General features: G+C 55.8%; 43 protein-coding genes (1 of these 43 running past the window's edge). 20 read left to right on the forward strand and 23 right to left on the reverse strand.

Annotated elements, in window-relative coordinates:
* The 3 genes from HMPREF1323_RS00795 to HMPREF1323_RS00805 form a co-directional block, all read left to right on the forward strand.
* A partial coding sequence (locus tag HMPREF1323_RS00795; RefSeq protein WP_009432300.1) for a UDP-N-acetylmuramoyl-L-alanyl-D-glutamate--2,6-diaminopimelate ligase occupies positions 1-1,303 on the forward strand: 1,303 nt, incomplete at its 5' end.
* 21 nt (positions 1,304-1,324) lie between these two features.
* Positions 1,325-2,593 carry a phospho-N-acetylmuramoyl-pentapeptide-transferase gene (gene mraY / locus HMPREF1323_RS00800; RefSeq protein WP_009432287.1) on the forward strand — a complete coding sequence of 423 codons (1,269 nt, stop codon included), beginning with the start codon at positions 1,325-1,327 and terminating at the stop codon, positions 2,591-2,593.
* 16 nt (positions 2,594-2,609) lie between these two features.
* Complete coding sequence (locus HMPREF1323_RS00805) at positions 2,610-3,209, forward strand: DUF3109 family protein (RefSeq protein ID WP_009432282.1); 600 nt, start codon at positions 2,610-2,612, stop codon at positions 3,207-3,209.
* Between the two features lie 418 nt (positions 3,210-3,627).
* On the opposite strand, the gene HMPREF1323_RS00810 is transcribed toward HMPREF1323_RS00805, so the two are convergent.
* Both HMPREF1323_RS00810 and HMPREF1323_RS00815 read right to left on the reverse strand, forming a co-directional pair.
* On the reverse strand, positions 3,628-4,266 hold the full coding sequence (locus tag HMPREF1323_RS00810) for an OmpH family outer membrane protein (RefSeq protein WP_009432302.1): 639 nt from the start codon (positions 4,264-4,266) through the stop codon (positions 3,628-3,630).
* Positions 4,267-4,325: 59 nt separating this feature from the next.
* Positions 4,326-4,541: a hypothetical protein gene (locus HMPREF1323_RS00815; RefSeq protein ID WP_009432268.1), complete on the reverse strand. Its 216-nt coding sequence runs from the start codon at positions 4,539-4,541 to the stop codon at positions 4,326-4,328.
* A gap of 224 nt (positions 4,542-4,765) precedes the next feature.
* Here HMPREF1323_RS00815 and HMPREF1323_RS00820 point away from each other — a divergent pair, with 224 nt between their 5' ends.
* Positions 4,766-6,223: an aminoacyl-histidine dipeptidase gene (locus HMPREF1323_RS00820; protein ID WP_009432290.1), complete on the forward strand. Its 1,458-nt coding sequence runs from the start codon at positions 4,766-4,768 to the stop codon at positions 6,221-6,223.
* A 346-nt stretch (positions 6,224-6,569) separates the two neighbouring features.
* Here HMPREF1323_RS00820 and HMPREF1323_RS00825 read toward each other — a convergent pair whose 3' ends face one another.
* From HMPREF1323_RS00825 to HMPREF1323_RS00880, 12 genes are all read right to left on the reverse strand, one after another.
* Positions 6,570-7,034, reverse strand: coding sequence for a hypothetical protein (locus HMPREF1323_RS00825; protein WP_009432303.1), 465 nt, complete (start codon positions 7,032-7,034; stop codon positions 6,570-6,572).
* Positions 7,035-7,059: 25 nt separating this feature from the next.
* Complete coding sequence (locus HMPREF1323_RS00830; RefSeq protein ID WP_009432285.1) at positions 7,060-8,904, reverse strand: leucine-rich repeat protein; 1,845 nt, start codon at positions 8,902-8,904, stop codon at positions 7,060-7,062.
* A gap of 14 nt (positions 8,905-8,918) precedes the next feature.
* Positions 8,919-10,784, reverse strand: a complete 1,866-nt coding sequence (locus HMPREF1323_RS00835; RefSeq protein WP_156795161.1) for a hypothetical protein — start codon at positions 10,782-10,784, stop codon at positions 8,919-8,921.
* An 11-nt stretch (positions 10,785-10,795) separates the two neighbouring features.
* Positions 10,796-11,836: a hypothetical protein gene (locus tag HMPREF1323_RS00840; RefSeq protein WP_009432276.1), complete on the reverse strand. Its 1,041-nt coding sequence runs from the start codon at positions 11,834-11,836 to the stop codon at positions 10,796-10,798.
* On the reverse strand, positions 11,833-13,242 hold the full coding sequence (locus tag HMPREF1323_RS00845; RefSeq protein WP_156795162.1) for a hypothetical protein: 1,410 nt from the start codon (positions 13,240-13,242) through the stop codon (positions 11,833-11,835). Before HMPREF1323_RS00845 ends, HMPREF1323_RS00840 begins: the two co-directional genes overlap by 4 nt.
* Before the next feature lie 19 nt (positions 13,243-13,261).
* Entirely contained in the window at positions 13,262-14,998 is a 1,737-nt protein-coding gene (locus HMPREF1323_RS00850; protein WP_009432296.1) for a hypothetical protein, read from the reverse strand.
* Between the two features lie 10 nt (positions 14,999-15,008).
* The gene (locus HMPREF1323_RS00855; protein WP_009432307.1) at positions 15,009-17,480 is read right to left on the reverse strand and encodes a TonB-dependent hemoglobin/transferrin/lactoferrin family receptor; all 2,472 of its coding nucleotides are present in this window, start codon (positions 17,478-17,480) and stop codon (positions 15,009-15,011) included.
* Between the two features lie 9 nt (positions 17,481-17,489).
* Complete coding sequence (locus tag HMPREF1323_RS00860; protein WP_009432304.1) at positions 17,490-18,068, reverse strand: hypothetical protein; 579 nt, start codon at positions 18,066-18,068, stop codon at positions 17,490-17,492.
* A gap of 13 nt (positions 18,069-18,081) precedes the next feature.
* Complete coding sequence (locus tag HMPREF1323_RS00865; RefSeq protein WP_009432263.1) at positions 18,082-19,287, reverse strand: hypothetical protein; 1,206 nt, start codon at positions 19,285-19,287, stop codon at positions 18,082-18,084.
* 620 nt (positions 19,288-19,907) lie between these two features.
* Positions 19,908-20,693: a TrmH family RNA methyltransferase gene (locus HMPREF1323_RS00870; protein WP_009432288.1), complete on the reverse strand. Its 786-nt coding sequence runs from the start codon at positions 20,691-20,693 to the stop codon at positions 19,908-19,910.
* Positions 20,683-21,441: a biotin--[acetyl-CoA-carboxylase] ligase gene (locus HMPREF1323_RS00875; RefSeq protein WP_009432274.1), complete on the reverse strand. Its 759-nt coding sequence runs from the start codon at positions 21,439-21,441 to the stop codon at positions 20,683-20,685. The genes HMPREF1323_RS00870 and HMPREF1323_RS00875 overlap by 11 nt, the downstream gene beginning before the upstream one ends.
* A 38-nt stretch (positions 21,442-21,479) precedes the next feature.
* Positions 21,480-21,854: an MmcQ/YjbR family DNA-binding protein gene (locus HMPREF1323_RS00880; protein ID WP_009432266.1), complete on the reverse strand. Its 375-nt coding sequence runs from the start codon at positions 21,852-21,854 to the stop codon at positions 21,480-21,482.
* Between the two features lie 107 nt (positions 21,855-21,961).
* On the opposite strand from HMPREF1323_RS00880, the gene HMPREF1323_RS00885 reads away from it, so the two are divergent.
* From HMPREF1323_RS00885 to HMPREF1323_RS00910, 5 genes are all read left to right on the forward strand, one after another.
* Complete coding sequence (locus HMPREF1323_RS00885) at positions 21,962-22,555, forward strand: non-canonical purine NTP diphosphatase (protein WP_009432308.1); 594 nt, start codon at positions 21,962-21,964, stop codon at positions 22,553-22,555.
* A 27-nt stretch (positions 22,556-22,582) separates the two neighbouring features.
* On the forward strand, positions 22,583-23,335 hold the full coding sequence (locus tag HMPREF1323_RS00890) for a lysophospholipid acyltransferase family protein (protein ID WP_009432277.1): 753 nt from the start codon (positions 22,583-22,585) through the stop codon (positions 23,333-23,335).
* 623 nt (positions 23,336-23,958) lie between these two features.
* On the forward strand, positions 23,959-25,854 hold the full coding sequence (locus HMPREF1323_RS00900) for a hypothetical protein (protein ID WP_009432262.1): 1,896 nt from the start codon (positions 23,959-23,961) through the stop codon (positions 25,852-25,854).
* Between the two features lie 330 nt (positions 25,855-26,184).
* Positions 26,185-26,625: a PepSY-like domain-containing protein gene (locus HMPREF1323_RS00905; protein WP_044123842.1), complete on the forward strand. Its 441-nt coding sequence runs from the start codon at positions 26,185-26,187 to the stop codon at positions 26,623-26,625.
* A 35-nt stretch (positions 26,626-26,660) separates the two neighbouring features.
* Positions 26,661-27,395, forward strand: coding sequence for a superoxide dismutase (locus HMPREF1323_RS00910; protein ID WP_009432293.1), 735 nt, complete (start codon positions 26,661-26,663; stop codon positions 27,393-27,395).
* 86 nt (positions 27,396-27,481) lie between these two features.
* Here HMPREF1323_RS00910 and HMPREF1323_RS00915 read toward each other — a convergent pair whose 3' ends face one another.
* Complete coding sequence (locus tag HMPREF1323_RS00915; RefSeq protein ID WP_009432291.1) at positions 27,482-28,687, reverse strand: hypothetical protein; 1,206 nt, start codon at positions 28,685-28,687, stop codon at positions 27,482-27,484.
* A gap of 280 nt (positions 28,688-28,967) precedes the next feature.
* On the opposite strand from HMPREF1323_RS00915, the gene HMPREF1323_RS00920 reads away from it, so the two are divergent.
* The 11 genes from HMPREF1323_RS00920 (at position 28,968) to HMPREF1323_RS09155 (ending at position 47,681) form a co-directional block, all read left to right on the forward strand.
* On the forward strand, positions 28,968-31,265 hold the full coding sequence (locus HMPREF1323_RS00920) for a TonB-dependent receptor (protein ID WP_009432275.1): 2,298 nt from the start codon (positions 28,968-28,970) through the stop codon (positions 31,263-31,265).
* Positions 31,266-31,980: 715 nt separating this feature from the next.
* Positions 31,981-32,832, forward strand: a complete 852-nt coding sequence (locus HMPREF1323_RS00930) for a MotA/TolQ/ExbB proton channel family protein (protein WP_044123846.1) — start codon at positions 31,981-31,983, stop codon at positions 32,830-32,832.
* Positions 32,833-32,858: 26 nt separating this feature from the next.
* Positions 32,859-33,335 carry a hypothetical protein gene (locus tag HMPREF1323_RS00935; RefSeq protein WP_009432297.1) on the forward strand — a complete coding sequence of 159 codons (477 nt, stop codon included), beginning with the start codon at positions 32,859-32,861 and terminating at the stop codon, positions 33,333-33,335.
* Positions 33,336-33,371: 36 nt separating this feature from the next.
* Entirely contained in the window at positions 33,372-33,989 is a 618-nt protein-coding gene (locus tag HMPREF1323_RS00940) for an ExbD/TolR family protein (protein WP_009432292.1), read from the forward strand.
* Positions 33,990-33,994: 5 nt separating this feature from the next.
* Positions 33,995-34,468 (forward strand): ExbD/TolR family protein, encoded by a 474-nt coding sequence (locus HMPREF1323_RS00945; protein ID WP_009432294.1) that lies wholly within the window; start codon positions 33,995-33,997, stop codon positions 34,466-34,468.
* A 313-nt stretch (positions 34,469-34,781) separates the two neighbouring features.
* Complete coding sequence (locus HMPREF1323_RS00950; RefSeq protein ID WP_009432311.1) at positions 34,782-38,063, forward strand: S41 family peptidase; 3,282 nt, start codon at positions 34,782-34,784, stop codon at positions 38,061-38,063.
* Between the two features lie 1,039 nt (positions 38,064-39,102).
* Entirely contained in the window at positions 39,103-42,228 is a 3,126-nt protein-coding gene (locus HMPREF1323_RS00955) for a TonB-dependent receptor domain-containing protein (RefSeq protein WP_052312345.1), read from the forward strand.
* Between the two features lie 27 nt (positions 42,229-42,255).
* Positions 42,256-43,890, forward strand: a complete 1,635-nt coding sequence (locus HMPREF1323_RS00960) for a RagB/SusD family nutrient uptake outer membrane protein (protein ID WP_009432299.1) — start codon at positions 42,256-42,258, stop codon at positions 43,888-43,890.
* 11 nt (positions 43,891-43,901) lie between these two features.
* A complete protein-coding gene (locus tag HMPREF1323_RS00965) occupies positions 43,902-44,912 on the forward strand; it encodes a substrate import-associated zinc metallohydrolase lipoprotein (RefSeq protein ID WP_198004359.1) in 1,011 nt (336 codons plus the stop codon).
* Positions 44,913-44,918: 6 nt separating this feature from the next.
* Positions 44,919-46,304: a DUF4302 domain-containing protein gene (locus HMPREF1323_RS00970; protein WP_009432283.1), complete on the forward strand. Its 1,386-nt coding sequence runs from the start codon at positions 44,919-44,921 to the stop codon at positions 46,302-46,304.
* 1,005 nt (positions 46,305-47,309) lie between these two features.
* Positions 47,310-47,681 (forward strand): hypothetical protein, encoded by a 372-nt coding sequence (locus HMPREF1323_RS09155; RefSeq protein ID WP_156795164.1) that lies wholly within the window; start codon positions 47,310-47,312, stop codon positions 47,679-47,681.
* A gap of 96 nt (positions 47,682-47,777) precedes the next feature.
* On the opposite strand, the gene HMPREF1323_RS00980 is transcribed toward HMPREF1323_RS09155, so the two are convergent.
* From HMPREF1323_RS00980 to HMPREF1323_RS01015, 8 genes are all read right to left on the reverse strand, one after another.
* Positions 47,778-48,683: a hypothetical protein gene (locus tag HMPREF1323_RS00980; protein ID WP_009432279.1), complete on the reverse strand. Its 906-nt coding sequence runs from the start codon at positions 48,681-48,683 to the stop codon at positions 47,778-47,780.
* 6 nt (positions 48,684-48,689) lie between these two features.
* The gene (locus HMPREF1323_RS00985; protein WP_009432278.1) at positions 48,690-49,367 is read right to left on the reverse strand and encodes a DUF3256 family protein; all 678 of its coding nucleotides are present in this window, start codon (positions 49,365-49,367) and stop codon (positions 48,690-48,692) included.
* Positions 49,364-50,164, reverse strand: coding sequence for a 3-deoxy-8-phosphooctulonate synthase (gene kdsA / locus HMPREF1323_RS00990; protein ID WP_009432273.1), 801 nt, complete (start codon positions 50,162-50,164; stop codon positions 49,364-49,366). The genes HMPREF1323_RS00985 and kdsA overlap by 4 nt, the downstream gene beginning before the upstream one ends.
* Before the next feature lie 25 nt (positions 50,165-50,189).
* Positions 50,190-51,119: a tRNA (adenosine(37)-N6)-dimethylallyltransferase gene (locus tag HMPREF1323_RS00995; RefSeq protein ID WP_009432295.1), complete on the reverse strand. Its 930-nt coding sequence runs from the start codon at positions 51,117-51,119 to the stop codon at positions 50,190-50,192.
* Positions 51,116-52,612 (reverse strand): IMP dehydrogenase, encoded by a 1,497-nt coding sequence (locus HMPREF1323_RS01000; protein WP_009432280.1) that lies wholly within the window; start codon positions 52,610-52,612, stop codon positions 51,116-51,118. Before HMPREF1323_RS01000 ends, HMPREF1323_RS00995 begins: the two co-directional genes overlap by 4 nt.
* Before the next feature lie 24 nt (positions 52,613-52,636).
* Positions 52,637-53,854 (reverse strand): bifunctional 3,4-dihydroxy-2-butanone-4-phosphate synthase/GTP cyclohydrolase II, encoded by a 1,218-nt coding sequence (locus HMPREF1323_RS01005; RefSeq protein ID WP_009432260.1) that lies wholly within the window; start codon positions 53,852-53,854, stop codon positions 52,637-52,639.
* Positions 53,851-55,872, reverse strand: coding sequence for an LptF/LptG family permease (locus tag HMPREF1323_RS01010; RefSeq protein ID WP_009432286.1), 2,022 nt, complete (start codon positions 55,870-55,872; stop codon positions 53,851-53,853). Before HMPREF1323_RS01010 ends, HMPREF1323_RS01005 begins: the two co-directional genes overlap by 4 nt.
* A gap of 412 nt (positions 55,873-56,284) precedes the next feature.
* Positions 56,285-57,671, reverse strand: partial view of a RagB/SusD family nutrient uptake outer membrane protein gene (locus HMPREF1323_RS01015; RefSeq protein ID WP_044123850.1) — the 3' portion only. 128 nt of this gene lie beyond the right edge of the window; only the last 1,387 of its 1,515 coding nucleotides appear in the window; the start codon falls outside the window, past its right edge; its stop codon occupies positions 56,285-56,287.

Here is a 57,671-nt window from a genome sequence, read left to right on the forward strand (position 1 = left end):
CCCCGCCGCTATCGAGGCGGGTGCACGTGCCGTCCTCGTCGAGACGCTCCCCGAGGAGCAGCGTGCGGACGTCGCTTATATCGTCGTCGGCTCTACGGCCGAGGTGCTCGGGCTCACCAGCTCGGCGCTCCACGGCCACCCCTCTCAGGCGATGCAAGTTGTCGGTGTCACGGGGACGAATGGCAAGACGACTATCGCCACGCTCCTCTTCCGCCTCTTCCGTGCGGCGGGCTATCGCTGTGGCCTCTTGAGTACGGTGTGCAACTACATTGAGGACGAAGCCGTCCCCGCTACGCACACCACGCCCTCGGCCCCCGAGCTACAGGCGCTCCTCTCGCGTATGCAGGCAGCGGGCTGTACGCACGTCTTCATGGAGGTCAGCTCCCACGCTATGGCGCAGCATCGTGCCGCTGGGGTGCACTTCCGTGGCGGTATCTTCACGAACCTCACGCGCGACCACCTCGACTATCACGGCACGGTGCAGGAGTATCTCCGTGCTAAGAAGAGCTTCTTCGATGGGCTCGATAAGGATGCCTTTGCGCTGACGAATGCCGATGACAAGAACGGGGCCGTGATGCTACAGAATACCCGTGCGCATCAGTATAGCTATGCACTGCGTGCGGCAGCCGACTACCGTGCTGAGATCCTCGAGCTCTATCCCTACGGCACGCAGCTGCGTATCGCAGGTGTCGAGGTGCTGGTGCGACTCGTCGGCGAATTCAATGTCTACAACCTCCTCGCCGTATATGCGGCAGCGACCCTCCTCGGTATGTCGAAGGAAGAGGCTCTGCGCCGCCTGAGCGAGCTCACCGCTGTCGACGGGCGCTTCCAGAGCTTCATCTCCGAGAAACGTGGCTATATCGCTGTCGTCGACTATGCGCATACTCCCGATGCCCTCATCAATGTGCTGGAGACGCTCTCGAGTCTTCGCTCAAAGGGCGCGAAGATCATCTGCGTCGTCGGCTGTGGTGGCGACCGTGACCGCGGTAAGCGCCCGATTATGGCGCACGAGGCGGCAGTCCGTGCTGACCGCGTCATCCTCACCTCCGACAATCCCCGCAGCGAAGATCCCGTAGCGATCATCGAGGAGATGCGTGCTGGCCTAAGCCCCGAAGAGCTGAGCCGCACGCTCTCTATTACCGACCGTGCCGAGGCTATTCGCACGGCTACGATGCTGGCCTCTGCAGGCGACTTGATCCTCGTCGCAGGCAAGGGCCACGAGACTTATCAGGAGATCGCAGGTGTGCGTCATCACTTCGATGACCGCGAGATCATCCTCGAGCAGTTCGCTCACGAAGCTTAGTATTTCACTCTACACAAGATTATGATTTATCACCTTTTTGAGTACTTGACCCGTCAGGGTATTGCCTTACCTTTCTCACGTCTCTTCACCTACGTCTCCTTCCGTGTGGGCTTAGCGCTCATCGTGGCGCTCCTGATCAGCACGATCTGGGGGAGCAAGGTCATTGACTTCCTCCGCCGCAAGCAGATCGGCGAGCTGGTGCGTGACCTCGGTCTCGAAGGCGAGCAGACGAAGAAGGGCACCCCCACGATGGGGGGTATCATCATCATCATGGCGATCCTGGTGCCTACGCTCCTCTTTGCGCGACTGGACAATATCTACGTCATCCTGATGATCGTCACGACGCTCTTGATGGGGCTTCTGGGCTTTGCTGATGACTATATCAAGGTATTCAAGAAGGATAAGAACGGGCTCAAGGAGCACTACAAGATCATCGGGCAGGTCTTCCTCGGCCTCATCGTCGGGGTGACGCTCTACCTCAGCCCCTCGGTCGTCATCAAGCGCAATAGTGAGATCGTCCGTGAGGGCGGTGTGCGAGAGATTCGCTTCGAGACCACCGATACCAAGAGCCTCGAGACCTCTATCCCCTTCCTCAAGGCCAATAACCTCGATTACTCTGAGATCCTTCCCATTTCTGATCCAGGGGTGAAGAAGATCGTCGGGGTGACCATCTTCATCATGATGACGGTCGTCGTCGTTATGCTCCTCTCCAATGGTGTGAACCTCACCGACGGTGTCGATGGCTTGGCCTCGGGTTCGTCGGCTATTGTCGGCGTGGTGCTGGGGGTCTTTGCCTACGTCTCCTCGCACCACGATATGGCGGGCTATCTGAATACGATGTTTATCCCAGGGGCCGAAGAGTTGGTTATCTTCGCCGCTACGCTCGTCGGAGCGACGGCAGGCTTCCTCTGGTACAACTCCTATCCCGCACAGGTCTTCATGGGCGACACAGGTAGTCTGGCGCTCGGTGGTATCATCGGGGTCTTCGCTATCCTCATCCGTAAGGAGCTTCTCCTGCCCATCCTCTGCGGTATCTTCATCGCCGAATTTACCTCTTCCTTCATCCAGCGCTTCTACTTCAAGTACACCCGTATGCGTATAGGCAAGGGCGTGCGCGTCTTCAAGATGGCGCCTCTGCACCACCACTTCCAGCTCCCTGGTGGGGCGGCTACGGATAGTATCCTGAAGCGTCCTATCGCTAAGATCCCCGAGGCTAAGCTGACGATGCGCTTCTGGCTCATCGGCATTCTGCTGGCTGTGGTGACCATCGTCACGCTGAAGATCCGATAATAGGAGGGCCTGCCGAGTGATCCAAATAGAAGATAAGATCGTCAGTCAAGACCTCTTCGACGTACTCTTCGTCTGCGACTACGACACCTGCAAGGGGGAGTGCTGCGTCGAAGGCGATAGCGGTGCGCCGCTGGAGGAGGGCGAAGCAGAGCAGCTTCGCCAGTGCCTGCCCCACGTGCGTCACCTTCTCTCCCCTGCAGCCCTCAAGATCATCGAGGAGCAGGGCGTCAGCTACCTCGATGAAGATGGCGATGAGGTGACCTCTATCGTGAATGGGCGTGACTGCGTCTTCACCACCTACGACGAGCAGGGACGCTGTGCCTGCGCTCTTGAGAAGGTCTATGGCGAAGGGAAGACGGACTTCATCAAGCCCATCAGCTGTCAGCTCTATCCCGTGCGCCTGACGAAGTACCCCACCTTCACGGCGGTGAACTACCACAAGTGGTCGATCTGCAAGTGCGCGCTCAAGCTCGGGCGTAAGCTCCAGGTGCCCGTCTATCAGTTCCTGCGTGCACCGCTCGTCCGCGCCTTCGGCGAAGAGTTCTACACGCAGCTGGAGGAGGTCGCAGCCCTCTTGAAGGCCGAGCGCGAAGAGGCGGAAGCGAGCCAGAACTAAGCTTCTCCCTCGCACCACCAAATACATACCCATACGCATCGCCCCGTGATCCACTCTTCGGATCACGGGGCGATGTCTTTGTTTTTGGGGGCGTGTGCGAGTGTTTCTACACGGCCTGGATAGCTTCCTCCTCTGATACCTGTTGTTCCCTTCTTATTATAGAGGGGCTGCTACGAACCTATATAGGTCACTGCTTCGACCAATATAGCTCCGCGTGACGATCTATATAGCTCCGCGTGACGATCTATATAGCTTCGCATCGTGACCAATATAGGTCAGCTCATCGACCTATATAGGAATAGGCCACCATCCTATATAGGGTGGGGGAGTAGGTCCAAATAATAAGGGGGAGCAGCATCGTGCTGCTCCCCCTCTATGCGGTGTACCTTGGGGCGATGAAAAGCCCACAGGGTGGATACTACTTCTTAGCCGTAGAATCCGTCTTAGCCTGGACGCCTTCGCCAGCGTTGTAGTGCTCGTTGAGGTACTTGATGAAGTCCTCGGTGATGTCGAGCGCGTCTTCTGCGTAGAGGATGTTGTCGCCGACCTTGGTGAGGATGAGCTTGTAGCGGCCATCCTTGTTGTAGTCCTTGAGCTGCTCGCGGATCGACTTCATCATATCCTCGAGGAGGGACTGCTGCTTGAGGGCAAGCTTTTCGGAGAGCTCAGCGCTGAGAGCCTGACCTTCCTGCTGCATGCGGATGAGCTTCTGCTGCTCAGCCTGCTGGGCTTCTGCAGAGACGAAAGCGTTGATGCGCATACGGCGCTCGAAGTCGGCTGCAGCCTTCTGGATAGCAGCGCTCTTACCCTGAAGACGGGTCTGGTGAGCGGCAGCATCCTTCTCAAGAGCTTCCTTGATTTCCTGTGCGAACTTATACTGTGAGGTGACACTGTCCATGTTCACAAGAGCAATGGGCAGGCCAGTAGCTTGTACTTCAACGGGAGTGGTGGGGGTAGACTTCTGCTCGGCCTTGTTCCCTCCACAGGAGGAGAGGCAGAGGGAGCTGGTGAGTGCGATGGCGAGTGTGCCGAGGCTTACGAAACCTTTCTTTGTCATAGGTAGATTATGATTTGTAATGGATATGCGGGGTGGATAGTGAGGGCTATAGAGGTCGCTTACCCCTCGTCAGCGGCGAGGCGCTCAGCCAGAGTCTTGTGGCGCTGGGCGTCCTTGTGCTGTGACGTGTGGCACGAAATACCACGCTGCTGCATAGCACGGTTGCCCCCAACGTGTGTGCTGGGGAAGCGCCCGTTCTTCTTGAAGATCACCCCGATAGAGAGGAGGAAGACCACGAGCCCCATAGCGAGGAGTGAGATGAGGAATAGTGACATACTACTCTTTGTCTTTGCCTTTAGAGAGAATGAAAAGCATGACTGCACCGACGAAGAGTACTATCGAAAGGAGTGCCATGCTTGTTTTTTATCGTTATATTTGTTGGGAGCAAAGGTACAAGTTTTCGCTGATTAAGGCCTTAAGTGTACTACGAGGGGTACGGAAAAGTGCTGCTTGTCGCCCTGCCAACACATTTACCTATACGTAAACATCAAGTAAAGCAATGGAAATTACAGAGCTGAACCCCAAGATTGTCTGGAAGTACTTCCATGAGATCACACAAGTCCCCCGCCCCTCGAAGAAGGAAGAGAAGATCATCGCTTACCTCGAGAAGTTCGCTAAGGACCACGGTATTGAGTACAAGAAGGATAAGGTGGGCAACATCGTCATGTGCAAGCCTGCTACCCCTGGCTACGAAGACCGTGTCAAGCTCATCCTGCAGAGTCACGTCGACATGGTATGCGAGAAGAACGCTGGTACCGTGCACGACTTCGACAACGACCCCATCCGTACCATCATCGATGGCGAATGGCTCCATGCTGACGGCACCACCCTCGGTGCTGACAACGGGATCGGCTGTGCTGCACAGCTCGCCGTCCTCGCCTCGGACGACATCGAACACGGGCCTATCGAAGCCCTCTTCACCATCGACGAAGAGACCGGTATGACCGGTGCCTTCGCCCTCCAGCCAGGCTTCCTCACCGGTAAGATCCTCATCAACCTCGACAGCGAGGACGAAGGTGAGCTCTTCATCGGCTGCGCCGGCGGTAAGGGTATCGTCGCTACCTTCAAGCCCGAGTACAAGGCTGCCCCTCAGGATCTTGTATGGCTCCGTGCCTCCGTCTCTGGCCTCAAGGGCGGTCACTCTGGTGGTGAGATCCACGTCGGTCTCGGTAACGCTAATAAGCTCCTCACGCGCTACCTCTACGCTCTTGAGAAGAACCTCGACTGGTGCCTCGCTGAGATCGGTGGCGGTAACCTCCACAACGCTATCCCCCGCGAAGCTCACGCGCTCATCGGTGTCAAGCCCGCTGACAAGGCTAAGGCTGAGGAACTCCTCCGCGAGCTCGATGCTGCTGTACGCAATGAGCTCAAGGCCGTTGACCCCAAGGTCCGCCTCGATATCGAAGACGCTGCTGCTCCTGCACAGGTCATCGACTGCAAGACGAAGTCTGCTCTCGTACGTGCGCTCTATGCTTGCCCTCACGGTGTACTCGGTATGAGCCACGAGCTGGAAAATCTGGTAGAGACGTCGAATAACCTCGCTTCTATCAAGCAGCGTGACGGCGTGATCCTCGTCGAGACCAGCCAGCGTAGCTCCACGACGAGCCTGCGCGACAGCGCTTCGGAGATGGTAGCCTCTGTCTTCGAGCTCGCTGGTGCTGATGTCAAGGTCACCGACTCTTACCCAGGCTGGAAGCCCAACCCAGACTCTGCTATCCTGAAGGCTTCGGCTGATGCTTATCGCAAGCTCTTCGGCAAGGAAGCAGCTGTCAAGGCTATCCACGCTGGTCTCGAGTGCGGTCTGATCCTCGATGTCTATCCCGACCTTGATATGGTATCCTTCGGTCCTACGCTCCGTGACGTACACTCACCCGCTGAGCGTATCGAGATCAAGACGGTAGACCTCTGGTGGCGTCACCTCCTGCAGGTCCTCAAGGAAATCCCTGCAGCTAAGTAGTCGTCTCTGATACTAAGCCCAATCAAGCAGGCTCCCCCTGTGCGAAGCTTTCGCACAGGGGGAGCTTTTGTTTTTATATATGGTGAAGTTCACTCCCTCTCGAAGCGTAGAGCATAAGGGTATAGAGAAGGGGAGTGCGAACCACTACTACTTCGAGGCGCGAACCAGTAGTGGTTCAAGTGCGAATGACTACTGGTCTGTACTGCGGATCACTATTGCTCCACGATTCTCAAGTCACTGCCTCGCCTCACGACGCTTTAGTGATAGCCCGCTTACCAGCATAAAAGTAGCGCCCCACTTCCCTCTGCGGGAGGTGGGGCGCCATCATATAGAGGGAGGGCTGAAACTATGCCTTGCGGTGGAAGATATATCCCTTCAGCGGTTGGGGGGAGAAGGACGGCGTCTTGCTCTCTGGGTCGATGGTGACTGATGCCGTGGTGAAGTTAGCCACGAGCTTAGTCGAGCTGATTTCCGCGCGGAAGTCCTTCAAGAGGATCGCTTCGCCGAAGGGGGTGGTATGGATGATGTCGGTGATGTAGAGCGTCTGCCCCTCGAGGCGATAGGAGGTCGTGTAGCTCATCGTGCGAGGGCTCCCCGAGGGCGTGAGGGAGAAGCGCACTTCGCTGTCACTGACGAAGTCGAGGAGCATCGTCCCCGTCCCCTCAGTCCATAGAGAGCTGGCGAGGCCGCTGGACTTGGGCTCCTGAGGACTACCCTTGCTACAGCTCTGTAGGCCACAGACGAGGATGAGTAAGAGTAAAAGGAGTGGGGTGAGATACCACTGACGCTTGGGGAAGGAGTAGCGTGCCATAGTAGATAAGCGATAGATGGTGGGACTAATGAGCAGCCTCCACGATGTCGAAGAAGAACGGTGCGTAGCCTGCCTTGACGTACGCTGACTTGCACCCATGTGGGACGATGAGACGCTCGATGCGCCCCTGCTTTGTCGTACGGAAGAAAGCCATAGAGCCCAGTATCGGAGGGGTCTTCCCGAGAGCCCGAACGGTCTCCAGCGATCCGCATAGGGCGAAGGCCTGATCATCGATGCGCTGAAGGCTCTCTGGAAGCGTGATCTCAGGGAGGCTGCTGGCGTAGAAGGCTAGCGGGCCGATGGTGCGTAAGCGCTGGGGGAGTGTGACGGACTCCTGGATCTGTGCGGAGAAGAAGGCTGCTTCGCCTATGCTCCGAAGTGTAGAGGGGAGGAGGAGCTGCTTGATATTGAGCGCCGTCCTCAGGTCGATCTGCTGATTGATGATGAAGTAGCCATAGGCTCCAGCGGCCAGTGCGCGTGCTCCGAGCGTCTCGAGCCCCTCAGGCAGGCGGAGTGTCTTGGCCTGGATCGTGGAGAGAGGTCCCTTATCCTGATTGGGGTGCTGGATGAAGAAGGTGCTACTGAGTGTGGTGATGGCTGAGGGCCCAGCAAAGGTGATATCATCGAAGCGCCCGGTAAGGGTGACGGCCTTCAGCGATCGGGGGAGGGTAAGCGGACTACTGAGCTCCAGGAGTGCCCGTAGCTCCTCGAGGCCTTCGGGGAGTACAAGCTCATCCTTTACAGAGGAGATCTTCAGATCATCCTCCCCGCCTCTCAGCTCCACGAAGAGCTTCGGCTGATTGCAGTAGAGTTGCTTGAGGCTTTTGGGGAGGTGGAGTTGCTCCGTAGCGAACTCTCCGAGCTCGATCTTCTCATAGCCTTCGGGCAGGGTGAGACTTGTGTAGATGAAGTTGAGCCCGAAGCTGATAAGTCCCTTTAGCCTGCGAGGTAAGGTCAGCGCCTTGATCGTGAGACCTGATGCGAAGGCCGAGGGGAGGATATCGTCTTCTACAGCTACTGGGGTAGGCTCGGGGTCACTGAAGAAGCGCTTCTTAGGGAGGACAGTGCGACCGCCACTGACGATGCGTGTATCGGAGAGATCGAGGGCGTCAATGCGGGCATTCTGCTCGCTGAAGAAGAGTAGGTCGGAGCCATTGATCGGGCCATGGACGATGATCTTGGAGAAGTAGGGCATCTCCTTAGCGACCATGGGTAGAAGCCCTGGGACCTTCTGTGTAAGCTCCAGCACTCCATCCGTGTAGGTGTAGGTAGGGGCTGCGTGGTGGCGTACTGTCACAGCTACCGAGTCCTCAGAGAAGAAGCCTGAGAGGGGATTGCCCAGGCGTACATAGACGGTCGTCTCACCATCAGTGAGGCCGCGTACCCGCCCCTCGCTATCGACTGAGGCGATGGAGGGATCGGCGACACTCCATGAGAGTGCCTCTGTAGGCTTGTAGTCTTCGGGGAGGAAGCGGTAGGGGAGCGTGTAGGTCTCGAGGGGATTGATCGTGATCGAGCGATCACGCAGGTAGACCCCAGAGGAGATGAGGGTGAAGTGGCGGCTGGCTCGCACGCGCTTGCCCCCTGACTGGAGTGAGGTCACGAGGACCGTAAGCTCGCCCTTGCGGAGGGGCTTCAGTACGCCCCCGTACTGGATGGATGCGATGCTGGCGTCGGAGACACTCCATGAGAGACGTGGGGACTCGACTCGAGGTGTAGAGGTGACCGAGAGGTGGTACTCCCTACCCGTATAGAGGGTGTCGGAGCCTAAGGAGGCTATCGTGAGCGTCTCGATGGCAGGATCCTCCTGTGAGCAGGAGAGGAGGGAGAGGATGGCGAGGAGCGCCGTGATGGCGATGCGGTAGTTCATCGTGCTGAGCGTGCTTAGTGCGTCTGACGGATGGTGAAGATGATGGGGGATAGACCTTCGCCCGTCGGGGGGATAAGGCGTATCTGGGTGCTGCGATCAGCTCCACTCGTATTCTTATCCAAGTAGAAGGCGATCGAGCTGACATAGCCCGTCTCGGGATCTATCCCGAGCTCTGCCTGGATCCAGCCACTGCGCGCCTGAGGCTTGGTGATCTGGATCTGCTCCTGTGAGAGATTGGTGGTGAGGGCAATCGTGGCGACGACCATCTTGCTGCTCTCATCGTCGGGGAGCGCTGCCAGATCAAGAGTGGTGTCTTCGCTGGTGGCGAACTCATATACTCCCGTGAAGGGTGCTTGCTCACAAGTGAACTGCAGAGGAGCTAGCTTCGGTCCTATATATTCGCTTCCTACATACGTGCCAAAGGTGGCGGTGATGGAGAAGCGTCGGATGGTGCGTAGCGGGTTAGCTGTGACACGTATTCCCTTGAAATTCGTTAGATCGGGGTAGTGGATAGTCGAGCCCTCGGGTACAGGGAGTTCCGCTCCCCAAGAGCGCTCGGGGAGGGTGACGAAGGTTGGGCGAGTCCACTCGATATCATCAAAGTGAAGATTCGTCCGGTAGCTGAGGGCAAACTCAGATGCTTCAGCTGGGAGGGTGATACGCTCCTCGCTCTTGCCATGCTGGCTGTGGAGATAGAGATGGCGCTTGTGGTTGGGTAGCTGGAGGAATCCCCAAAGCTTCTGATCGTTCGCATCATTGGTGATACAGTAGACGAGGCTGAAGCCCTTGCTCATCAGGAGTGAGAGATCGAGGAAGTCCGCACTCGTCGTGGTCTGCCCCGTGAGGGTGACTCCGCCGGGGCTCTTGATGAGTCGGAAGTACCGCTGGAGCGCTGGACGCTCCATCTGCTCATCCTGCGTATTGACGGCGTATTGCCAGAAGGGACTACGATACTTCTCTCGGTAGTCTGGCGTCACCTCGCCATCGCCATTCCGCTCTATCTGACCCTCGAGGTTGTGACTGTCGACATAGACAGTGAGGTGGAGCTTGCTCAGCGGTAGATCGGTCTTCAGCGGAATAGAGATCTGCTGGGGAAGCATCCCAAGGCTTGTGAACATCTGCTCAGGGTGCGCAAACGAGACGGTAGAGTGTCCCAGCTGGAGGTAGTCAAAGGAGATCTTTTGGTCTGCGAATTGAGCATCAGCAAGCGTGATGCGTACTCGGCGCTGTGCCATACTCGTCGGGATAGCATCTGCACGGAGGCTGATACCCCAGCTATCCTCGGTCTTGATGATCTGTAAGTCGTGCACCCAATCGCTCGAGCCCTCTCCGTAGTCATAGCTTATGCGTAGCTGGTCTCTGGAGAGGTTGGTGCGGAAGAGTATGGGGTCGGTATGCGCCCCTCCAGTGGCGGAAAGAGGTATCGTGTAGATCTTCTCTTTGTTGCTATAGTATGTGCTTAAGGGGAAGCCCAAGACCGGGATATAGGGGAAGAGATACCTATCGGTAGCCAGCGACTCATCGGCCTCCTGACGGATCGTGATACGGCGAGCAGCCTGGCGTCCTCCTCGCTCGATGATCTGGAGGATGAGCTCTGCTTGGCGGGCGAAGGGCGTACTATTGCGAGCTGCATAGACGAGGAGCTGACCACGACGAAGCTCTGTCTCGATCCAGTCCTCTGCCTCGGTGATCTGTAAGCGCTCATCGGTGACCGAGGAGGAAAAGGGTATATATAACGTATCCCCTGTACTGCGAGCGGTGAGCTCCAGGCCTTTGCCTCCATCATTGAGGTCAAGCTGCGGCGTCTCCGCTGTACTACGACAGGTGGAGAGGAGAAGTATTGAGAGGAGGGTGAGGAGGTAGGCTTTGACTTTCATCATCATGTGTGTAGCTACTTGGACTTGACCTTGTGTAGGGTAATGTAAGCCGAGATCATCCCTGGCTCAGAGATATGGACGAGGGTAGACTCCTCTTCGGCACGTACGAGTTCCATGATCAGGGTGACGTCGTGCCGCGCATAGGTCGTGGCTATCGGGGGGATCACGTCGATCTCGAAGGTGCCAGCATAGTGGTCGGTATCTCCTCGGAAGGGGAAGAGTGGGAAGGTGAGGAGGACCTTGCTCCCAGCGACACGCCATGTTCCCTTATAGATATTGATCCCATACTGTAGGACGGGGAGTGAGCTCAGCAGTACCTGACCGTTGCTCTGGAAGCTAAGTTGGTAGCGCGAGAGGAGTGGATAGACATTATATAGGGCGTCATCGATATAGAGGACACGCTTCCAAGTCTCAAGATCGACGCGATAGGAGCCGAGGATGGTACGATAGTCTATTGGGGCTTGGCTAATCGGATTGCGTTCGCTCCAGGATGGGTCGATGACATCGGTTTCCTTGCTCCAGTAGTCATCTTGAGCCCCCTTACCCGTCATCAGCGCCGAGAAGCTGTAGTCGGGATTGACAAAGAAGGCCTCCATGGTGAGCATATTATTCAATAGGTTGAAGCGACGAATCTTCATCCGATACTCCAGATCTCCGCCGATGGGAGAGCCGACTCGTACAAGGAGCTCTTCGGGGGCCTTGGGGTCCAGAGCCCAGGTGCCTGTGTAGTAGAAGATCGTGCTCCCAAACTCCTCGATGACATAGGTGGCATAGACTTGCCCTGTCTTAGAGAGATAGAGGGAGTTGAGATGCTTGCCTGCTACGTTGAGTATGGGTCGGGCTGCAGCGGATAGGTTCCCGAGACTTTGTGGGAGGATCACCTCTTGCTTCTCGTGGTCGATCTTCCACGTCACGCCGATTAGCTTCTCCAGGGTGAGTGAAGAGGGGAACTGGATGCGACTCTTCTGTCCCGAGGGATCGGTCGGGAGATCATTGGTGCAGGCGGTGATGAGCGCAAGGAGTAGCGCAAGGAGGTAGGGGCGTCTGCTTATCATCGGGGCTGAGGTGTGAGGGTGATCTTCTTGAAGTCGGCGACATAGCCACTTTGTAGGGCTACGGAGAAGGCTGGCGTGGCGAGGCCTGTGGTGACATCGTAGGTATAGTATCCGTTGTAGGGAGCTTCGCTACTTGTACGGACATAGCGCAGATAGAGGCGCCCGTCGATGACCGTCCCGATATTCACACCTTGGCGGAAGGCCGAAGAGGGGCGTAGTGACGCTATTGGCTCTGCTTGGCGTGTCGCCAGATCGATGGTGTAGTACTGCCATTCGTCTTGGGGGATCTCGCTTCTGATAGCTGATAGCTGGTGGGCAGAGACCATCGTTAGGAGTTTGCCTTGGTAGACATAGATCCCGTTGAATCGTGCGGGGTAGCTGAGGCCAAGATCCGAGATCTTTACCTGCCAGTCGGGGTCTACTTCATGTCTACCATGGCGGATACGATAGATGAGAGAGTTCTGATAGAAGCCGAGGAGGTCACCTCCTTGGGCGAGGAGGTAGAGGTCGCCAGCTTCGTCATGGGCATACTGCAGGAGCTCGGAGGGAGTGCCGAGACGTCCTGTATTCGGTAGGTAAGAGAGCGAGAGGAGGCGGCCTCCGTTCTTAGCTTTGTAGGCTACGAGGTAGCAGTCTCGAGAGAGGTTGGTATGGGCATCGGACTGGAGCTCAGCATCCATGATCAGTGTCCCTTCGTGCAGTACCATGAGTTTCATCCCCAGGACGAGGCGGGGTAGCTGCTGGCCTGATAGAGCAGGTGTCTTCTCGAGGATGAACTGGCGGATACGCTCCTTGTCGGCTTCGGAGATGAGGATCTTTGCTGGGAGCTTCGCCATCGTCTTGGGGTCGAAAGTCGTCACCTCTATGATACGGTCTATAACTGGAGGTTGGATCAGGAAGCCGAGCTGCTCCCCGATGGCGAAGTTTTTCTCCGCTTGACTAAAGCCGTCGGCATCACTCTCGAGGTAGGCTCGCTCGCCGATAGCTTGAGCTGAGGGTGAGAATGTGAGGCGTACGGGATTATTGATGAGGAGATCTCCTTGGGCATGGTTGTTCACCGCATTGGAGTAGCGGTAGATCTGGCCATGAGCCTCCAGCAGGCCACCGCCATCCGAGCCAAAGCGCCCGAAGAGGGTATTCCTCTCAAGGATATTGTTGACTCCATCGGAGGTGGGGAGGTGGTCGAAGTAAGAGATATAGCTCTCCTTGTAGCTGAGCCCCTTCATCGGACCCGCAGGGATCGTCGTACTCTTGTAGGTCATCAGCACATAGCGGTCAGCTCCGAGCGTCTCCTCAGTCTCAGACGGGGTGGACGTGGTGTGAGGCACCTCTTCCTTGCGGCAGCCTCCGAGGAGGAGAGAGAAGGCGAGTAGCGAGAGTGCTGTGTAGCGAGATAGCTTATTCATAGGGAAGTGCATCGGCGGATTATTCTTGCTGGCCAGCGGAAGCATAGTAGATGCGTAGGCCCTCGGGGGCGTTCTTGACGACACAGCCTGGATTGACGGTGATGGAGCTGGCGTTGATATTGGCTTTGGTGAGGTGACCAAAGTCGAGGTAGTCTATTGGGATCGTGCGTGAAGCGGGGCCGACAAGACCTTGGAAGTAGACTAAGCCCTTGAAGCCACGCCATTGCTCGCCACTGAAGTCGAGTATATTAAAGACAAACCAGATCTCTCGCTCATCGGGGTGGGGGAGGTACTTGCTCGGAGGGAGGCTTACCGCCAGCCCATAGACCGAGGCGAACTGACTGCGTAGGTATTCGTGATCCAGTGATGTATGGACAAGAGCCCGAGAGTTGTAGTTACGAAGAGTGAGGTTGCCCTTCTTCTTGGCTGAAAGGGGGACGTTGATTTGTCCGACTTCCTCAACTTCCACATCGAAGGCGAAGGTGTGGGAGAGACTGGGTGCCGTGAGTGTCTCCGTCGCGCCTGAGAAGAGAACTTGCTGGAGCTGGGGAGTGGTACTTGAATTAAGGGGCGAAAGGTCAATCTCTGGGGCATAGAGGTGGAGCAACTCGACCTTCTTGAGTGCGGGACATCCTGATAAGCTAAAATGTACATTACGCCCCCAACTACTACGTGCTACAGCTCCCTTCTTAGGACGTATGCCGATGGATAGCTCTTGGAGAGCAGGGAGCTTGAGCTTGTCAAAGGAGGCTCGGTCGAAGTCTTGACGCTCAGCAAAGGTGACTTGTAGTCTCTGTAACTGGGGAAGCTGATTGCTGAGCTGTGTGATGAAGGTGTTGTCAAAGGGGAGGGGACGATAGCGCAGCCCATCAGCACCGTAGACGTCACCTGCCTCCACCGTGATAGATAGGGATGTGATGCTCGGACTGACCTTGCCGAGGAGGTCAATATCTCGCAGGCGGACATCCTCGAGATAGAGCGAGGTCGCCTGCTCTACGCCGAGGCTGGAGAGGCTGGAGAAGTAGCTCTTGCTGACGATGAGCTTGAAGCGGGATTCGGGGTGCTGACGTATGGTGAGGTTGGGCGTCCCTGTGACCTGAATCTCTCGGAGCTTAGCGCAGTCGGTGGCATCGACGATGAGTCCATCCTTAGCCCCCTTGATCTGGAGTCTACGCAAATCTTTCAGGCCACGCAGGTCGAGACGCTCCAGTTGTCCCGCTGAGATCTCCAGTGAGGTCGTTTGAGGGTAGGCTGAGAGGTTATAGAGCTCACTCATGTCTCGAGGTACATAGTCCATACCCTCGGGCTGAGAGTAGTTGCCATCCTCAAGGGTGAGGAGGACCAGGCTCGGATCATCTTCGTAGGAGGAGAGATAGCCATGCTCGAGGAAGTAGGCGATACGCTTCTTTCCATTGAGATACCTCTTGCGATGCTTAGAATCATAGAGGTAGATCAGGTGGGCATCAGCGAATTTCTCAGCTTTGTCTAACACGCTTTGTAGCGAGTCGCGGACCACCTTGTCACTAAGTAGCTCCAGCTCTTGGCGAGCTAAATCGAAGGCCAGCTGGCGAATGTAGGCGTTGGCTCGGCTTTGGATCTCCGCTTGATTCATGTGGAGCCGTCCACCGGCCTCTGGACTTATCTGCCGCTCATCACGAGGCAGAGGCTCGTAGGAGCGGTGGCAAGCGGAGAGGCATAAGAGGGCGCCTAAGAGAAGGAGATAGCTTGCGTAGCGATTGATGATCTTGTCCATCATAGACGAGGGGCTATAGCTTGAATTCGAGAGAGAGGTTGGCATAGCGTCGTGGCTGGGAGAAGCGTATGACGGACTCCAGGCCACCGCGGAAGAAGTCGCTGTGCTGGACGAGCATCACGGGGCTGATGATCTGGCGGAGGTCATCCCAAAGCCAGTAGCGGGTATCGGTGAGGTTCATAATTGAGGCCCGCAGGGTGAAGTGCTTGGCCAGCTTGACGTAGGCGAAGAGGTCTACCGTCACAGCATTCTGAAAGAAGTAGTAGGGGAACTGGCTGATCTGCTCATCACCATAGAAGCTCTTGACGAAGCGTGTCTGGTCGACGTCCTTTGCCTTGAGGAAGTTTGCGCGTAGACTGATACCTGCTCGCTCTTTGGGGAGGTCGTAGTCCAGCCCAAGGACAGCCTTCAGCGGCTGGATCGCAAGCATCGATGTGCCATCGCTGAATCGCCCCTCCGAGTAGTTCAGGGAACCCGTGAGCATAAATTGTCCCGCTCGCTTGAGTTGTGGTAGGAGTTCTTCGAGGAAGAGGCTCGTGCTCAAGTCAATCCCCCAGAGGCGAGCATTCTTCTTATTCTCATTGATTGAGTAGGCGACATCTCTATTCTGCCCATCCAAGAAGACCTTCTGTACCCCATATAGTGGCTCTATATAGTCCTTATAGGTGTTGTAGTAGAAGCTCAGATCGTACGCAAAGTACTTAGGATCAGCTGTACCGATATGCCACTCATGGTTGAACGATAGCTCACGACGGAGCTTGGGGTTCGATAGTACGAAGAAGGCCGGAGAGAGACTGACGTACTGGAAGAATCGCTCTTGTGAGGTCGGTACGCGGTAGCCCGTGGAGAATTTGTAGCCGATGCTCAGGTAGGGATTGAAGTCATAGCTGATGATCGCCATGGGGGTAAATCCCCATTCTTGTATGCTGGCCTTGTCGAAGTCCATCCCAGCCGTCTTGAGATTCCCGATGAGGTATCCCAGATAGTTGAAGTCGTTGTCTCCCTGCCAGTCGCGGGTGCGGGAGGAGAATAGATCGTAGCGTATCCCCAGGTCGAGCTTGAGGTGGCCCAGCTGGATCTTATCTGAGAGGGCTACGGAGAGGTTGTCTCGATCGGCTGGGCGCTGAAAGGAGTAGATGTAGGAGCTCTGAGGTAGCTCTTCCCCGAAGCGATAGAATTGCCCCTTGTAGCGCACCCCTTCTCGGTAGGTGTTTAGCGGACGGCTGATGTCGACATTCTTATCTGCGGTATGGTGATGCAGGTAAGAGGCATGTAGCGTGAAGAAGTGATATCCGAGTGCTCCGAAGTCTTGGGGCTTGGAGGTGGCCTTGAGGGCAATAGCTTGGTCGTAGAAGCTCATCCCCTTGAGTAGACGGCGCGTCCCTGCTGGGAGATAGTTGGGGCGAAAGTTGCTGATCTCGGGGCGGTATATGGAGCTACGTGTATCGGCGTCAAGGAAGGACTGCTGTCCATTGACATAGATATTCAGCTGATTGAGCCATGAGGATTCGAGTGGGGTGAATCGGTAGTTTACGTCATAGCGACGGGTCAGTACTTGGTCGTGCCCATAGTAGTAGGGCTCGTGCTGTGAGGTGAGCACGTAGGCGGGCTCCATGGACCAGACTTCAGAGTCGGTCACTTTATTTTGACTATAGTAAGAGGCTGTGAGCTTGTGATCTCCGTGGCGGTAGGCTATCTTGCCGAGGAAGCTCTGCTGCCGATACTCCATCGGGTCGGGTCGGGTAGCGAAGATGCTACGTCGTAGCTCCCCTGTCCCGAAGTTCCGCACCTCATGTCCCGTGCGCTCGGCATAGAGGGCGAGGGCTTCTATCCCCTTATAGACGACTGCCCCACCGAGCGAATAGATACGCCCCTTGGCCATGTTGTCTCCACCGATCTTCCCCTGTATCCCATAGATTCGCCCAGGCTCGATCATGGTATGTGCTTCCTTGGTCTCGAAGTTAACTGCGCCTCCGAGAGCTCCTGTGCCGTGCTCGAAGGAGGAAGCTCCCTTCTTGATCTCCACCTTCTTAATGAACTCTGTCTCGAACTGTGGGCGGGCTGAGTTGATGAGTCCATAGGAGCTGAAGACGACGTTTGTCTCCGTCTCGGCCTGTGGCAAGCCATCAACAGAGATGGATACGCGATTCTCATCTACCCCACGTATGGCGAAGCCTTTGTTCCCATAGCGGGATACCGACTCAGAGATACCGACCCCTGGCATATAGCGTACGAAGTCCTTCGTCGAGAGGATGAACTGCCGGCTGATATCGCGGTCGGAGACGACCTCTCGGCCGATCTCTTTCTTCTGTACCTTCTTCTCTCGCTTCTTGTCCTTGACATTGACCTCTTTGATGACGTAGGTGCGGCGCACGGTCGTATCGGTCTTGCTCTTCGCTGGCTCCTGTTGCTGGGCGAGGGTAGGTAGGGTAGCAAGCAGGCTGAGTGAGAGGATGCTGGGCAAGAGCGTATATCTTGTCTTCATGGGGGCGTATCAGTTGCGGTAATAGGTCAGGTGATAGAGGGGCTCGATGCTGATGCCGAGAGGCTTGTCGAGATAGCTCTGGCGCTCATCGACGCTGACGCGCTTGCCATCAGGCAGGGTGAAGGCTTTGAGGCGGAGGATGAAGCGGTCTTGGCTCTGATTCGTGCTCCCTTGGCGCTTCAGTAGGGTCTCGGCATCTATGACGATAGGCTCCGTGAAGATCGGACTGCGTAAGAGGGCTCCACGGAAGGAGAGCTTGTCCAGCTGCGTCTGATACTCATAGATACAGCCACCGAGGTCTATAGTCGCTGAGCGATTCTGCCCATCATAATATAGAAGGAGTGGGAGCTGTGCCGTACCGTCGATGCTGACCTCATTGTTGTTGCCAAAGATGATGTAGCGGTCATAGTCATCAAGCTTGAAGGTGCGGAAACGTAGGACTTCGTTGTCGGCGATACTGGGATCTTGCTTGATATTGATGTAGTTCTCCTCGTGCTCCAGCTCGCGCTTGAAGCAACTTTGTAGGCCAGCCGATAGGGTGCTTATGAAGAGGATGATCTGGAGGATATGTCGTGTCGGTGTCATCATAGCTCGTCGGTACTTAGGGTGCGGGACGGAAGCTCACAGGGCCAGCCCATACATAGTTGGGGGCATAGTTTCGCACCAGGATCGTGCCCCAATGCTGGCGCTCGTCATAGATACTATAGAAGAGGTAGGGATCGAGTGGCCCTTCCTGTCCCGTGTCGTCTAAGCCATATTCGTAGCGGGGGATAAGTTGGCGAGGGCTGTCCTTGTACTTGGCTTGGTCGTACTCGAGGGTGATAGCGATGGTGTAGCGGCTGCTCTTGGGGTAGTCCGCGGAGGGCTTGAGTGGAAGGATGAGCGTCAGATAGCGCTCACCGAAATAATACCTCTGTCCCGTGGGCTCCATCGGGCCATTGAGCACGGCAAAGATCGAGTTGTCAATGCCACGCCCCCTACCCTCAAAGGACTTGAAGATCTCCCCGCGCTGGTAGCCGTAGAGGAAGGAGTAGTAGCTCGTGGGGAGCTGAAGAGAGTCCAGCTGTAGCTGATGGTCTCGCCCGAAGGTGATCTTACCCTCGAAGAGCTTCTCCACAGTGTAGGGGATTCGGAGGGTGTAGCCTGAGTCCTCACCACGCTTGTATGCCTCCTGATGCCATACCTTCCCCTCAAGCTCGGCCTCGCGACCCGTGAAGCTCTTATATGATGCCAGCTCTTGGTCTATACGACCGATAGCTCGCTCTTGTACGAAGGTGCGGAGCTGCTCCTCCTTCTGCTGGTCTCGCAGCGCATAGCTCGGAGCTTCCTTCTCGAGGAACTGTCGGAGTTCCCCCTCAAGAGCGGAGCGAATCTGAAGAAGTACGGTCGGGTCTGTAGCTGGATATTCCTCTGGCGCGGAGCCCGCTGAGCCTTGGCGAAGCATCGTCTGGAAGTGGTCGAAGTGCTCACTTGCCAAGAGGGTCTGCAGAGAGTGCGCACGCAAGCTGAAGCTGAGAGCCTTGCGAACGTAGGTGACCTGGCTGTAGAAGAAAGGATCGCTGCTCAATGTCCCAGCTGAGACTCCTCCATGAAGGTAGAGCTCTTCCAATCCTCGCTCCACACCGAGAGGGTCGGTGAATGCGCTGGTGAAGAGGCTATCTATTTGATGGGCAAGCATGCCTTTCTGCTGCAGTTGTTGCTCATAGAGCTCCTTGCCAGGGTCATGGCCCGACTCATGACAGCTGCAGAGCAAGAGTAAGAGCGATAGCATCAGGGGGAGGTGGCGTACGCTCATATTTGTTTGCATTTGTTTGTACTTTATGTAGCTATCCTATGCTATAAATGGTTGACACAAAGGAATGCAGAATCTCACCTACCCACAATCCTCGTTAGTAGGTAGTTTTCTTCGGGAGCCTACCCATTTATGGTGAATGTTGGGGGGGAAGCATGGGATGAAGGAGAGTTTGTTAGAGGAAGTGGTGCCCTACACCTCTTTACATTGGGTATCCCCTTGTAAAGGGCTCCTTCTCTGTCTGCACCACACCTGTCGTAGGGCGAAGTACTACCTTATTGTATATAGGTATATGGGTGTGTGGGCAGAGCTTATATAGGATGGTGAAGAAAGCTATATAGCTTTGGACTGATTCCTATATAGCTTTGTGAAGTGACCTCTATTAGGTTGTTGCTCCACGTAGGGATAAAAGTAGCGGACGAGTAGCAGATAAGTTTGGTCTACGTACGTGGCTCTAATATCTACGTACGTGGCTCTTTGGGGTTACGTGCCTGGTCTTTAAGACTACGTGCATAGATAGAAGAATATCACTACGGGAAGATGCTTTTTATACCCTATACACGAATAGATTTGCCCCCCACTTCATCCTATGTAGATGTAGTGGGGGGCAAGCTAATGAAGTGACGACTGCAGCCTTAGAGACGGCGGCGGAGTTCGCCGAGGAGGAGCGCCGTAGCGATGGCTACATTGAGGGATTCGGTATGGGAGTTCTCCGCTGGATAGGGCGGGATCGTGATGCGGCGATCGATGTGCGGCTCCAGATCGGGGTGGATGCCTTGACCTTCGTTGCCCATGATGAGTAGTACGGGCTCATCCTTTCCCGTGGGAAGCTCCGTCGTGTAGAGGTCTTCGCCCCCAAGGAAGGTGCCGAGGCGTGGCCCTGAAAAGCCCTTGAGGAAGGTGACTGTATCGCATAGGCGATGGACCTTGACACGGGTGAGTGCACCCATTGTGGCCTGTACGACCTTCGGTGCGAAGGGATCGGCGGTGCCTGGAGCGAGGTAGAGGTGCTTGATACCGAACCAGTCCGCCGTGCGGATGATCGTACCGAGGTTCCCTGGATCTTGGATGCGATCAAGGAGCAGACTGACGCCCGAAGCGATGGGACTTCCCTCATCCTCTTGGGGAAGGGCGAAGACCCCAAGAAGGGGCTGAGGCTCGCGCTGCGAACTCACACGCCCCCAGTCGAAGCTCTCGGGCACGACCTCGATGCGCTTGGGGCGGAGGGCTTGCGGTAGCTTGTCGAGCTGTCGAGCGAAGCCACGTGCCGTCTCTTCATCAGCAAGAAGAAGCTCACAGGGGAAGGCGCCGAGCATCTCCCCTGTGAGCTTAATTCCCTCGGCGATGAAGCGCTGCTGCGATGAGCGGCCCTTGGCATCGTGGAGGCTGCGGATGTCCTTGATCTCTGCCTTACTCAGCATCGAAGCGGACTTCCTTGAAGGCATAGGCACGCTCCCAGCCATCCTCACGCTGTAGGACGAGGCGGCCTTCGGGAGTGACGTCCTTGATCTGTGCGCGGAACTGCCCCTGGATATCGGTGAAGAGGAAGAAGCCGTCTCTGCGATACAGATACTTCATATAGCGGCGGTGCACATCTTGGTAGCGACCGAGGAGGAAGTCGGGGAGCAGCTGCGAGAGCTCGCTATGCAGACGGATGAGGACTTCCATCGGCTCGAGGCTTCTGCCCGTGATCATACGCAGAGAGATAGCTGAGGGGAGCTCGGGGGGGAAGGCTTCGTCATTGATATTCATCCCGATGCCGATGACCGAGTAGTCTACACGGGTCCCCGTGAGGCTGTGCTCGATGAGGATACCAGCGAGCTTGCGGTCGCCGTAGAAGATATCGTTTGGCCACTTGACGCGGAGCTGCTGCTTCTGGTCGTCGGTCATGTAGGAGGCGAAGGTGCGCATCACTGCCCAGGCTGCCAGCTCCGAGACGGCGAACTGCTGCTTGCCCTGCAGCATGTCGGAGCGCAGGAGGATGGAAAAGGTCAAGCTATCTCCTGGGCGCGAGGTCCAAGTATTGCCTCGCATACCACGCCCTGCCGTCTGCTGGCGGCATACGACGGTGTGGAGCTGAGGGAGGTCACGCCCCGAGGCGATCTGACCTGTGAGATAGGTATTCGTGCTGTCTACCTGGTCAATGAATTCAAGCAGTGAAGTATCCATGTGCTTAGGTAATATTGAGGGTGGGTGAATAGGTGGGGTTAGTCTTCTTCGGGTAGGGGAGTGATACCGAGCTCGGTGCGTACCCGCTTCGTGAGCTTAGCTGAGGCCTCATTCCATGAGTGGCGGATGAGGGAGCGAAGGAGTTTCGGTGGAAGGTGCTGATCAGGGAGCAGGGTATTCCAGTACTTTTTGTTGAGGTGGTAGCCTGGTATGATGGCAGGGTAAGCAGCTCGGAGATCCTCCGCTCTGTCGGGATCGCACTTGAGAGAGAGCCGAGGCTCGCCCCCGTCTGGAGCCATGATAGCGAAGATGCGATCGACTACTTTATATACGATGCATCCGTCCCCAAAGGGCATGCTCTCACTGCTGTGAGGGAGTGAGAGACAGTAGTCATGCAGCTGCTCAATATCCATAGAATGTTTTAAGATATGTATATTATCCTTACATTTGCCCCAGCATATGAAGCCTGACTGGTGAGTTTTCAAGCTCTAAGTGAGGCGCTGCTTATGATAACAAATGTATGAAAAAGCTGGTATTTGCGAGCAATAATGCCCATAAGCTGGAGGAGGTCCGTGCCCTCTTCTCTGGACGTCTGGAGGTCGTCAGCCTGACTGACATCGGGTGTCACGAGGAGATCCCTGAGACCGCCGATACGCTGGAGGGGAATGCCCTCATCAAGGCGCGCCACGTGTGGGAGCGCTACGGGCTTCATTGTTTTGCCGATGATACGGGGCTCGAGGTCGAGGCTCTTGACGGAGCTCCTGGAGTCTACTCTGCGCGCTTCGCAGGGGAGCATGCTACCTTCGAAGAGAATGTAGCCCTCCTTCTGGAGCGTCTTCAGGGTGTACCTGCCCCACGTCGTGCCTGCTTCCGTACCGTCATCGCCCTTATCGATGAGTACGGGACCCACTTCTTCGAGGGTGCTGTCAATGGAGAGATTACTCTCGAGCGCTCGGGTGACCATGGCTTCGGCTATGACCCCGTCTTCCGCCCCGAAGGATGCCAGCAGACTTTCGCCGAGCTGAGTAGTGAGGAGAAGAATGCGATGAGTCACCGCGGACGTGCTGTCCAGCGCCTGGCTCGCTATCTCCATGCTCTGCCTCTCGACGAATAGTGATAAGGTGAATGCATAACTAGTCCTATGAAGTCTCTCACGCTCGGTCGCATCGTCTACCTCATCTATTTCTTTCTGATAGGTGGACCGCTCCTTGTCTTAGCTACGATCGTCTGCTGCCTTACGATCATCATCGCGAGCTATACAGGTGCCCCAGCATCGTTCATCAGCCGAGCTACCAAGCTCTGGTCTTGGACGTGCCTGGCCGTGTCGCTGTGCCGTGTCGAGGTCCGTGGCCGAGAGAATCTACCGACATCCGATGCGCCCTGCGTAGTGGTAGCCAACCATCAGAGCGCTTACGATATATTTGTCCTCAATGCCTATATAGGTATCCCCTTCAAATGGGTGATGAAGTCCGAGCTACGCCGTCTCCCGCTTGTGGGTAAAGCATGTGAAGCTGCACACTTCATCTTCGTCGATGAGACGCGTGTCTCTTCTATTGCACAGACGATTGAGGATGCCAAGAAAGTCCTGGCGACAGGCAACTCTATATTTATCTTCCCTGAGGGAAGTCGTACCGAGACGGGGCGTCTTACTCGATTTAAGAAGGGAGCTTTCGTGATGGCCTCAGAGCTGGATGTCCCCATCCTGCCCGTCACGATCGATGGGGCCTTTGAGGTCCTACCGCGTGGTACCTACCTGCCGCATCCACGTCGCGTGGTGCTGACGGTACACCCCGCTTTTCATATGAGCGAGCAGGGCACTCCGCCGGCACATATCCCGGCCTCAGCACGCCTTGCACAGCAGACCATCGCCTCGGCTCTGCCCGCTGAAGGGTAGTTCCTCGTAGTGTGAGACATATCTAAAGACATCATAGCGTGGGTGGAGTGACTCTTGGAGTCGCTCCGCCCACACTTGTTTTTGGTCTCTTCCCTCTCTATGGGTAGGGGCGCTTTGCTCATAAAAGACTAATTTAAGGGTTCGGTAGCGCATCTTATTGGTAGAGGAATGTACTATACTTTTAGTATAGACGTTCTATATACCGTGGGTGCGTATAGAGTATTTTCCCTGAGAGCAGTATCTTCTCTTTCGTACCACACACCCTACTAACATTGTAAGGGGCTTCGCCACTGCACAGCCCCGCTCATCCCTAATCTCATCATGTTTGGTTCTTATTACCGTATGATCCGGCCTTTGGGCCTAATGTTTGTCCTTTTCTTGCTGGCACTTCGTGCTCCAAGACAGCAGATGCACCTACCATCACGCCTGCTGAGGACAACAGTCGAATTACCCTGTCATCTACCAACACTGGGGAGTCCATCGAGCTGGATATCGAAGCGGCCGCAGAGGCTCTCCCTGTCCTTGGCTCTGGTGCAGAAGCCAAGTCCCTCGGCTTTGCCTACAATGGTCCCAAGAAGATTGCCCTTGAGCTCGATGAGAACAAGACCGAATACAAGGGGCTTGTGATCCTTCGCACGGTCGGACAGAATCAGCCCAACGGCCAAGCTCCCTACATCTACTCCCTGATGAAGTGGAAGCGCAATGGCAAGAAGGCCCTCACGATCCGTGGGGAGTCTATCAAGCTTCCTCCCCACATTCCCTTCGAACGCTATGAGTGGGAGGCCATGCTTTACCTCGTGCCCGATGACTTCGAGCTGAATCTAACTCCTGCTGGAAGAGTCCCTGCCTCGAATCTGATCCTTACCTATAAGTCTCTACGTGCTGGGGGTGCCCAGGGCTTGGTCAATACGACGCAGAATCGCACCTTCTCTCTTGAAGTGCCTTATGGCTCTCCTTGGACCCGCCTCGCTAAGACGAAGGTTGCAGGGGGCAGAAGTAAGCTCGTGAATCCTCGATTCAATCTCCGTCCTCTCGGGACGATGGTAGCCTACACCGTACACAACTCCCGTAAGAAGGCGATCAGCCTCTCGGGGATCAAGGTCGTCTCAAACGTCCTCCTGCCTGAGGCAAAGATTGACCTCAACCCAGGCCTACTGGATAAGCTCGGTGCTAATGAGCTTCCCTCTTGGTTTGGCTATAGCTCCGACTACGAGAACAACCCCTACTCTTACGACTTCCCCGTCTCTAATCTGGCTTCGGGTAGCACGACCTCTGATGCGGTCGTCGTGTGGTATCCTACCTCACGTGCAGCTTCTCGCACGAGCTTCAGCTACAATGATGGCACAGCTGAGTCAAGCCCCAGCTATCAGGTGATCTTCCCAGAGGCCTCTCGCTCTATCGATCCCGAGGCTGCCTCGCGCTATGCCACGACGCACGTCTATGCTGTCGGTGCGAGCGAAGGTGGACAGAGCATCGCTAAGCCCAACATGGCGATCGTGCCTATTATGGGGACAGACCTCAACCTCAAGAGTGGGAAGGCCTACCATATGAACTGCGAACTCTATGAGCAGCCCAATATCCAGCTGGGCTACATGTCGCGTCACCCCCTCTCCTATGCCGCTGCAGGAAGCAAGCAGCAGACCCAGCCTCGTCTCTTCTTCCTCCCTGAGACCAAGGAGCAGATCAATGAGAATGTCAGTCTCTTCACACTCGATCAGCTCAGCCGCTATCTGGATCGCTCTAATCCCGCACAGCCTCGTCAGACGACTCCCATCCAGATCGATGGGACGAACTACTATATCCCTGACCACAACACGCTGGCGTTAGCAGGGATCACCCGTAGCAATGCCGTCTTCTATAGCAACTGGCGCTATGACGGGAATATGCCTCCAGCCGTCTCTGATGGCCGTATCGTCATGGCTGATCGTGCCTTCACTCCGATCGAGGACGGTAAGCTCCAGCAGCCTCGTCGCGAGCGCGTCATCACCTATTCTGATGGAGCTAAGCACGTCTCTACCTCACTGCTCTTCCGTCACGACACGCTCGCAGCTGTCGCAGGCCGCCCTGTGCGTAGTGAGCATCAGGCGGTCTACCGCTTCAAGCCCGTCTTCTTTACGGGCGTAGGCTCCAATATTAAAGACCCCTATATGTGCTATATCGAGGCTACGGCAGTCTATCTCGGGAAGTACTTCGTCGGGGATATCAAGGAGTTCATCCCTCAGTCCTTCTGGGATGATCAGCAGAATACAGCGAATAAGGTCGTACGCTGGTTCTTCGTCCCAGGTACGCATGAAGAGGGTCATATTGAAGCCACGCAGCGTGGGGTACGTGCTGCTTACTGGTCGCTTGATCCCTCGAACTTCAGTCCAGACAGCCGCGGGCGTTATGTCACGGCTCCCTGTATCGGGCGCTATGGGTTCTACGGTAATGAGGAATATAGCTCTGCTTCGCAAGCTGCTAAGTGGAGTGCTCGCGTCCTGCATCCCTATTCGCTCACCTATCAGGGCGACAAGCACTAAGGGCTCTGTGAAGCCCTAACTATCCGCTACGAGCGGGGTGACCTCTGTGATCGCCTCGCCCATACTGCTTGGGGACTCTGGTATCAACCTATATTGGTCACTCGTGCGACCAATACTGCTTCGCACGCGAACCCATATAGGTCACTATACTCAACCTATACTGGTCGGATTGATGACCTATATAGGTTGCTTTGAAGGTGCTCTATATGTATGTTCGATAGCTGGTTGTGATGGGGGGATTTTCGCAGGGAAAAACCTTTTCTCTCCGCTTCACGTTATAGCGATGGTAATACACCACATTATTCACCCTCAAACTAAGTAATTCAGATTATGAAGAGATTTCTGTCCTTGACCCTCGCTCTCCTCGTGCTCGCGACTCTCAGTCTGCATGCAGGTAGCGACCGCGTCATCCAGACCAACCAACTGCCTAAGGCCGCCCAGCTCTTCCTCGCGAAGCACTTTGCCGGACGCAATGTGTCCCTGGCGAAGGAAGATCGTGACTTCTCAGGGACGACCTACGATGTCCTCCTTGCTGATGGCACCGAGATCGAGTTCTCCTCTCGTGGTGAGTGGAAGGATGTCGACGGCAAGCGTACCGCCCTGCCTACGTCATTCATCCCCGCTCAGATCATCAATGCTCTGCGTGCTCAGCATGCTGGCGAGTCCATCGTACAGATCGAGCGCAAGCGTCGTGGCTACAAGGTAGAGCTGAGCTCTGGCCTTGAGATCCAGTTCGACTCGCGCTACCAGATCGTTGGCTACGACGACTAAGCATTCCTATCACCTATTACCCCACCACCTCCATTATGCGAATCAGATCTCTTGCACTGCTCCTCACAGGAGCCCTCGCTATTAGCTCTCTCTCAGCCCAGACGAAGACGACGAAGGCTACAGCTACAGCACCTGCTGCTACGGCAGAGCCTGCTAAGCCCGCCTTCCAGCTCTTTGACCTGTCGTATGCTACCGATGCGCTTGCGCCTGTCATCAGCCAGCGCACCGTCGAGCTTCACTACGGCAAGCACGTCGTGGGCTATCTGCACAAGCTCAACAAGCTCGTGCATGAGAATGATATCAAGGAGCGGGATCTGGCGCGTCTGGTACGCTTCTCCTCGGGAGCGATCTTTGATAATGCAGGTCAGCTGCTGAATCACCTCCTCTACTTCAAGCAGTTCCGCCCCTACGAAGCAGGTCGCGTCACGGAGCCCCAGGGGGCTCTGCGTGCAGCTCTACTGCGTAGCTACAAGGACTTTGATGCCTTCAAGGCGGACTTTGAGAAGGCTGGTGGTGAGATCTTCGGCTCGGGCTGGCTCTGGCTCTCTACCGATGAGGCTGGTGATATCTACGTCGAGAAGACCTCGAATGCCGGTACGCCCGTCACTCGTGGCCGTGTGCCCCTCCTCGCTATCGATATCTGGGAACACGCCTACTATCTCGACTATGAGAATCGCCGTGCCGACCACCTGCGTGCCATCTGGCAGATCATCGACTGGGAGGTCGTAGGGCGTCGCTACGAGGCTCGCGCTAAGGGCGTGCAGCTGTAGCCGACTCTTTCCTCTTACGATATAATGACGAGGCCCACCCTGCTGATGCGGGGTGGGCCTCGGTGTGTGATGGGGTAGAGGAGGAGCTACTTTCCTTGCCTACGGAGGAGGGTGAAGCGTGGCGAGATGCTCAGGTAGGCCTCGATGAAGGAGCTCGTGCTATGTGCCGAATGTGGGTGGATATAGAGCCCAGCACTCACGCCGAAGGTGTACGCCTCGGACTCGATGATGCGGTAGCTCCCCTGCCAAGCGGTGTAGCGTGGGTGATGTGTGAGGAGGTGGCTTCGTCCCGCACGTCCGACACTCTGCGCAAAGGGGATACCCAGCGGGCTGATGAAGTCGTGCCCGTAGAAGTGGCTTAGCTCTGTCTGCCAGCGTCGCCAGCTCAGACCTGCTGTAGCGAGGAAGCCCCAGCCCTTGTCCGAAGCATAGTGCTCGCCCCGCTGACTGTAGGCAAGGCCGTAGAGCCCTGCCTGTACCATCAGGGGGTGCTTAGGATGGGCGAAGTGATGGCTGTACACGGCACCGATGGCGGCATTGAGCCAGGTGTGCACGGTGTCGGCTCGCTCATTCAGCACGCCACCACGATGGTGGGCGACGGCTTGTAGCTGGAGCTCGAGGCAGTCAGCAGGGCTGATGTCAAAGGCTTGGGCGGTGCTGAGCCCGAAGACGAAGGCCTCCTGATGCTTGTCGCCTCGGAAGATGAAGCTCTGCCAGTCGACCCAGGTGTCCAGTCGGGTACGCTGTCCTTCGTAGCGGATCTGTAGGCCCATCTCGGGGTCTGCGGTGAGGTTGAGCTCAGGATTGTAGAGCGGCTCGATGAGTCGGTGCTTCGCTCCGCCCTGCAGATGCCCCAGGAGGATAGCCCAGCCTGCTGCTGGCTGTATCGACGCCTGGAAGTAGGGGAGGAGGTGCAGGCGTGTATAGCGGTCACCATCGCCCCGCCAGTAGGGGAGATCCTGATAGGCCAAGGCGGCTGGGTAGCGTGTGGCTCCCCAGTAGTAGAGGTTATAGACACCAAGACGTAGCTCGATGGGAAGGTGGGTCTCGGGGCGGTAGCTGAGGTTGGCTCGCAGGCGATAGCCTGGGAGGGTATAGTCGGCGACGAGGTCGGAGGCGTATTCGTCATTGCGGAAGAAGCCTTCGCCGACGACGTCCAGACCGAGGAGCGTCGTGCTATCCTTCGGGGCGGTACAGTGAGGCTCTTCACTGCGGTAGTAGGTCTGTGCTCCGAGGTCGGATGCAAAGAGGAGCGTGAGGAGGAGAGGTAAGAAGTGGAAGTATTTGGCCATGATGACGGGGCTAAGTGAAGGGCTTCTTCACAGCGCAAAGATAATCCCTTCGCTCCGTCCCCGTGAATCCTACTCTGAGGAGCGGGTGGATAGATGTGTACTATTGTAGGGGAGGATAGGGCGGGTCTGGTCTTTTTTGAGGTGAATTCTGGGTGAATTTGGTGATTTTATTCGCTGCAGCAGCTTCGAGCTCTACTTTTGCGGTGATTTATCCAAGACGGTGCGCTGACGGAGTGCCTTTGCCCGAGTCAGCGGATCGCCCTTAGCTTCATGATCCCCAATGCTTACCAAGAATAAGAAACAGCTACTTGTATTTCCGCTCTTTGCGCTCGGCTTCATGGCTATGCCCATGAGCCTCCATGCAGAGGAGCAGGATAGCATCCAGACCAATCCTATCGAGCAGGTCGTCATCCGCTCCTACGTCCCCCAGCGCCCTACCGCTCCTTCCATAGGTCAGCCTACTGCACTGACATGGATCACGAGCCGTGACCTCAGTCAGTATCGCATGCAGAGTATCACGGACCTTACGGGGCGCGTGCCCAGCCTCTTCGTGCCCGACTACGGCTCGAAGCGCAGTGCCGCGATCTACCTCCGTGGGAGCGGTGCGCGTAGCTCGGGCCAGACCATCGGCCTCTATGTAGACGGGGTGCCCGTGCTGAATAAGTCGGGCTTCAACTTCGATATCCCTGGTATCACGGGTGTCGAGGTACTGCGTGGCCCGCAAGGTACGCTCTACGGGCGCAATGCGATGTCGGGCATCATCAACTACTACACGCGCTCAGCCTTTGACCAGCCTGGAGGCGAAGCAAAGCTCACCGCAGGCTCACATCGCCTCCTGCGTGGCTCCGTCGAGCAGGCCTTCCAACTCTCCGACAAGGTGGGGCTGAGCTACGGCCTCTCGGGGACGACCCGCCGTGGCTACTTCTACAATGAGACCCGTCAGGCCTATCAGGACAGTCTGCGTATGGTAGGCGGCTTCGCTAAGCTCGAGTATCGTCCTACGGAGCAGCTTGAGATGGCCCTCTCCCTCTCGGGCGACTACGTCCAGCAGGGAGGTTTCCCCTATCGTACAGACGACCCTCGTACCAAGCAGCCACTTCCGCTCTCGGCCGATGCGCCCGAGAGCTACAAGCGCCACACGGCTACGCTGCGCTATCTCCTCAGCTATAAGTGGGGTGGGGTACAGCTCCAGTCGGCGACGAGCTATCAGTACCTCTTCGATGAGACGCAGATGGATATGGATGCCCTTCCTCTCTCGTACTTCCATGTCACGCAGGGGCTGCGTGAGCATGGGCTGACGCAGGAGTTCATCCTCAAGAACCTTCGTGGCGACCGTCCCAGCCGCTACGACTGGAGCGTCGGGCTCTTCGGCTACCACGATGCCAAGCGTGTAGAGGCTCCCGTGACCTTCTCCTATGGGGGGCTGAGTGCGCTCATCAATCAAGCGATGGCTGCGCTGAAGCAGCGTGTCCCCGCCATGCCTTCGCTCGTCTACTATGATGCTACGCGCTCGGACCGAACGAATGCAAACGACTTCCGTATGCCTGACTGGGGGCTGGCGCTCTATCATGAGAGTGCCTACCATCTCACTCCCGCCTGGACGATCACCGCTGGGCTGCGCCTCGACTACGAGCACCACGAGATCAGCTACGACTCCCGGGGCTACGAGTTGAGCCTCGCTGTAGCGGGGACGACTCAGGCGCTGGCTACCGCACCTCCCGTTCACCTCGAGGGGAAGCAGTCAGTAGGCTACTGGAATCTCCTGCCCAAGCTCTCGGTGTCTTGGCATCCTACGGAGGCACTCCGTGCCTACGCTACCGTGAGCCGTGGGGTGAAGACAGGGGGCTTCAATGAGCAGTCCTTCTCCGACCTCATCACCACCGCCCAGCAGAAGGCCCTTCAGGCACAGATCTCGGGGCGCGGGGGCTTCGATAGCTCGACGATCGCTTCGGCGACGACTTACAGGCCTGAGCACAGCTGGAGCTATGAGCTCGGAGCGCGCTATGCCCTCCCCTCGGCAGGGCTGGAGCTCTCCTCTTCGGTCTATCTGATGCAGGTGCGTGACCTGCAGCTGACGCGCTTCGTCGCCTCGGGGGCAGGTCGTATGGTTGGTAATGCTGGCTCGTCCCGTACGCTGGGCTTCGAGCTCTCCGCCACACAGCGCCTATGGTCTTCGCTCCGCGCACACCTCAACTATAGCCTCACCGATGCCCGCTTCACCGAGGAGACGGCAGCAGCGAAGAAGGGTAACTTCGTCCCCTTCATCCCGCGCCATACTTATAGCGTGATGCTCTCGGCGAACGAGCCGCTCTCAGGCCACCTACGCCTCTTGGGCGAGGCCGAGTACGCTGGCCTCGGAGAGATCTATTGGCGCGAAGACAATACGACCCGCGAGTCCCTCCAGTCTACGCTACGTGCTCGCCTCGGGCTGAGCTACGACCGCTACACGCTCGCACTGTGGGGAGCCAACCTTACGGATAATAGCTACACGGTCTTCCAAGCAGCCTCACCGCTGGGCCGTCTTTTCCAGACTTCGGCACCTCGCACCCTCGGCGTCGACCTGTCTGTGAAGTTCTAACTCATCTCCCCTCATCTGCCGTCCACTACACCTCGTGTGCTGGACGGCAGTCGTGCTTATATTCCCTATATGAGTGCGTGGGCAGAGCTTATATGGGATGGCGAAGAAAGCTATATAGCTTTGTGAAGTGACCTATATCAGGTTGTTGCTCCGCGTAGGGAGAAAAGTTGTGGACGAGTGGCAGATAAGTTTGGACTACGTACGTGGCTCTAATATCTACGTACGTGGATGTTTGGATTTACGTGCCTGGTCTTTAAGACTACGTACATAGACAGAGAAAAAGCACTATATGAAGACGCTTTTTTCTTCACGAGAAGGACACTTTTCCCTCCGCTGAATAAGAGGAATACGCACGATAAATCGAAGGGCTTGCGTACCACTTCGGAGAGGTGTGTCGGAGAACTGGGCGTGCAATGCCTTAGCATAATAAATAGAGGGCAGGATTATAGGCAACAGTCTCTATATACTATTGTGTTAGACGAAGCATCGGACGCCCTCTTGTGGAGCGGGAAGACGGCTCAACTGAAGTTCGGTGAACAATGATTTTGTTTTTCGGTTGGAAAAGCTGTATTTTTGATGCCGAAAGGCTCTACACTCGCCCTGCCTTATGGCGGGAATGCAGTACTCCTTGATCTGCTTGTAGTGCCCTTCATACGTTATAGGAACAAGAAGAAACGAATAAATAGAACTAACTAACTCACAAAAACAACTCGACATGAAAAAGTTATTCGCAATCGCTGCTTGCGTGGGTCTCCTCTCTGTAGGTATGGCTAATGTAGCTACGGCTCAGAATGCAGATAGCGCTGCTGCTGCTCCCGCTACGACTCAGGTTGATTCTGCTGCTCCCGCTGCTGACTCTGCCGCTACTGTAGCTGAAGCTCCTGCTGCTGACCAGGTCGCTGGTGAAGAAGCTGTAGCTGAAACGGGCTTCCACCAGGAGCTCAAGACCAAGTTCATCGAAGGGGGTGCAGACTTCATGGCTACCATCGCCATCGCCCTCATCCTCGGTCTGGCTATCTGCCTGGAACGTATCATCTACCTCAACCTGGCTAACGTCAACCCCGACAAGCTCCTGCGCGACATCGAAAAGGCTCTCGTCGAAGAAGGTAACATCGAAAAGGCTAAGGAAGTAGCTCGCAACACGCGCGGTCCTATCGCTTCTATCGCTTACCAGGCTCTCCTGCGTGCTGACCAGGGTATCGACATCGCTGAAAAGTCTGTCGTATCTTACGGTGGTGTACAGGGTGGTCTGCTCGAAAAGAACCTCTCTTGGATCACGCTCTTCATCGCTATGGCTCCTTCACTCGGGTTCCTTGGTACGGTCGTAGGTATGGTCCAGGCCTTCGATAACATCGAAAAGGTCGGTGACATCAGCCCAACGGTCGTCGCTGGTGGTATGAAGGTCGCTCTTATCACGACCATCGGTGGTCTTATCGTAGCTCTGATCCTTCAGATCTTCTACAACTACATCCTCTCTCTCGTCGAAGGCATCCTCAACCGTATGGAAGACGCTTCCATCACGCTGCTTGACCTGATCGTCAAGTACGATGCCAAGAAGAACAAGTAATCCTACCCTGTAACAACAATAAAGAAATGGCTGTAACTAAGATACGCAAGGTATCCAGCACGACTTTATTAGTCCTCCTGGCGCTCAGCGTACTGATCTTCGTCCTCTTCTTCGCAGGAGGCTCGGAGCTCGACGCTAAGGGCAACAAGGACTATGCGTTTACGGGTATCTTACTTTACTGGACGTACTTCCTCTTCATCGTCACGGTCCTTGCGACGCTCTTCTTCGCTGGACGTAGCATCGCTACCAACAAGACCAAGGACGCTGTAGCACGTAAGTCCAACCTTATCTCCGTCGTCGTCCTCGTCGTCTCACTCATCCTCGGCTATGCTATCGGTAGCGGTGAGGCTATCAAGGGTCTTAACGAAGCTTCGCAGACTTATAACACCAGTGGTTGGCTGAAGGTCACGGATATGTGGCTCTACTCCACCTACGTCCTCTTCGTCGTCACCCTCGGTGCCGTCATCTGGGGCGGTGTATCCAAGAGAGTCCTCGGGAAGTAACGGTTGTGATCAGTAACGAATAGAACAAAAAGCATTATGGCTACGAAAAGAAAGACTCCTGGTATCAACGGATCGTCCTCGGCCGATATCGCTTTTATGTTGCTTATCTTCTTCTTGATTACAACTTCAATGGATACTGATAAGGGTCTGAAGAGGCGTCTGCCTCCGATGGCTCCAAAGCAACAGAAGCAGCAGGAGATCGAGATCAATGACCGCAACATCATGCGACTCTTGGTCAACCGCGCTGACGAGATCGTGATCTCGCGTAAGGATGCGTCTGGCATCGACCAGCTCATCCCCGTCAAGCTGGATCAGCTGAAGGACTACGCTGTCGAGTTCATTACGAACCCCGAGAACAAGCCCTTCCTCCCTGAGCTTGAGCGTCGTGAGATCGAAGGGCTGGGTGAGCGTACCGTCATCACCTCTGGTTATGCTATCTCGATCAAGAATGAGGTCGAGACCAGCTACCAGCAGTACGTCAATGTCCAGAACGAACTCATCAAGGCCTACAATGAGGTCTGGGATGCCTTCGCTAAGAAGGAGTTCGGTGGCAAGACGTTTGAGGCGCTTTCCCCTTCCGAGAAGAAGTCTGTCCAGGATGCATATCCCATGCATATCTCTGAAATGGCTCTCTCTAACCTTGCAAAGAAGTAAAAGACATGGGTAAATTCAGTAAATCAGGTGGGCGTGAGATGCCCGAGCTAAACACTTCGTCCCTCCCTGACTTGGTATTCGCCTTCCTCTTCTTCATCATGATGGTTACGACCATCCGTGAGGTTACCCCGAAGGTGAGCTTCAGTAACCTGCCTACGGCTACTGAGCTTACGAAGCTCGAAGAAAAGTCGCTCGTTACCTTCATCTACGTCGGTAAGCCCAACAAGGAATACCGCGAGATGTACGGGTCTAACTCAGCGATTCAGCTCAACGACCAGGTCACGCAGAATCCTACGGCTGTGTACAGCTACCTCAAGCAGTCACAGTCAAAGATCAAGGACGAGCGTCGCAACCTTATGCAGGTCTCTCTGAAGGCCGATAAGGATACGAAGATGAACATCATCTCTCAGATCAAGGAAGAGCTCCGACGCGCCGACGCACTTAACCTAAGCTACTCGGCTCGTAAGCGTAACGACTAAGTCACGCTTCTCTCTCCGATATTATTCCCTCAGAAGAGAGCCCTCCAGCGCACCTCCGTGTGTCTCGGGGGCTCTCTTCCTTTTTATCCCACACGCTCCCATACACTCGTTCCCCCGAGTAGAGGAAGCTTCCTCACGGGGATATCTCATAGAGGAGGTACTCGATTTCGGAGCGCCTCTTACTTGAGACTTCGGCTTGCTGGAAGCTTTAGCCTGCAAGGGCGCTTTCATTCCTTAGGGTGCTGTGGACTTGAAGCCTCCGCATGCAGGTCATCCGCACGCACATACCACTCTATACACATACGTATCGACTATGAAACGAATACTCACTTTGGCTCTTGCCTCAGCTTTGGCTTTACCTGCCCTGGCTCATGCAGAGAAAGGATCTCCCCTTTGGCTGCGTCATCAGCAGATTAGCCCTGACGGCTCGCAGATCGCCTTCTGCTACAAGGGGGATATCTACACCGTACCGACGGCTGGTGGGCAGGCACTACGTCTTACCTCTAATGCCGCCTACGACGGTACTCCTATTTGGAGCCCCGACAGCCGTTCGCTGGCCTTCTCTTCCGACCGTGAGGGGAGTAAGGACGTCTATATCGTCAAGGCTGACGGCTCAGGTCTGCGTCGCCTGACCTATAGCAGCGAGAAGGAAGTACCCGTGGCCTTCCTCGATGGCTCTACGCTCCTCTTCCAGTCCTACGTCATGCCCGATGTGAAGGATGGTATGTATCCCTGGGACTGGTTCGTACAGACCTACTCGCTTGACCTCTCTAAGACTATTGCCCGCCCCAAGCTCTACGGTGCTTATCCTATGCTGATGCCTTCGCTGCGTGGTGGCGAGATCCTCTACACCGACGTCAAGGGCTACGAAGATATCTGGCGTAAGCATGCTGTCTCTCCTGTGACGCGTGATATCTGGCTCCGCTCCAAGGATGGCAAGCACACGAAGCTCACGACCTTCGGCGGTGAAGACCGTAATGCTGTCTGGGATAGCAAGGGCGGCTTCTACTACCTCAGTGAGCGCGAAGGCTCCTTCAATGTCTACCACCGCGATGCTGCTACGGCTGCCGCTGCAGACAAGAAGATCACTTCCTTCACGAAGAATCCCGTCCGCTTCCTCTCTATTGCCTCTAATGGAACCCTCTGCTATGGCTTTGATGGCGAGATCTACACTCAGACGCCTGGTGGTCAGCCCACGAAGGTGAATGTCTCCATCGTCCGTGACCAGGAGGAGTCGGCTATCAATCCTGAGACGATCCGTGATGGCGTGTCGTCCTTCGCCGTAGCTCCCAGCAATAAGGAAATTGCCTTCATCGTCCATGGTGATGTCTTCGTCACACACACCGAATACGGCACGACAAAGCGCCTCACCAGCACCCCAGAAGAAGAGCGTGATGTCGACTTCAGCAACGATGGCAAGAAGATCGTCTACGCTGCTGAGCGTAATGGCGGGTGGAATATCTATATGGCTGAGCTGAATCGCTCGGATGACCCCCTCTTCGTCTATTCGCGTGACATCAAGGAGACGCAGCTGACGAAGAATAAGGAAGCATCTTTCCAGCCTCACTTCTCTCCCGACGGCACGAAGGTGGCTTACCTGCGTGACCGCACGGGTATTTACGTCCACGACCTCAAGTCTGGCCGTGACTACAAGGTCCTCGACAAGAAGTTCAACTACTCCTACTCCGACGGCGATATCAGCTATCACTGGAGCCCTGACGGCAAGTGGATCCTCGCTAACTATATCGGTCATGGCGGCTGGCAGCACCCTGACTGTGCTATGGTCAAGGCTGATGGCTCTGGCGAGATCGTGAACCTCACCGAGAGTGGCTATTCCGAAGGCTCGGGTAAGTTCGTCATGAAGGGCAAGGCCGTCCTCTTCTCCTCTGACCGTGCGGGCTACCGCAGTCATGGTAGCTGGGGGGCAGAACGCGACTACTACCTGATGTTCCTCGACCGTCAGGCTTACGAAGACTTTAAGCTCTCTAAGGAGGATAAGGAGCTCCGCAAGGAACTCGCTGACCTTACGACTAAGGACAAGAAGACCGACGAGAAGAAGGATGCCAAGAAGCCTGCTAAGAAGTCCACGAAGAAGTCGGCTAAGACTGATGCCAAGGATGCTAAGGATACGAAGGAAAGCAAGGGCTTCACGCCAGACTTTACCGATCTGGATCATCGTACGGTCCGTCTGACGCGCGCCTCGGGCTCACTCTCTGATGCCGTCATCACCGATGATGGTAAGAAGCTCTACTACATCGCTAAGTATGAGGACTCCTACGACCTCTGGGAGCGTGACCTCGAAGAGCAGTCTACGAAGCTCCTCAGCGCACGTGTCGGTGGTGGTAGCCTGATGCTCGGTCAGGATGGGAAGACCGTCTATGTCGGTACGTCCTCTGGCCTCAATAAGCTCGATGGTGGTCACCTCAAGCCTATCAGCTTCGCTGCTGAGTTTGAGCATCGTCCCGCAGCTGAGCGTGAGTATATCTTCGACCACGCATGGCAGCAGGTCAAGGAGAAGTTCTATGACGTCAACCTCCATGGGGTCGACTGGGACTACTACCGTAAGACCTACCGCAAGTTCCTCCCTCACATTGATAATGATGAGGACTTCGCTGAAATGCTGAGCGAGCTCCTCGGAGAGCTGAATGCTTCGCATACGGGAGCTCGTGTCCATTCTAAGCGTTGGGCTCAGCAGACGGGTTACCTTGGTGCCTTCTACGATCAGAAGTACACGGGCAATGGCCTCAAGATCGAGGAGATCCTCGCTGGTGGTCCGCTCATGCAATTCGGTGATAAGATCAAGGCTGGTATGATCATCGAGAAGATCGATGGCGAAGTCATCGATGCTGATCGTCCAGTAGAGCTCTACCTCAATGGTAAGGTCGGTAAGCGCGTTAGCGTCACCTTCCACGATACTAAGACAGGTAAGCGCTTCGAGGAATTCATCCGTCCCATCGGGCAGTCTACGCAGAAGGATCTCTTCCACCGCCGCTGGGTACAGCAGCGTAAGGATATCGTCGAGAAGCTCAGTGGTGGACGCATCGCCTACATCATCGTGCCCTCGATGAATACGTACAGCTACCGCAATGCTTACAAGGAGCTCCTCGGTAAGTACCGCAACTATGATGCCGTCATCGTCGACACCCGCTACAATGGTGGTGGTTGGCTCCACGAAGACCTCGTCTTCCTGCTCAGCGGTAAGCTCTACTCTCGCTTCACGCCTCGTGGTCAGTACATCGGTGATGACCCCATCATGCAGTGGACTAAGCCCAGCTGTGTCCTCGTGAGCGAAGGGAACTATAGTAATGGTCATGGTTTCCCCTGGGTGTATAAGACCCTCGGTCTCGGTAAGGTCATCGGTACGCCTGTCGCAGGTACGATGACGGCCGTCTGGTGGGAAAGGCAGATCAATCCTTACCTTGTCTTCGGTATCCCCCAGGTAACTTGTTCCGATGTCAATGGTGTCGCGATGGAAAATCAGACGCTGCAGCCTGATATCGAGGTCTACAACACGCCTGCCGACTACCTCTCTGGTCGTGACGTCCAGCTCGAGCGTGCCGTACAGGAGATGATGAAGACAATTAAGAAGAAGTAGCTTCTCCCGCACTTTCACCTTTGAGGTAGCGAAGACCTCCTGCTCTCGCTACTTCGAGGTATCCCCCTTACCCCTCCCACCGAAGACGCTGATCCTGAGCGATCAGCCCTTCGGTGGGAGGGGCTTCTTTATGCCGTAGAGTGGAGCCGCGCGGAGGGTAGGGGTAGGAACCCGTATTGGTCGCTGCTCCGACCTATATGAGTATGTGAGTAGAGCTATATAGGATGGCAAAGAAAGCTATATAGCTTTGTGAAGCGACCTATATTAGGGTTGTTGCTCCGCGTAGGGATAAAAGTTGTGGACGAGTGGCAGATAAGTTTGGACTACGTACGTGGCTCTAATATCTACGTACGTGGATATTTGGATTTACGTGCCTGGTCTTTAAGACTACGTGCATAGATAGAAGAATACCACTACGTGAAGGCGCTTTTTCCTTCGCAAGAAGGACACTTTTCCCTCCGCTGGATAAGAAGAATACTTGCGACAAGGCGAAGGGCTTGCTCGGTCACTTCGGAGAGATATATCGGTGGGCTCTGGACGTGCGATGCCTTAGCACACGAAATAGAGAGGACTGGACTCGCGGCAACAGTCTCTATTGGCTTACCCGCTGACCACTATTGGTTCGTATGCCGAAGCCGTATTGCTTTCTCTTGGGCACACTATAGTTCCGTTTAGTACGCTCCTATTGATGTGTCTATCGATCTCCCGATGTATTTCATACATTGATATATAGGGGTGGGGGATAGCTTACGCTCTTTCGTGCTCTCTTGGAGGCGCGTGAGACGGGAAAATTGGGTAAAAAGTGAAGAATTTTCCGATCAGTATGCCATCGCTTTTTGACGGAGTTTGTGCCTCTTCGCTGGCCGAATTATGGCAAAATGTGGCAGAATGACGTGATGGAACTGGCTGAGTAGGTGGAATGTTTTGTTCGTTAAAAATCTTAGGAAGTTAGACCTATTTTCGAAGGTTCTTTATATAGCTTTTTATCTATATTTGCTACCGCAATTCGCACTAACACAACAATGCATCAACTTTGATTATGCTAACTCGATTACGTAGCCTATTCGTCGCCCTGATCCTCGTGATCATGGGTGCGATGCCCGTGTGTGCGCAGACCATCCAAGCTAAAGGTAAAGTCATCGACAGCGAAGGTAAGGCCCTCGCTGGCGTCTCTGTATCTGCTAAGCAGGATAAGGCACTGCATACCACCACGGCATCTGACGGTACCTTCTCAATTCAAGTAGCCGAGAAGACGATCCTTGTCTTTACTCTGACAGGGAAGCAAACTGTAGAGCTGGTAGCTACGACCACGCCCATGCAAGTTACTCTCCCCAATGCAGCCCCTGAAAAGAAGGAGACCACTACGGTCGTCTCTATGCGTCAGGCTACATCGGTGAAAAGCGTCTACTATCCCCTGTGGGTCATCGATGGAGTGATCTACAAGGAAGACAAGGACTTCAACGTCGCCGACCTTGCATCTCCCGAAGCTAAGCGCCTCATCGCAGCTGCTCTGCCCGGTCTCTCGGAGAGCGACATCCAGAGCTTCCAGGTCATCAACGACGCTTCTGCTACCGCTCTCTATGGTCAGCGCGCCCTCGGGGGGGTTATCTCCGTCCGCACGAGTAAGGCTGGGCAGGGGACTAACTCCTTCACTTATCAGGCCGAGCTTACTTATCGTGCCATCCCCTCCTATCGCGAGTATAATATCCTGAACTCTCAGGACCAGATGGCCGTCTTCAATGAGATGGCTAATGGTAAGAGCCTTGACAACGAGGCTGTCTTTATCGCCTCGCAGTATGGGGTCTACGGCCACCTCTACAATAGCATCTATAATTACAATGATCAGAGTGGCGAGTACGGTGTACTCAATACCGATGCAGGTCGTGCGGCTTACCTCCGTGCTGCTGAGCTCCGTAATACGAACTGGTTCAAGGAGCTCTTCCAGCACAGCATTCGTCATCAGCACACCCTGACCTTCTCTACGGGTACGCAGAAGGCGAACTACTATGCTTCGATCAATGCTAACCTCGACCCAGGGTGGAATAAGTACGAGAACTCTCAGACCTACTCGTTCAACTTCAACGCTGACTTCCGCCCCTTCAAGGGCTGGAGCTTCGGTATCCGCTCTACGGCCTCCTACGGCAAGGTGCACTATGGTGGTGACTGGCGCCCCGGTAGCTATGCTCCTACTGCCAGCCGTACGCTGGATCCCAATACCTTCTATGCGTATGACTACACGCCGTTCAATATCAAGCACGAGCTCCAGCACAATACTCGTGACTACAAGACGGCTAACCTCTCTCTGCAGGCTACCATCAACTGGCAACCCATCACGCAGCTTCGACTCTCCGCCCTCGGTGCTCTCCGCTATCGTGACCAGTATGGCGTGACCGACCGTGATGAGCAGGCTAACGCCTCTCAGGTCTACCGCAATATCAGTAAGAGTATCATTCGTAGTAATAGCGACTACCTCTACAAGCCTCTTGATGACCCCACGGCTCTGCCTCAGATCGTGATGCCTTATGGGGGGATTCGCAATTCGCAGAATCTCATCGATGAGCGCTACGACGGTCAGCTCAAGGCACACTACAATGACACCTTCGGTAGCAATGGCGAGCACAACCTCTCGGCTGTCGCTGGTCTCGAAGTCTTCGAAGAGCGTCACCTCAACGAGTGGTTCGATGCCTATGGGGTCAACTATAACCTCGGTTATATGACTACCTATTCGCCTCTGCTCTTCACGAACCTGCGCAACAAGAGTAAGCAGTACTACTACATTCATCCCACGCTTGACCGCGGGGTCTCTCTCGTCGGTAATGTCGACTACACCCTCCTCGGTCGCTACCGTGTGAATGCTTCTTACCGTCGTGAAGGGACGAACCAGTTCGGTCGTGCTCGCACCATCCGCTATATCCCCACTTGGAACGTCGGTGGTAACTGGTCTATTGATCAGGAAGCCTTCTTCCCCAAGCTCAAGCCCCTGTCTTCGCTCTCGATGAGCCTCTCCTACGGGATGTCGGGGACGATCCCTTACGTGCACAATGCACTACCTCGTCTGAAGACCCTCCTTCCCTTCTTCGGGGATGCTAACCTCATCGAGCCTGGGGTCTATATCAATGAGCCTGCTAACTACGACCTGACCTATGAGAAGATGTATGAGTTCAACTGGGGCCTCAACTTCGGTCTCTTCGATGAGCGTATCTCAGCAGGTATCACGCTCTTCAATCGTCAGGGGCGTGACCTCATCGACCAGGTATTGCCTCAGGGTACTGGCGGCTTCGTCGATGAGCTGTATGGGAATGTCGCTCAGATGAGTGCCAAGGGGATTGAGCTCTCGCTGACTACGAAGAATATCCAAACCCGCGATTTCTCATGGTCTACCTCGATCACCTACTCGCGCAATACCAATAAGGTGACGCGCCTCAATACCAGCCCCTCAGTGACGAACCTCACGGATGGTGCTGCTCGTCAGGGCTACCCTCTGAACTCACTCTTCTCCATCCCCTTCTACAAGCTGGACGAGAACGGGCATCCTCGCTTCTTCCTCCCTAACGGTGCTGATGTCCTGCCTGATGGCCGCCACATCACCAGCCCTAAGCGTGGTGGACAGGTCGCTTGGACGGCTTCTAATCCCGAGGAAATTGACTATCTCCTCTACTCTGGTACTCTGACGCCTACCGATCAGGGTGGTATCAACAATAGCTTTAGCTTCAAGAACTTCCGCCTCGGTGTCTACGTCTACTACTCCTTCGGTGGTGTGATGCGTCTGCCCCAGCAGTTCGCTACGAAGTACAATGACCACCAGGTGATGGGTAAGGAATTCAACCGCCGCTGGCTGCGTGCTGGTGACGAAGAGCGCACGAACGTCCCTGTGATCGCTACGGATGCTCACCGTCAGGCTAACCCCTACCTGAGCAATGCCTACACGAACTACAATAAGTCGGATGTCCGTGTCGCTAAGACCGACTATATCCAGCTGCGTGATATCTCTCTGAGCTATACGGTACCTAAGAGCTTCGTAGATCGCCTGCGTCTCTCTTCGCTCGCTCTCAAGTTCCAGGCCTCCAATGTGGCACTCCTCTATGCTGATAAGAAGCTCAATGGTGCGCTCCCTTACAGCTATGACCCTCACTCCTACATCTTCACCGCTACTGTCGGGCTTTAGTCAGATAGTATAAAGGATCTATATAGAATGAAGAAGTTATCATCCAGCCTACTCGCTCTGGCTTTGGTCGCAGGCTCTCTCTTTGGAATGAGCTCCTGTGGGAAGTTCCTCGATGAGAATTCCGATGGACGCTACGTCGATGGGAATACTCCTTATAAGATCAGCCGCTTCCTGACCTACGCTTATCCCTTGGCTTCACTGGCTCATATCTCGGAGCTCTCCTCAGATAATACATATGAGGATGAGACGCGTAACCTCTATCGAGAGGAATTCCAAGACCTCGCTGTCTACTGGAAGCCTATCACGACGAAAGATGGTTCCGCTTACTACGATGGCCCTCTCAAGCTATGGGAAGCCTCCTACTACGCTATTGCTCAGGCTAACGAAGTGCTGACACTTATCGAGGAAACCAAGGACTACGGTGACCGTAATATGGCCTCTCGAGGTGAAGCCCTCGCCGTGCGTGCCTGGTCACACTTCCAGCTGGCAAATGTCTTCTGCCTCCCCTATAACTTCGATGGTCAGGGTGGTGCGACGAACCTCGGTATCCCCTATGTCGCTGAGCGCGTCACGACCATCCTCCCCGACTATCCTCGTGGTACCCTCAAGGAGACCTACGAGAAGATCGAGAAGGATCTGCTGGAGGCCATCCCTCTTCTGGAGAAGTACAATATCTACCAGAACGATATCCGTCGCTTCCACTTCACCGCTGAGGCTGCCTATGCCTTTGCAGCACGCTTCTACCTCTACTATAACCAGCCTGACAAGGCTAAGGAGTATGCAGATAAGCTCCTTGGGAGTACCCCTGCATCGCAGCTGCGTGACTGGAAGGGTAACTACACGGGTATCGACGCTGCTAATGCCAATGCTAAGGCGCTGGCTTACTATCGTCCTACCAATGCAGCAAACCTCCTGGTGACTTCGCTCCACACCAACTACCAGTTTACCACCACCAGTGGTGAGGCCTTCACGAACTCTCGCTATACGCACTCCAATAAATGTGCTGCTGATGAGACCCTCTGGAAGAATATCTGGAACGTTGGTCGTAACCGTGACGAGTACAACTTCGCTCCCTATATCTACGACAAGGTCTTTATCGATAAGGTCTATCAGCCTAAGTTACCTGAGCTGACCTCCACTCGTAGCGTCGAGGTCCAGCTGACGACGGACGAAGCTCTCATCAATCGTGCAGAAGCTAAGATCCGTCTTGGGGATCTTGCTGGTGGTCTCGCTGACCTCAATGTCTGGACTCAGGCTTACCTCCGTCCAGGACTTGCCAAGCGTACCTTCACGCAGGCAGAGATCGAAGCTTACTACAACGCCCTTCCCTATGCGGACAAGACGACACGCTCGCCTAAGAAGCATCTGACGAAGGCGCACTTCAAGCTCCATGATGGCTCTACGATCACGGAGGGTACCGCTACGGAGGCTCTCCTGCAGTACGTCCTGCAGTGCCGTCGTATCCTCACGCTCCACGAAGGTCTTCGCTGGCAGGATATCAAGCGCTTCGGTATCGATATCTACCGCTGGAAGAAGGTCGATGCAGGTGCAGATACCTACGAAGTACCTGCTGATGGTGTACTCCTCGGCTCTGATCTCCGCCACGCTATCGCTCTGCCTCAGCAGGCGATCACTGGCCAGATCCAGCAGAACCCACGCTAATGCTTACAGCTATGAAACTATTCAATAAGATCATTGCACCGCTTCTTCTCTCGGCGGCTCTGGTGAGTTGCGGGTCTTCTTCTGACGAGGTCGATCCCAAGCGCCCGATCTTCTCACCGCTGGATACGACGACGATGACCGAGGTCCAGAAGTACGTCCAGAACTACTTCGGGAAGAAGTTCAATGTAGATATCCGCTACAACTATGAGGATCGCCTGGCGAGTAACCTCTATAAGCTCGGGCCAGCCTCTGAAGCCCAGGCACTGAAGTACCTCAACCTCATGCGCTATACCTTCTTCGAAGTCTACGAGAAGGTAGCTCCCAAGGGCTTCGCTGAGCGCCATACCATCAAGCAGCTTGTCCTCTTCGGGACACTCGGCTATGGCCCTACGCAGAACCTCCTCGGGGAAGCACCCTTCGGGATGATCCAGGTCTATGATATCAATAGACTTACCATCCCCTATTTAGGCGGTGATGACTTAAGTGGCTTCAATTACTACTACGAGCGTGCTCGAGACAACTATATCCAGACGCTCTATCATGAGTCTGCTCATACCCTCCACCAGGATACTCCTGTACCAGAGGCCTTCCTGAAGCTGACGATCTCAGACTACCAGCAGGACAATGCGTTCTCTTACTGGTATGTCCGTGGCATCTCTTCGCTGACTGCAGGCTTCATCTCAGACTATGCGAGCAAGAGCCCCGAAGAAGACTTCGCTGAGCTCTATGGTACCTATATGGTGCTCCTGCCTGAGGAATGGGAGAAGCTGATGGTCCAGGCTGACCACAAGTATAAGTCTGACTCCCGCTACACGGGTCGTGAGATCCTGGAGCGCAAGCTGGCCATCATGAAGGAGTATCTGAAGGCTAACTACCACCTCGATATCGATGTCGTCCGTGCAGAGGCTAACCGTCGTATATGTGCTAAGGTTAACCTGCCCTCTGCGGAGTACTACGAGTTTGTCAAGAATGACTTCTCGATGCTTCCTCCCTCTTATTATTCTACCGTCCCTAAAGATTAGACTGCTATGAGACGTTATTTTGCTTGGGCTCTCGGAGCCATGGCACTCTTCTCCTCTTGTAAGATGTACGACAATCTGCCTGAGGGAGACGATAAGCCAGCACTCTATCTGACGAAGGAGATGGGGAAGCTGACGGACCTACTGACGGGTAATGCCAACGGCTGGCGTCTGGTGCTCCTGCCTGGTAGCTACCAGTACGGCGGTATCAACATTGCCTTCAAGTTCCACAAGGGTGGAGCAGTAGAGTCCTATTCGGAAGATCTCGATGAGGTCATCCACTCCAGCTATCGTATCTACAATACGGCTGGTATCCGCTTGACCTTCGATACGCGCAATCCTGCTCTGGGTCGCTACGCAGAGCCTCGCAATACGCTCCTTCAGGGGCTGGAGGGGGACTTTGAGTTCACCTTCGGAGATGTGAGCGCTGACCAAGATACGATCCAGCTTACTGGGGTTTATAGCCGCAATAAGATGATGCTCGTCCGCCTCAAGGAGGATGCAGAGTCCTATATCCATAAGGTCAAGGATATCCGCAACGCCGTCTATGGTAAGGCTCTTGCCACGACGACCATCGGTGGGCAGGAGGTCAAGATGTCGGTCTTCGGACTCATCCGCCAGCTCCAGGTCAAGGTTGGATCTGCTGAGCCTCGCCTCATCCCGATTAACTTCTCTACAGAAGGGATCGAGGTCATCGGTGCTGATGATCTGATCGACGATAGCGATGCTTCGCAGGGCAAGGTCGGGCAGATCGGTACGGAGATCCTTCGTCAGATCAAGGTCGTGAAGGAGGGCTCTACCTATCATGCTCTCTCTCCTTCGGGGCAGAAGATCGCGATCCAGTCAACTGACTACGACTTCACGAAGAGTAAGATCCGCGCCTTCTTCTACGATGGCTGGAGTGGTGATGCTGTCCGCGATGTCATCAACCGTATCAACGGTGTCAAGTATCAGTCTGGCCCCAACGCTGGACAAGATAGCATCGTCGGTGATGCCGTGAATGATGCCTACTATACGAGTCCCTTGGATGAGATCGCTTACATCGGGCGTACTGATGGGGGCGACCACAAGATTTCGCTCCGTCGAGGGGGCAATTGGCTGAGCTATTACCTTGACTTTGCTCCTGCCAGCGATGATCCCAGCACGATCTACATCCGTAAGTTCGTACAGAACGGTGATGATTGGCGCTACAATCGCAATGCCATGCAGCGTATGATCAATGCGCTCGCAGATAACTCTCCCTATAAGATCTCGGTGAACCACTACAACGGGAACGATGAGTACCGCATCACCTCTGTAGCGAATACTAAGTTCTGGATGAGCATGTCTAAATTCTATGATCCTGGGCATTCGATTGATGAAATGCCCGTCTATCTAGATGGGTCTAAGTACTAATCAGATCTCATAGAGGACTAATCTATTCCCTTTCTCATCTTACGTGCCTCGGCCTTCCTCCGCAATGGGGGAAGGCCGATGCCTTTTATTTGCTCTGTCAGAGTGAAATCTGCGCTATCGAAATTCAATGTAGTAGGGGGAGGGAAATCGGACCACTACTGGTCAGCGAGTGAACCAGTAGTGGTTAGCAGTAGTAACCAGTACTGCTTTGCGTCGTGACCACTACTGGTCCGAGTGTGAACCACTACTGGTCGAAATACCCTCTTATATTTTGTGCGTACAGGGCGTCTCTGATAGGGGCGAGTCTCCGCTGTGATGGTCTGCCGGCTCACCCCTTGCTCTTGTCGTGATTTCCCAAAGGAGGAGAGTAGACGATTCCAAGTATGGAAAATTCATTTCCCTTCGTGGGTGCAGGCGGCTTCCTTCGGTGGGTGACCTTCTTTGCTTACCTTTGGAGTGTAGAGCTTTGTCGCTGGATTGTCTTGCCCGAAAGAGAGGCAAGCGAAGGCGCCAAGCTGTGTAATGATGAACTTAATTCACTGATGAAATATGGGATGGGATGTGGTACAGCTTGGCCTAAAGCACGATCTGCCAATTGATGACCCTCAGGCGACGGCGCAGGTGCTTGCGCATCGCATGGGCTGCGATGTCCAGGTGGGGTACTATAAGTATTGTGAGTACGATGAAGCCGAACGACGAGTCTACTCTATCCCTTATGCCTTTGTGCCTTTGGGTACTCCGCATAGAGGGGGAAGCTCTGCTCCCTGTCTGAGGCTTGTCATCGGTAATTATTGGGCAGATGAACTGAACCGGAGGATAGCGCCCCATAACTTAGGTGAGATTGACTTTGAAGAGGCGAGGATAAGGTCTTTTTTGTTGGAGGGTGGGAATGATTATCAGTTGTACACTCTGGAGAGTGACGATCATGAGGACGGCAATGGGATAGAAATCCGAATATTCAAGGAGACAGTGAACCTTGCCTTGTATGCAGTTGAGAGGTGGTATATGTGGGTTCATCGCTTTGAGTCAACGGATGAAGTAAATTGGTCACGGCTACAGGAGTATCGGATGCAAGTCTATGAGCGGGCTAAGGTGTTTGGCTGTGAGCAGGTGATTTACTCTGCAGACCAAGGACCGACAGAGTCTATCTATGATGGTATGGATATGGGGGCGGAGGAGCTACTGGCTTATGTCCGTGATCGTCGGTACTTGGATTACAAGTCGCCTGAGGACCAAGAGATCTGGCGACGAGATGGGCTGCATATCCAGTATGCCGATTACTTCAAGGGGAACATTCCTTGGCGCGAAGGCGTATGGATCGAGGTGGTTTTTGATGACTTCAGTGATCTGAAGGAGGCTGAATGCCCGACCTCTTAGGGAGGGGGCGTTAGTCGCTATATAAAAAGCCGAGGGGCAGGAGATGCGTATCTCCTGCCCCTCGAGCTTTATTGGGGGGATGGTGTAGGGTGCGAATTACAGCGTGAAGGAGGCTTGACCGATGAGGTTGCCATCAGCGAAGAGCTTGACGCGGTAGGTACCACTCTGCAGGCTCTCTTCGACGGGCCAATACATCGTGACGGGGGTGTCTTCGCCGTTGTACTCGATCTCGCGACGAATCGAATAGGGGATCTGCTTGCCTTCGAAGGGGAAGGTGCCAGCCCCAGGCTTGACGAGAAGCTCCTCGTTGGGCTGCGTGATGCGGCAGTAGAAGGTCTTCTCCCCGACGGCGGCGGTGACGTTCTTCGCTACGGTGAAGTGGATCTGGATGTTCACCGTCTTCTCAAGCTTCTTGCTAAGCTTGCCACGCTTGTCCATCGGCGTGATGGAGATGCGCGTCGCATCGAGCTTCGCAGCGAGCTTCACGCGGTCGGAGAGCTGTGCCTTCTCGTTGGAGAGCTGCTGCGCCTCATTGGTCGCACGGGCATAGCTGGCGCGTACCTCGCTATTCTCCTGACGCAGGCGGTCGTTGGCCGACTGGAGGGAGTCGATCTGTATGACGTAGTTCTTGAGGACATTGCGCAGGGTAGATATCTCTTGGGTGAGCTGGCCGATGCGCTTGGCGCTGGTGGCCTTGTTGCTCTTGAGCTCCTTCTGAAGCTGCTCGACCTTAGCACGCTCGGAGAGGAGCTGGCTGATGAGTGAGTCGGTAGCCAGGGAGATCTTCTGCTCGCCCATACCCTGAGAGAGCTTCTGATACTGGATGTCGTATTCGGAGGCGAGCTTCTGCAGCTCCTCCTGCATGATCTCCTTCTGCTCGCTGGCGAAGAGGTCCTTCTCCTCCTGGAGCTGGGCGCGCTCATTGCGCAGGACGAAGTAGAACGCTGCGACCAGAGCGATGATGACTGCCGAGGCGGCGATGATGATGTGCTTGACTTTCATTTATGCTTAGGGGTTTGTGGCGCGTACAAAGGGGGCGAAGGACTGACCGCCCCAAGTCGTGGTGAGTGCGGGGAGCTGGGCGATAAGGGCCTTGAGCTCGTCGCTCTGCTTGTCCTCCTCCGAGAGTAGTAGGGTGGGGCGGACGATGAGGGTGGGGGCGGAAGTGCCCTGTGCCCAGCTGAGCTCATAGTGTAGCGGATAGAGTAGCTCACGCAGGCGATCGCTGGCTGTGCTCATAGGGAGCTGGAGGCCGCGAAGGAAGTCCTCCGAGCTGGGGAGGCGAAGGAGCGTCGTAGACGGAAGGACTTCGCCACTTGCGCTGAGGAACGAGATGCGGGCATCGACCTGCGGAGAGCTGACGGTCTCGATGAGTGTCGTGAGCGGACCCTGACCGCTGGTGAGCGGAAGGAGGCGCAGCTCTGCCGTGCCTACTGGGCTGGTCTGCAGGCGCAGGCTATGCTCTGAGATGGCGAGGAGCTTAGCACCGAGGTCAAGCTCCATAGGGAGGCTGAGCGCAGAGTCTTGTGCGAGGAGTGTGGCCAGCTGGGTCCGGCGGTCTTCGTCCAGGAGCTCGGTCTGTCCGAGAGCCTTGATGATGGCGGCATACTTCGTCGTCTGGGCACTCAGTGCGAGCGAGGAGACGAGGAGTAGCGCAGTGAAGAGGAGGGCGCGGAGCTGCTTCATAGGGCGGCACGTAGACGGACAAGGCGCTCCAGCAGGCCTTCGAAGAGGTCGAGAGGGAGCATGTTAGCCCCGTCGCTCTTAGCGGAGGCGGGATCGGGGTGCGTCTCGAAGAAGAGGCCATCAGCACCGACAGCGATGGCGGCCTTAGCGATCGTCTCGATGAGCGCAGGCTTGCCACCGGTGACACCGCTGGCTTGGTTGGGGCGCTGGAGGGAGTGGGTGACGTCCATCACGGTAGGGAAGCCCGTAGAGCGCATGGCGGGGATGTTCGTGAAGTCCACGACGAGGTCGGAGTAGCCGAAGCTATTACCACGCTCGGTGAGGATGACCTGGTCATTGCCACACTCGGTGACCTTGCGTGCAGCGTGCTCCATACCCGAGGCGGAGAGGAACTGCCCCTTCTTGATGTTCACGATCTTGCCCGTGCGTGCTGCCGCAGCGATGAGATCGGTCTGACGGCAGAGGAAGGCGGGGATCTGCAGTACGTCTACGTACTCGGCAGCGAGTGCAGCCTCCTGCGTCTCATGGATGTCGGTGACGACAGGGATGTCGAAGGTCTCCCGTACACGGCGTAGGATGCGCAGTGCCTTCTCGTCACCGATGCCCGTGAAGCTGTCGACACGCGAGCGGTTGGCCTTGCGGTAGGAGCCCTTGAAGATATAGGGGATCCCGAGGCGGGTGGTCATCTCGACGATGCGCTCAGCGATGAAGAGGGGCGTGTCCTCGTCTTCGATAGCGCATGGGCCAGCCATAAGGAAGAAGTTGGGGCCAGCGGTAAGGTCTTTATACTGGATCATAATGCGGTAGGGAGAATGGGACGGGCTACTTCTGCTCCCACGCCTCGAGGTACTCTAAGGCCTGGCTGAGCTGCTCCTCACGGGGCAGTAGTCCGTCGATATAGTGAAGGGTGAAGCCTCGGCGCTCCATGCCTCTGAACCACGTCATCTGTCGCTTGGCGAACTGATGGATGGCCGTCGCTAAGGCGGTGAAGAGCTCGTCGCGGGTCAGCTCTCCGAGGAGGTGCTGCGTGACGAACTTATACTCCAGCCCGTAGTAGATGAGGTCTTCGGGTGCGATGCCCGAGTCGATGAGGCGCTGGACCTCCCCGATGAGATCGCCTTCGTCGAGGCGCTGACGGAGGCGGGCGGTGATACGTGCCCTGCGCTCCTCTCGGGGAAGGGTGATGCAGAGGATGAGGCTCTCTATGGGCTCGTACTCGGTGTGGTCAGCTCCTGCGAGGCGCTCCCGCTGGATATAGTCTGCGATCTCGATAGCACGGATAGCGCGCTGAGGTGAGTCGAGGTCCGTATCGTTGTGCAGGGGGCCGTAGGAGGCGAGACGCTCACGGAGAGAGGCGAGCGAAAGCCCTTGTAGGCTCTCTCGTAGCGCTGGATTGGGCGCTACGTCGGGTAGATGATAGCCTCGGAGGACGGCTTCGGCATAGAGCCCTGTGCCGCCACAGAGGATGGGGTACTGGATGCCTCGCTCGCGGATGGCAGCATACGCCTCGTGGAAGGCGTGCTGCCATGCGAAGAGGTTGTACTTCGTCCCCGCAGGGACGATGTCGATGAGGTGGTAGGGGATGGTAGTCCCCTCATAGGTGTACTCGGAGAGGTCCTTGCCGGTGCCGACGTCCATGCCGCGATAGACTTGGCGCGAGTCCGCACTGAGAATCTCAGAGCCAAGTCTATGCGCCAGACGGACGGCCAGGGCAGTCTTGCCCGATGCAGTAGGTCCGAGTAGGGTGATCATCCGCGATCCTTGAGGATCACATCATGCGCGCCCCCTTCGACGATGGAGGTGCTGGAGACGAGGGTGATCTTAGCCTTCTGCTGGAGCTCGGGCAGGGTGATAGCACCGCAGCTGCACATCGTGGCCTTCATCTTACCGAGGGTCTGTGCGAGGTTGTCCTTGAGCTTACCAGCGTAGGGGACGTAGCTGTCGACACCTTCTTCGAACTTCAGAGCTTCGCTGCCACCGCTGTCGTAGCGCTGCCAGTTCTGAGCGCGGTTCGAGCCTTCGCCCCAGTATTCCTTGACGATGTTGTTGCCGATCTTGAGCTTGCGCGTGGGTGACTCGTCGAAGCGAGCGAAGTAGCGACCCATCATGAGGAAGTCGGCACCCATAGCGATAGCCAGCGTCATGTGGTAGTCGTGTACCAGACCGCCGTCGCTACAGATGGGGACGTAGATACCCGTCTCCTCGAAGTACTTGTCACGAGCCTGAGCTACATCAATGATCGCAGTAGCCTGACCGCGACCGATACCCTTCTGCTCGCGAGTGATACAGATGGAGCCACCACCGATACCGACCTTGATGAAGTCTGCACCAGCCTCAGCGAGGTAGCGGAAGCCCTCTTCGTCGACGACGTTGCCAGCACCGACGAGGACCTTGTCGCCGTACTTCTCGCGGATCCAGCGGAGGGTGTCGTACTGCCACTCAGAGTAGCCGTCGGAGGAGTCGATACAGAGGACGTCTGCACCAGCTTCGATGAGGGCGGGGACGCGCTCAGCGTAGTCGCGGGTGTTGATACCAGCACCTACGAGGAGCTCCTTCGTAGCCTTATTAGAGAGCTCGACGGGGTTGTCCTTGTGCGCATCGTAGTCCTTGCGGAAGACGAGATAGACGAGGTTGTCGTTCTCATCGATGATAGGCAGGGTATTGAGCTTGTGCTCCCAGATGATGTTGTTGGCTTCCTTGAGGGAGATGCCGAGGCGACCGACCTTGAGCTTGGAGAAGGGGGTCATGAAGTCCTTGACGAGGGTATCCTCGGGCGTGGTACCGATGCGGTAGTCACGGCTGGTGACGATACCGAGCAGACGGCCGTTGGGCGAGCCGTCTTCGGTGACGCCGATCGTCGAGTGACCCATGCGGGCACGCAGAGCGAGGACATCACGCAGCGTCGCGTCGGGGCGGATGTTGGAGTCGCTCGATACGAAGCCTGCCTTGAACTTCTTCACGCGGCGTACCATCTCGGCCTGCTCAGCGATGGGCTGCGAGCCGTAGATGAAGGAGAGCCCGCCATTGCGAGCCAGCTCGATGGCCAGCGTATCGTTGGAGACCGACTGCATGATCGCCGAGACGAAGGGGATATTGAGGCTGATGCGGGGCTCCTGGCTACGAGCGAAGCGGACCAGCGGCGTGGTCAGCGAGACGTTCTGTGGGGTGCACTGACGTGTCGTGAGCCCTGGGATAAGGAGGTACTCCCCGAAAGTGCGGGAGACTTCGTTGACGAATATTGCCATAAGCTATATGGATGAAGTGGGTGATTACTTGAGGTGGGGGAGGACGTGGCCCATGCGATCCTTCTTCGTCTGCATGTAGAAGGCGTTATGCTCATTGGGCTGGATCTCCAGAGGAAGCGTCTCGACGACTTTGAGGCCGTAGCCTTCGAGGCCGACGCGCTTGATGGGGTTGTTGGAGAGCAGGCGCATCTGCTGGATGCCGAGCTGCTGGAGGATCTGAGCGCCGACGCCGTAGTCACGTTCGTCAGCTTGGTGACCGAGGTGGAGGTTCGCATCGACGGTGTCTAAGCCCTCTTCCTGAAGCTTGTAGGCGCGGATCTTCTCCATAAGACCGATACCACGGCCTTCCTGATTGAGGTAGACGACTATGCCACGACCTTCCTTTTCAATGAGCTCCATAGCCTTGTGCAGCTGCTCGCCACACTCGCAGCGCATCGAGCCGAAGATGTCGCCCGTGGCACAGCTGGAGTGTACGCGTACAAGGACGGGCTGGCCGTCAGCGATGTCACCCTTGATCAGTGCGATATGCTCGAGACCATTGCTCTTCTGCTTGAAGGGGATGAGGCGGAAGTCGCCCCACTGCGTGGGCATGGCGACCTCTTCACCACGCTCTACGATGCTCTCCGTGCGGAGGCGGTAGGCGATGAGATCCTTGATGGTGATGATCTTCAGGCCGAAGCGCTGAGCGACCTCCCACAGCTGGGGAAGGCGGGCCATCGTACCATCCTCGTTGATGATCTCGATGAGTGCGGCTACAGGCTGCAGGCCAGCCAGACGGGCCAGGTCAACGGCCGCTTCGGTATGCCCCGCACGGCGCAGGACACCCTTGTTGCGAGCACGCAGTGGGCAGACGTGACCAGGACGGGCCAGATCGCCTGGGGTGATATTGGGGTCAGCTAAGGCGAGGATCGTCTGGGCACGGTCATACATAGATACACCGGTGGTGCAGCCATTGCCGAGTCGGTCGACGGTGACGGTGAATGGAGTCTCGTGGACGGAGGTATTGTTGGGTACCTGCATCTCGAGCTCGAGTTCATGGGCACGGTCTTCGGTGATAGGTGCGCAGAGGACACCACGGCCGTAGCGCATCATGAAGTTCACCTTCTCGGGGGTAACCTTTTCAGCGGCGATGATGAAGTCGCCTTCGTTCTCGCGGTCCTCATCGTCGACGACGATAAGGAATTCACCACGGCGGAAGTCTTCGAGGGCTTCCTCGATGGTGTTTAGCTTGATTTCGCTCATAGATCTTGTGTGTGTATAGCTACCTGCCAGGAGTCTGGATCGGTAGACTGTGTAGTGGATAATTCGGAGGCGGGGCGATGGACTCCCTTAGCGGCTACAGCGACTTCTTCGGCGATCTGCGTGAGCACCGTGCGTGTCGTGCGAAGGTCAGCCTTGAGGTGGGTGCGTACTCGCGAGAGGAAGAGTCCAAACGGAAGAGATATGGGGAGGATGGCCCCAAGGATACGGCCCCAGCGCGGCTCCTCTGGGAGGAAGGGCGAGAGGCGTGTGGGCAGGAGTGGTAGGTCGCAGAGCTTGCTGACCAAGAGACGTGAGGGCGTGTGGCGCAGGCTCTCGGTGATAGCGTCGAGCTCTTCGCTGAGGGCTGCCAATGCCTGCTGCTCGGCTCCGTGGCTCCAGATCTGCCAGATACGTCCTGAGAGCATAGGGCTGCGGAGGAGGGCATCAGTATGCGCGATGGCTTGTGCCACAGCGACGGCACCAGCCTCATAGTCGGCTTCTTCGATGATGAGCTCTTGATACTCGACCTTACGGACACCGCGGAAGCCGAAGAGCTTGCGGAAGAAGATCACGTAGGCCTCGACGTTGAGTGCCGAAGAGTCTTGGTTCGCCTTGTATGCGAGGAATATCCCGACGGGGAAGAGGAGGATGTTACTCAACCACATCCCCAGCCAGATAGGTATCGACTCGCTGCGTAGCATGTTCGTGCCGAAGGAGTCGATGATGAAGTAGACGACGAAGAAGAAGATGGAGATGATGATAGGCATCCCGATCCCCCCACGGCGTACGATGGCGCCGAGGCTGGCGCCGATGAGGGCGAAGATGATACAGGAGACGGGGAAGGTGAACTTGCGATGCCACTCCTGATGGAAGGTGCGGTAGTGATAGAACTCTGTGTCGTCCGTACCCATATAGATCTGGGCTTCCTCCGTGATACGCTTCGCCTTGTCGAGGGCGGAGCCGATAGCCTGCAAGCTGTCTTGTGCAGTGAGTGTGAGTGATGCCTTGGCTTCCTCCGGCTTCACTCCGCTGGTCTCTTTCACGAGAGTAGCGATACGCTCCTGCTGGCGGGCGAAGACCGTGGTATCCTCGTAGGCATAGGGTGAGAAGCCGTAGTGGCTGGTCAAGAGGTCGGACTGCACGATGCGAGCGTAGCTATTGCGCGTGCTGTCGAGGATGGGGCGGATGGAGTCGATGGATACCTGTAGCTGATGAAGATTCTTCCCGACGTACATGGAGCTAAGCTCTCCCTCGTCCTGCATCTTGATATTGGCATCGAAGGGGATGAAGGTCTCACTGTAGTCAAAGTGAGGAAGCATGTAGGGGACAGGCTCGCTGACGGTATTGTAGCTCTGCGTCTGGATGTTCTCAAAGCTCTGACCTTGATAGAGCTTGAGGACGAGGAACTTCTTACTCTTGTCCATCACCAGACGGCCTGAGTCGGCACGGATGATGCGCGGGTTGAGATAGCCACGGCTCATATCGTAGACCATCATACGGTGCATCAGCCCAGTGCTCGCATCGCGGCTCTTGGCGTAGAGGCTGTAGCCTGGGATACCGGTATAGAATACCCCCGGGGTGATCTCCATCTCGGGGGCTGCATACTTAGCTGTGATGACCAGGGTCCACATGCGGACTTGGGCACGGATCATCAGATCGTTTTGGAAGTAGAAGAGTCCGCATGCCATCGCCACGACGAGGAGCATGATGGGGCGGATGATGCGGTAGAGGCGGATACCCGAGGCTTTCAGTGCAAGGAGCTCAAGGCGCTCACCCAGATTGCCCAGCGTCATCAGCGACGCCAGCAGGATACCCAGCGGGAGCGACATGGGGATGAAGGAGAGGGCTGCATAGAAGATGATCTTCAGCAGCATGAAGCCACTCAGCCCCTTGCCGACCAGCTCATCGATGTAGCGCCAGAGGAACTGCATCACCACGATGAACCAGCACACGGCGAAGCTCATCACGAAGAGCGGGATGAAAGTCCGGAGGATATACTTATCTACGATCTTGGGCACGTCTACTATCGCCAATTTATTAACCACAAAGATACACTTTTTAGGGCTATAGAGGGAAATGCACCTTCGGGGGAAGTCGCACTTCCTGCAGGGTATTTACACTCTTCCTATGTGGGATTTGATGGGCTTGCCCCTGAGGCGGTGATGCTCCCCGTCGTAGAGGGTAGTACCAACCTATTATAGGTCGGCGGGTGAATCTATATTGCTCGTGATGGCGACCTATATAGGTCAGAGAGCCTACCTATATAGGTTCACTCAGCGACCTATATAGCTTTGTGCACCTTCTCTTTCGGGGCGCTTTGCTCTTCTCTAAAAACGGCATCTCCCCCCGCCACCTCTATTCGAGTGACGGGGGGAGATGCTATAGTGGGGTTACTTCAGAGCGGTGGGCAGTGCCCACCCTCTAAGAGGCTTAGTAACCAGGGTTCTGCTGCTTGCCCAGCGTAGCGTTCGCATTGATTTCGCTCTCGGGGATGGGGAGGATCGTGCGGAAGTACGTGTGGTCGAAGGTGCGAGCTTCGTTGATCAGCGCACCGTGCCAGCCGACAAGACCCTTGTAGAAGCGTTCGCAAGTCTGACCATTACGCATCAGGTCATAGAAGCGGTGGCCTTCACCGACGAGCTCCTTGCTACGCTCCTTGAGGATGCGAGCGAGGGTGAGGTCGCCAGCAGCGACGCTCTTGGCGGGGTTAGCACGCTTGACGATGACATTGAGGTAAGTCAGGGCGGTAGACGTTTCGCCGAGCTTGAAGGCAGCTTCAGCAGCGTTCAGATAGACTTCAGCCAGACGGATGACGGGGATGTCGTTGGTACGCATATCCTTGAGGGCTGCCTTCCCAGGGTACTTCCCGATGAACATCTTCATGTCAGGCGTAGCGTCGGGGAGGTTCTTCACGACGCCTTCAGCCTTCGTGCCTTCGCTTGCCCAGAGGACATTCCAGCGGATATCGTTGTCGTCTTCCTTCATCTCTTCGTAGAACTTCTTCGTGATGAAGGCGTTGTAATACCCGTTGACGTTGAGCACGTAGGCAAGCCCTTCACGGTCGGCCCAGTCCTTAGAGTCAAAGTTCACGATCGAGAAGATCATTTCCTTCGAGCTGGCTTCGCTCCAGACCTGCTTGTAGGTCGTGACATCGGTAGCGAGCTCGTAGAGGTGGCTATCGATGACTTCCTTGCTCAGGCTGAGTGCCTTCGTATTGCCCTCGGTGTCGCCCTTGTAGAGGTACACGCGAGCCAGAAGTGCCTTAGCTGCAGACTTGCTGATGTAGCCATAGCTGGTATCCTCAAGGGCATTGCTGGAGATAGCCTCCGTGAGGTTCTTGATGATGAAGTCATAGCACTCCTTGAGGGTATTACGACCTGGCGTAGCAGCATTGTCGGGGATACCCTCGATGAGGGGGACACCCGGCGCAGCCCCATCGTTGGAGTAGGGGTAGGGCGTAGCATAGACGCGGCAGAGGTCGAAGTAGCAGAGTGCGCGTACGGCCTGAGCTTGTGCCTTAGCGTTGGCGATCTCCTTCTGCAGGCTGGCTGAAGCTCCCTGAGAGAGCTTTTCGCACATCTGCAGGAGGCGGTTAGCACGACGGATCGTATTGTAGATCTTGAACCAAGGCCCCGTGATATTGCTACGGGTATAGTCCATTTTGTAGTAATTATTCCCGCGGGAGCCTACGGTGGGGCACTGCATATCATCCCCTCGTACATCCCCTATGATGGTGAAGGATTGACCGTAGTATGAGGTGCTGGATCTTCCTCCCTGGAGGCCGTCAAAGAGACCACGGAGGGAGGGCTGTAGGAGG

The sequence above is a fragment of the Porphyromonas sp. oral taxon 279 str. F0450 genome (assembly GCF_000292995.1).
In the GTDB taxonomy this organism is placed as follows: Bacteria; Bacteroidota; Bacteroidia; order Bacteroidales; family Porphyromonadaceae; genus Porphyromonas; species Porphyromonas pasteri.

Excerpts from the sequence above, each read along its gene's own strand:
- mraY (WP_009432287.1), top strand. The coding sequence starts at position 1,325 with ATGATTTATCACCTTTTTGAGTACTTGACCCGTCAGGGTATTGCCTTA.
- HMPREF1323_RS00810 (WP_009432302.1), bottom strand. The coding sequence starts at position 4,266 with ATGACAAAGAAAGGTTTCGTAAGCCTCGGCACACTCGCCATCGCACTC.
- HMPREF1323_RS00815 (WP_009432268.1), bottom strand. The coding sequence starts at position 4,541 with ATGTCACTATTCCTCATCTCACTCCTCGCTATGGGGCTCGTGGTCTTC.
- HMPREF1323_RS00820 (WP_009432290.1), top strand. The coding sequence starts at position 4,766 with ATGGAAATTACAGAGCTGAACCCCAAGATTGTCTGGAAGTACTTCCAT.
- HMPREF1323_RS00825 (WP_009432303.1), bottom strand. The coding sequence starts at position 7,034 with ATGGCACGCTACTCCTTCCCCAAGCGTCAGTGGTATCTCACCCCACTC.
- HMPREF1323_RS00830 (WP_009432285.1), bottom strand. The coding sequence starts at position 8,904 with ATGAACTACCGCATCGCCATCACGGCGCTCCTCGCCATCCTCTCCCTC.
- HMPREF1323_RS00835 (WP_156795161.1), bottom strand. The coding sequence starts at position 10,784 with ATGATGAAAGTCAAAGCCTACCTCCTCACCCTCCTCTCAATACTTCTC.
- HMPREF1323_RS00840 (WP_009432276.1), bottom strand. The coding sequence starts at position 11,836 with ATGATAAGCAGACGCCCCTACCTCCTTGCGCTACTCCTTGCGCTCATC.
- HMPREF1323_RS00845 (WP_156795162.1), bottom strand. The coding sequence starts at position 13,242 with ATGAATAAGCTATCTCGCTACACAGCACTCTCGCTACTCGCCTTCTCT.
- HMPREF1323_RS00850 (WP_009432296.1), bottom strand. The coding sequence starts at position 14,998 with ATGATGGACAAGATCATCAATCGCTACGCAAGCTATCTCCTTCTCTTA.
- HMPREF1323_RS00855 (WP_009432307.1), bottom strand. The coding sequence starts at position 17,480 with ATGAAGACAAGATATACGCTCTTGCCCAGCATCCTCTCACTCAGCCTG.
- HMPREF1323_RS00860 (WP_009432304.1), bottom strand. The coding sequence starts at position 18,068 with ATGATGACACCGACACGACATATCCTCCAGATCATCCTCTTCATAAGC.
- HMPREF1323_RS00865 (WP_009432263.1), bottom strand. The coding sequence starts at position 19,287 with ATGCAAACAAATATGAGCGTACGCCACCTCCCCCTGATGCTATCGCTC.
- HMPREF1323_RS00870 (WP_009432288.1), bottom strand. The coding sequence starts at position 20,693 with ATGCTGAGTAAGGCAGAGATCAAGGACATCCGCAGCCTCCACGATGCC.
- HMPREF1323_RS00875 (WP_009432274.1), bottom strand. The coding sequence starts at position 21,441 with ATGGATACTTCACTGCTTGAATTCATTGACCAGGTAGACAGCACGAAT.
- HMPREF1323_RS00880 (WP_009432266.1), bottom strand. The coding sequence starts at position 21,854 with ATGGATATTGAGCAGCTGCATGACTACTGTCTCTCACTCCCTCACAGC.
- HMPREF1323_RS00885 (WP_009432308.1), top strand. The coding sequence starts at position 21,962 with ATGAAAAAGCTGGTATTTGCGAGCAATAATGCCCATAAGCTGGAGGAG.
- HMPREF1323_RS00890 (WP_009432277.1), top strand. The coding sequence starts at position 22,583 with ATGAAGTCTCTCACGCTCGGTCGCATCGTCTACCTCATCTATTTCTTT.
- HMPREF1323_RS00905 (WP_044123842.1), top strand. The coding sequence starts at position 26,185 with ATGAAGAGATTTCTGTCCTTGACCCTCGCTCTCCTCGTGCTCGCGACT.
- HMPREF1323_RS00910 (WP_009432293.1), top strand. The coding sequence starts at position 26,661 with ATGCGAATCAGATCTCTTGCACTGCTCCTCACAGGAGCCCTCGCTATT.
- HMPREF1323_RS00915 (WP_009432291.1), bottom strand. The coding sequence starts at position 28,687 with ATGGCCAAATACTTCCACTTCTTACCTCTCCTCCTCACGCTCCTCTTT.
- HMPREF1323_RS00920 (WP_009432275.1), top strand. The coding sequence starts at position 28,968 with ATGCTTACCAAGAATAAGAAACAGCTACTTGTATTTCCGCTCTTTGCG.
- HMPREF1323_RS00930 (WP_044123846.1), top strand. The coding sequence starts at position 31,981 with ATGAAAAAGTTATTCGCAATCGCTGCTTGCGTGGGTCTCCTCTCTGTA.
- HMPREF1323_RS00935 (WP_009432297.1), top strand. The coding sequence starts at position 32,859 with ATGGCTGTAACTAAGATACGCAAGGTATCCAGCACGACTTTATTAGTC.
- HMPREF1323_RS00940 (WP_009432292.1), top strand. The coding sequence starts at position 33,372 with ATGGCTACGAAAAGAAAGACTCCTGGTATCAACGGATCGTCCTCGGCC.
- HMPREF1323_RS00945 (WP_009432294.1), top strand. The coding sequence starts at position 33,995 with ATGGGTAAATTCAGTAAATCAGGTGGGCGTGAGATGCCCGAGCTAAAC.
- HMPREF1323_RS00950 (WP_009432311.1), top strand. The coding sequence starts at position 34,782 with ATGAAACGAATACTCACTTTGGCTCTTGCCTCAGCTTTGGCTTTACCT.
- HMPREF1323_RS00955 (WP_052312345.1), top strand. The coding sequence starts at position 39,103 with ATGCTAACTCGATTACGTAGCCTATTCGTCGCCCTGATCCTCGTGATC.
- HMPREF1323_RS00960 (WP_009432299.1), top strand. The coding sequence starts at position 42,256 with ATGAAGAAGTTATCATCCAGCCTACTCGCTCTGGCTTTGGTCGCAGGC.
- HMPREF1323_RS00965 (WP_198004359.1), top strand. The coding sequence starts at position 43,902 with ATGAAACTATTCAATAAGATCATTGCACCGCTTCTTCTCTCGGCGGCT.
- HMPREF1323_RS00970 (WP_009432283.1), top strand. The coding sequence starts at position 44,919 with ATGAGACGTTATTTTGCTTGGGCTCTCGGAGCCATGGCACTCTTCTCC.
- HMPREF1323_RS09155 (WP_156795164.1), top strand. The coding sequence starts at position 47,310 with ATGTGGGTTCATCGCTTTGAGTCAACGGATGAAGTAAATTGGTCACGG.
- HMPREF1323_RS00980 (WP_009432279.1), bottom strand. The coding sequence starts at position 48,683 with ATGAAAGTCAAGCACATCATCATCGCCGCCTCGGCAGTCATCATCGCT.
- HMPREF1323_RS00985 (WP_009432278.1), bottom strand. The coding sequence starts at position 49,367 with ATGAAGCAGCTCCGCGCCCTCCTCTTCACTGCGCTACTCCTCGTCTCC.
- kdsA (WP_009432273.1), bottom strand. The coding sequence starts at position 50,164 with ATGATCCAGTATAAAGACCTTACCGCTGGCCCCAACTTCTTCCTTATG.
- HMPREF1323_RS00995 (WP_009432295.1), bottom strand. The coding sequence starts at position 51,119 with ATGATCACCCTACTCGGACCTACTGCATCGGGCAAGACTGCCCTGGCC.
- HMPREF1323_RS01000 (WP_009432280.1), bottom strand. The coding sequence starts at position 52,612 with ATGGCAATATTCGTCAACGAAGTCTCCCGCACTTTCGGGGAGTACCTC.
- HMPREF1323_RS01005 (WP_009432260.1), bottom strand. The coding sequence starts at position 53,854 with ATGAGCGAAATCAAGCTAAACACCATCGAGGAAGCCCTCGAAGACTTC.